This is a genomic window from Streptomyces sp. NBC_01390 (genome assembly GCF_045040105.1).
Lineage (GTDB): Bacteria > Actinomycetota > Actinomycetes > Streptomycetales > Streptomycetaceae > Streptomyces.
Genome location: NZ_CP109551.1, coordinates 975,470 through 1,033,140, shown reverse-complemented (window position 1 = coordinate 1,033,140; position 57,671 = coordinate 975,470). Strand labels below are relative to the sequence as shown.

Genomic DNA, 57,671 nt, shown 5'->3' with positions numbered 1-57,671 from the left:
GGCGCCACCCTGCTGCCGAAGCACAAGGTGTACCTGTCCTCCGGCCATGACGAGTACTGGACGCAGAGCCAGTACTCCAACGTCCTGGCGGCCCGGAAGGCCGGCGTCAAGCAGGGCTTCTTCAGCGGCAACGAGGTGTTCTGGAAGACCCGGCTCGCCGCGAGCAACGACGGTACGAGCACGGCGAACCGGACCCTGGTCTGCTACAAGATGACCAAGATGGCGCAGGGCAACGGCATCGCCGACCCCAGCGGCACCTGGACCGGCACCTGGATGGACCCGACCAGCACCAACTACGGTCAGAGCTACCAGCCGCCGAACATCCTCACCGGCTCCATGTTCCAGGTGAACGGCTCCCGCGACGACGCGATCACGGTCCCCGGCTCGTACGGCAAGAACCGGATCTGGCGCAACACCTCCATCGCCAGCCTCACGTCGAGCCAGACCGCCACCTTCCCGGCCGGCACCCTCGGCTACGAGTGGGACAGCGACCTCCCCAACAGCACCAGGCCCGCTGGAGCGATCGCCGTGTCGTCCACGACCGTGGACATCAACGACGGCAAGTACCGCCTCGACTGGGGCAACATGTACGGCAACGGCACCGCGACGCACAATCTCGTCGAGTTCCGTGACCAGGACTCCGGAGCCCTGGTGTTCGGGTCGGGGACGGTGCAGTGGTCGTGGGGCCTGACCAACCTGCCGACGTACGACCCCGCTGACGCGGTCGTCACCGAGGACGTCCGGATGCAGCAGGCGACGGTGAACGTCCTCGCCGACATGGGCGTCCAGCCGCTGACCCGGCAGAGCAACCTCGCCGCCGCCACGGCCAGCACCGACACCACCGGCCCGGCCATCACCGTGACGAGCCCGGCCTCCGGAGTCACCGTCCCGGCGCTGAAGCCGGTCACGGTCAAGGGCACCGCCAGTGACTCCGGCGGGGGCGTGGTGGCCCGCGTCGAGGTCTCCACCGACGGTGGAACCACCTGGAACCCCGCGACCGGACTGACGTCCTGGACCTACAGCTGGACGCCGACGGCTCCGGGCGCCGCGTCCATCAAGATCCGCGCCGTCGACGACAGCGTCAACATCGGCTCCGTCACCACCATCCCGGTGACTGTCGGCCCTCAGGCCTGCCCCTGCACCGTCTGGCCCGCCACCACCGTGCCCGGCACCATCAACGCGGGCGACGGCGGTCCGCTGGAGCTCGGCGTCAAGATCCGTACCACGGTGGCCGGTTCCATCACCGGCGTCCGCTTCTACAAGTCGCCCGCCAACACCGGCACCCACACCGGCAGCCTGTGGAGCGCCTCCGGCACCCGCCTGGCCACCGGTACCTTCACCAACGAGACGGCCTCCGGCTGGCAGCAGCTGAACTTCGCCACCCCGGTGACCGTCAAGGCCAACACCACCTACGTCGCCTCGTACTTCGCCCCGAACGGCGGATACTCCTACGACGGCGGCTACTTCTCCAACAGTGCGGCCGGCCTGGCCCCGCTCACCGCGCTGCAGTCCGGCACCGACGGCGGCAACGGCGTCTACCGGTACAGCTCGACCAGTGCCTTCCCGTCCTCGGCGTCCTCGGGCAGCAACTACTGGGTGGACGTGGTGCTGGACACCTCGACAGCCAGTACGACCCCGCCCGTCGTCACCTCGACCTCACCGACGTCCGGGGCGACCGGCGCGTCGATCACGGCACCGGTGTCCGCCGTCTTCGACCACGCCATCGACGCCGACACGCTGACGTTCACCCTGAAGGACCCGAACGGCAACACCGTGCCGGGCACCAACACGCTCCCCGCGTCCAACAAGGCGACCTTCACACCGTCGACGGAACTGGAACTGCACACCACGTACACCGCGTCCGTCCAGGCCGAGGACCTGTGGGGCAACGCCATGACTGCCCCGGTGACGTGGTCGTTCACCACCAGCTCCACCCCGCCCGCGGTCACCTGCCCCTGCACGCTGTGGAACTCGAGCACCGTGCCGGCCAGGACAGCCGTCACCGACGACCCCAACTCCCTCGAACTGGGCACCAGGTTCCAGTCCTCGGCGAGCGGCTGGGTCACCGGTGTCACCTTCTACAAGGGCGCCACGAACACCGGCACCCACACCGGCAGCCTCTGGTCCGCCGACGGCACGCTCCTCGCCTCCGGCACCTTCACCACCGAGTCCGCCTCCGGCTGGCAGACGATGACGTTCGCGACCCCGGTCGCGATCAGCGCCGACACCGCGTACGTCGTCTCCTACCATGCGCCGAACGGCAACTACGCGGTGGACGGCGGCTACTTCGCCGCGGCCCACAAGTCCTACCCGCTGACCGCCACCGCCGACATCAGCACGGCCCACAACGGGCTGTACCGGTACGGCAGTGACGTGGCCTTCCCAGGCGGCTCCTACGGATCCGCGAACTACTGGGTCGGCCCGGTCTTCACCGCCGACGACCCGTCCGCGTCGCTGACGTCGGGCACGACCTCGGAGGTGACCAGCTCCTCGCTGGCGCACACCGCCGACGCGGACAACGCGCTGGTCACCTCGCTGCCCAGCACGGCCAAGCTGTCGACGGTGAAGGCGACGGTGACCGTCCTGCCGGGCGCGAAGGCCGCGGCCGCCGGGAAGCTCAAGGTCAAGGCAGTCCTCTCCTACAACCGGGCCACCCACAAGGTGTCCGTCCACCTGTCCGCCCCGCTGCCCGACGGCACCCGGTTCAAGATCACGGTCGTGGCCCGGGACAAGCAGCACCACACGGTGACGTCCCGCGTCTGGACCCTCACCAGCAAGACCGTCCGCAAGAAGAACTGACCGACCACAACCCACCGCCGGTGGCCTCCCGCACCCACGCGGGAGGCCACCGCCGGGGATTGGCCTTCCCAACCGATGAGTACCGTCAGTGTCGTGATCCCGTGCTACAAGTACGGCCATTTCCTCGCCGACTGCGTGAGCAGCGTCCTGGACGAGCAGGACGGCGTTGACGTCCGGGTACTCATCATCGACGACGCCTCCCCGGACGACTCGGCGGAGACCGCGCTCAAACTGGCCGCCGCCGACTCACGCATCCAGGTCCGCGTCCACAAGACCAACAAGGGACACATCGCCACCTACAACGAGGGCCTCCTCGAATGGGCGGACGGTGACTACGTCGCTCTCCTGTCCGCCGACGACCGGTTGGTCCCCGGCGCACTGGTGCGCGCCGCCGCCCTGCTCGACGCCCACCCGGAGGCGGGGTTCGCCTACGGCCGCCCCCTGCGATTCCAGCACGGCGGCCCGCTGCCCAAGGCCCGCACCAGCGGCACCGGTTCGACCGTCTACCCCGGACACTGGTGGCTGGACCGCCGGTTCCGCGAAGGCACCGGCTGCATCACCTCACCCGAGGTCGTCGTCCGCACCAGCCTCCAGCGCGAGGTCGGCGGCTACGACCCGACGCTTCCCCACGCCGGCGACATCGAGATGTGGATGCGGCTCGCCGCCCGCGCCGACGTCGGCTACGTACGCGGGGCCGACCAGGCCTTCTACCGCGTCCACGGCAACAACATGTCCACCACCGACTTCGGCGGCCAGCTCGACGACCTGCGCCAACGCCTCGTCGCCTACGACTCCGTACTCGACAAGTGCGCCGACCTGCTGCCCCAGGCCGACCAACTCGCCCAGGCGGTGCACACCCGCCTGGCCCGTTTCGCGCTGCGCCGCGCCTACCGCGCCTACGACCGGGGACGCACCGAGGTCGTCCCGGTCGATGAACTCGTGGCCTTCGCCGAGGAGTGCCTCCCATCATTCGAGGCGCTGCCCGAGTACCGCGCGCTGCGGCTCAGACAGCGGATCGGAGCGAGGACGATGCCGTATCTGCAGCCGCTGGTGTGGTCGGCAGTGGCCGAACGCGGGCGGGAGTGGCTGTGGTGGGAGTCGTGGAAGCGCCGCGGCATCTGATGCTCCCGTTCCCGTTCAGTCCGAAAACCGTGACCGACCGGTGCCGGGGTGCCTCGCGCCCGCTTCGGGGCTCAGCCCGTCACCGGAATCCCGCCCGGGTGGTGACGCGGGTCCGGCGATTTGCCCTTCCTGCTCCGGCGGCGCAGCGCGTACTGGTCGAACCACAGCGCGCTCAGGAGTGCGAAGGTCGCGCCCAGCAGGGCCGTACCGGCCAGTGCGCGGCTCTTGGTGCCGAGCACCTGGGCCGCGCTCGGGGCGACCAGCACGGAGGCGTTGATCCGCGCCGCCGCCAGGATCCCCTGCGCCTCCTGGACGGCCTCCACATGCCCGGAGTAGACGCCGATGATCTGACGGACCGCCGTGTCGGCCTCGACCGGGTCGGATGCCCGCGCCTGTATCTGCAACGAGGGGATCAGATAGGCGGGCGTCGCGCTGGTGCCGCTGTTGCGCGGGATCAGCTGATACGCCCCGTGGACGCCCGCAGAGCTCAGTTCCTTGCGCCCGGCGGGCGATTCGAGCTGCTGGATGACACCGTACGAGAGGGTGGCGAGCGGCGGTTGGAGATTCGTCAGCTGGTTCGGCTGGTTCCCCGTCACCGGCGGTTTGAGGACCACGACCGCCGAACTCAGGTACTGCGGGGCCGGACGGATCACGGGGTAGGCCCCGGCCGCCGTCAGCAGAAGCGCGAGAACAAGCACATACCAGCGGTGGAGCAGCGCTTCGGCGACGTCACGGGGCGACACGGGGATTCCTTCCGTCGGCACCGATCCTCGCAGGCGCGGGGGCGGATCGCCACCAGATCACGAGGCCTATGCTTGGCCGGAGCCCGGACGTGCGGTCACGCGGCACCGGGCCGGGGGGAGAAGTCATGAGCCTTGGCGACATCTGGGCGATCATGTGCAGGCGTTGGTACTTCATGGTGCCCCTCACCCTGCTCAGTCTGTTCGCGGGCGGATATCTGTACCGGACCATCCCGGTGTCCTACGAGTCGCAGAGTTCCGTCACGCTGCTCGACTCCACCGCGGTCGCCGATCTGGCACCCACCTTCGGCAACCCCATATCGAACGCGGGCGGTTCGCTGGTCGTCACGGCCGATGTGCTCATCAGGACACTCCAGTCGAGCGACTCGGCCAAGGAACTGCACTCCCGCGGCGTCACCGACCGGTACACGGTCGGCTTCGCGCCCGAGGCCGACAGCCCGCTGCTCACCCTGGGCGTCACCGGCACCGACCGGGCGAAGGTGCTGCGGGAGACCACCACCCTCACCAACTTCACCGCCGAGCAGCTGAAGGCCCTGCAGGCCGCCTCCAAGGTGCCGGCGAAGTACTCCGTGCAGGCCGCGCCGGTCGTGCTGCCGCAGACACCGGTCTCTCAGTCGAAGGCCCGGTACCAGAACATCGCGATGGTGCTCATCGTCGGGATGGTCAGCGCGTTCCTGCTGTCCATCCTGGCCGAGGGCGTCGCCGTGGTCCGCCGGCGCGGTCGCGCCACGGCCGGATACGTTCCCCGGCGCCATCGCGTCAAGCCCCCCGAGCGGGCGCCCAGAGGCCTGCTGGTGCGGAAGCTGGACGCGACGACGATCCTCAGCGGCTATCTGGTGCTGGCCTTCTTCGTCCCGTCGAACCTCACCCTGCCCGCGCTGGGCGGCGTCGGCACCCCCGCCAACGTCTTCGCCCTGCTGGGACTTCTCTGGTATCTCGCCACCTGGCTCGGCGGCCGTATCCGTCCCGCCCAGGGCACCAGGCTGCCGCGCGTGGCGATGTGCCTCCTCGCCGTCGCGGTACTGCTGTCGTACCTCGCGGACGCCAGCCGCGAGAGCTCGCACGAGGAGGTCCTCGGAGCCGACCGGGGGCTCATCGGACTCGGGGTGTGGGTGGCGCTGGTGGTGCTGGCCTCGGCCGGTATCCAGGAGCGCGACCGGCTGGAGACCCTGATGCGCCGGCTCGTCGTCCTGGGCACGGTGGTCGCCCTGATCGGCTACTACGACTTCTTCGCGGCGACCAACATCGCCGACTCCATCCACATCCCCGGCCTGCAGTCCAGCACCGCCGGGATCAGCGCCATGGACCGCGGCTCGTTCACCCGCCCGCGCTCCACCACGGCCCACCCGCTGGAGTTCGGCGGGATGCTGGCCATCCTGGTTCCCTTCGCCGTCCACCAGGCGTTCGATCCGGTACGCCGTCACGCCGGCGCGCTGCGCCGCTGGGCCCCGGTGGCGATCATGGCGGGCGCCCTTCCGCTGACGGTGTCCAGGACGTCCATCATCGGCGCCGCCATCGTGATCCTGGTGATGGTGCCCCGCTGGAAGCCGGCGCGTCGCTGGGCCGCGATCGGGATCATCCTGGGTTCGGTGGCCGGCTTCAAGGTGATCATTCCCGGGCTGATCGGCACCATCACCAACCTGTTCGCGACCTTCTTCGCCGGTTCCGACAGCAGCACCCAGGCACGCACCGTCAAGTACAGCGCGATCGTCCCCTATCTCGACGAACACCCCTGGTTCGGACGCGGCTTCGGCACCTTCACCCCCGACCTGTACTTCTTCACCGACAACCAGTACATGCTGACTCTGGCCGAGATGGGCATCGTGGGCCTCGTCGCGCTGCTCGCCCTGTTCGTCACCGGGATCCACACCGGCGGTGCCGTCCGCCGGCTCGCCCGCACCGAATCCGACCGGGAACTCGGACAGGCGTTCCTCGCCTCGGCACTGGTCGCCCTGGTCATCAGCGCCACCTTCGACGCGCTCAGCTTCCCCATGTACGCCGGAATGTTCTTCCTGACCCTGGGCGCCGGCGGCAGCTACCTCGGCTTCATCCGCCGCGAGGCGGCCGAGGCGGCGGCAGCGGCAGCGGCAGCGGCGGACGCAGCCGTACCGGTCCCCGCACCCCGTAAGGCATCCGAGGCCCAGGTCCCCCAACTCGCGGAGTCCCGATGAGTCCCGTCGCCGTCATCGTCGTCACCTGGAACAGCGCCTCGGTGCTTCCCGGGTTCCTCGCCGCACTCCCCGACGGCATGGCCGGCCTCGACTGGCGGCTCGTCGTCGCCGACAACGACTCCGCCGACGACACCGTCGCGGTGCTCCGCGAGCTGGCCCCCGACGCCACCGTCGTCCGAACCGGCCGCAACGCCGGCTACGCGGCCGGGGTCAACGCGGCACTGGGCGCCGCCGGTGAGTACGGGAGCGTACTCATCTGCAACCCCGACATCCGGATGCGGGAGGGCTGCGCCAAACGCCTCGTCGACAGTCTCGGCGACGGTGTCGGGATCGCCGTACCGCTCCTGTACGAAGAGGGCCGGGACACGCCCCACCACTCCCTGCGCCGCGAGTCGAGTGTGACCCGGGCACTCGGCGAGGCCCTCATCGGAAACACCCGCGCCGGACGCTTCCCGCGCCTGAGCGAGCTCGTGACCGACCCCGCCGCGTATCAGCGGCCCACGCGCGCGGACTGGGCGACCGGCGCCCTCATGGCCATCTCGGGGGACTGTCTGGCTGCCTGCGGCCTGTGGGACGAGTCCTTCTTCCTCTACTCGGAGGAGACCGAGTACTGCCTGCGCGCGCGGGACCTCGGCTACGCCACCCAGCTGGAGCCGACGGCCGAGGCCGTCCACCTGGGCGGCGACTCCCAGGTGTCGCCCCGCCTCTGGACCATCCTCACCCTCAACCGGGTCCGCCTCTACCGCCGGCGCCACGGCCCCCTCGCCACGGCGGCCTTCCGCACCGCCGTCCTCCTCCGGGAGACCTCACGCGCCGCCCTGGGCCGCCCGGCAGCCCGCGCAGCGGCAACTGCACTGGCAACACCGGGCGCCCTGAACAAGACCCCGGCCCCCTAAAAGGGGCGCGAGGCTGTATCCATCTGCGGCTCCGCCGCGTGGGCGCGACAAGCCACGACGGCGCAGCACTCGGCCGACACCCCTCAGCCCGTACCACTCCGAGGCCGGCACACCATCGCGACAAAATCGTGCCCCACGCCAGGGAGAACCGCGTCCTCCAAAGCAAAACACCGTTCCAGCAGCGCCAACGTCTCGGGCTCCTGGTCAAGGAAGTTGTGCGCGATCCCCGAGAACGCGATGTGCAACACCGTGCCCCCGTACGGCCGTTCCTCGACGACGTCGAACTCGCGCCGCAGGCCCGGCAGCAGCGCCGCCGCGTCGACCGCCTCCGAGGGATCGTCCAGCACCATCGACAGCCTGCTGGGCCGCACGACCCGGCGCTTGATCCGGCCGTCGGCCTGGCGCCGCCGCTCCTCGGGGAGCTGGGCCAGCAGAACGTTCGCCGCGTCCAGTTGTTCGTCTGTCCACTGGAACCGGGTGGGGCCGACGAACTCGTCGACCACGAACATGCCGTCGGGTTCGATGAGCCCGGCAAGCCTCGGCAGGCCGGCGTCGAGGTCGTCGAAGTGGTGCAGGGACTGGAGGCCGAGGAGTACGTCGAAGCGTTCCCCGTCGGCGGTCATCCGGTTGACGTCGGTGACCCGGAAGCGCAGGACGTCGGCGAGGCCGTGCTCGGCGGCGGCGCGGGTGGCGAAGTCGATGCGCTCGGGCGCCACGTCCACGCCCGCCAGGAGGGAGAAAGCGCCGGTCTTCGCCCAGAGAAGCTCATTGCCGCCGGTGCCACACCCGAGCGACAGGCCGCGCAGATCGGTGCGCGGCGCGAAGTGCTTGGCGGCCACGTACTCGGGAAAGGAGGTGTCGGGGTCGCCGGTCATCAGCAGGTTCCAGCGTTTGACGACCGCCGGTATCGCCCACCATTCGGTCAGCGACGGGTCGACCCGGGACCAGTGCCGGACCACCCGCGCGCCGCCCCGCACCCGCAACTTGGTGAGTACCGGGTCGAGTTCCAACCGCCGTACCTTGCGCAGTAACCGGTCCGCGTCATGTCTGTTGATCAGGTTGTTCAGCATACGGGCTCCGTTCTGACGGCTATGAGTGACTTCGGGGCACCGAGCACCCGCTCGCTGAGCAACACCGACCTGGGGAACAGGTAGCGCATTTCGGTGCGGGTGAGCAGCTCGATGTTGATCACCGCGTCCATCGCCGACTCCGGGCTGTCGGGGCGGCTGTGGACGAGCGGCCAGCGCCGTACGAGACGTGCCCTGGCGGCCAGCGGCAGGAACTGGAAGCCGGGCGCCACGAAGTGGGGCTCGACGGGGAAGTAGCGGTACGGCGTCTGGATCCAGTGCAGCGGCGCCAGGGACTCCACGGCCGAGACGAACTTGCGGCGCTGGCTGTGGCCGCCCACGTGCTCGATGGTCGAGTTGGAGAACACCAGGTCGTAACCGCCCTTGGCGCTCAGCTCGGCGGCGACCGCCTCGTCGGTGACGTCGGCGACCTCCGCGGTGATCCAGTCCGGGAGTTCGGCGGGGTGCTCCTGCAGGTTGATCAGGTGGACGTGCTTCGCGCGCACCGGTGCGCGCAGCCACATCTCGGCCGTCCCGCCCAGGTCGAGGACGCTCATGTTCTCGATGCCGGGGAAGCAGCGCCGGAACCGCTCCCAGCGGGCGACGCGCATGCGTTCGCCCAGCGAACCGGGCGCGTCGACGAACTTGTTCCTGAGGGCGCGGGAGCGGGGCATGGGATCAACCACCTGTGTTCGGAACGGGAGAGGAGCAACGGTCGGAGGAGTATTCGTCGTCGGAGCAATGGTCGGGGCGGCAGGGGCGATTCATCCCGCTGTCACCACTGGGTGTAGAAGCTGGCCGGGTTCACCAGGTATCGGACGGTGGGATGCGGCACATGGACCACCCGGTGCCCGCGCGCGTACCGGTGGATCAGCTCCCAGTCCTCGCGGGGCATCACCTCCGGTGTCCGGCGCAGCCGGCTGAAGCGCAGGGAGCGATCGCGTCGGGCGACGAAGGCGTTGGTGTCCAGGAAGGACTCACGGGCCGCCCTGCGCCGGTCGTAGGGCACCGACAGGACGTCCTTCTCGCTGCCGTCGGGCAGGACGCGGCGCAGCGCCGTGTACACGCCGTCGGGCCCGTCCGGGGACTCCAGGACCGCCAGCGTCCGTTCCAGATGGTCGGGTTCCCACAGGTTGTCGTCGTCCAGGAACGCCACGTACCGAGAGCGGCTGAGGCGGATGCCCACATTGCGCACGACTCCCGCGACCCCGGTGTTGGCTGCCAGGGAGACGGCGAACAGCCTTGGGTCGTCCGGGAGTTCGGCCAGGCCGGCGCCGTCGTCGACCACGACGACGACCTGGTCGGACACGGTCTGGTCCAGAGCCGAGCGCACCGCGGCACGCAGCGCCTCGGGACGTCGGTGGGTGGCGATCACCGTGGCGACCAGCGCCGAGGGCGGCGTCGGCAGGCCGGCGGCCAGCCGCCGGGTCTCGGCGTCCTCGATCCGGCGAAGCCGCACCGCGGTGTGGGCCAGCATGACCTTGTTCCTGACCTCGAACAGCACCAGCCAGCCGAACACCGCCTTGAGCAGCGTCCAGGGCGCCCGTGCGACCCTGCGCACCACCCCGCTCACGACGCCGGCTCCGGCTTGACCAGGCGGCCGTCGGACATCCGGTTGTTGCTCCACACGTTCCCGGCGCCGCCCGCGTTCCAGTGGGCGACCACGCCGTAGCCGCCGGACCCGGGGTGGTACTCGGTGGAGAAGATGTTGTCGGTGACCCTGATTCCGGTGGCGCCGGTGTCTCCGCCGTACAGGGCGTACGCGCCGCCGGCTATCCAGTTGTCGTCCACGGTGACGTTGCGGACCACCCCGGTGTCGGCGAAGAGGCCGATGCTGCCGGAGGCACCCTGCTTGAGGCTGGTCGGGTTCAGCAGGGTGTTGTGGCGGATGATCAGATGCCCGGTGTTGCCGCCGCCGCTGATCACCGTGTTGGTGTGCTGCCACTCGCCGCCCAGGTTGATGAACGGCACGATGTCGTGCACGTAGTTGTCGTGCAGGTTCCCCTGCCCCATGGACAGGGCGTCGCCGAACACCGAGACGTCGCACCAGCCGACCTCGATGGAGCTGACCCCCATGTTGGACACCGCGTAGTCGACGCCGCCGTTGTCCGGACCCTTGCCGGGTACGGCCGTGATCGTGGAGTGCAGAACCTTCAGGCCGCTGTATCCGGGGCGCAGGTTGATGCCCCACCAGCTGTCCGAGGTGATCCTGGTGTCGATGACGGTGACGTTGTTCGCGTAGATGTCGAGCGTGCCGGTGATGTCCTGGCCCCGGATGACGAGCCCGTCGGTACGGATCGCCCAGTACCCGGTCTTCTTGGCCTTGAGGGCGATGCGCGGACCGGTCGTGTCGGCGTCGGGGAAGCCGCAGTCGCCGGGCGAGGCGCAGTTGGTCCTGGCCGCGGGAGCGCCGGACGCGCTTGTGGCCCCCGCCGTCGCCCTGGGCTTCTTCGTCGCGGTGGGCGCCTTGGTCGGTGTGGGCTTCACCGTCGGGGACGGCGAGGCGGTGGGAGTGCTCGTCGTCACGTCGACCGTGGGCGACGGGTCCGGGCTCGGTGACGCCGAGGATCCGGTCGTACGGCAGGTCGGCCCGTCCTTCGGGCAGTCCTGCGACACGGACCGGTCCGATCCCGAGCAGGCCGAGCCCAGGACCGCCAGCAGGGCCGCGAGCAGTAGTCCCATGAGCGAGTTCCGGCTGATGCGCCGTGACATCGGGTTCACCTCAAGTCCTTCTGGGTGTGCCGGACGGGAGCGGGGGACCGGTGCCGGCCGCGGTGGGGCCGCTCGCCGCGGCCGACGCCGCGCAGGAAGTCACGGCTGGGCAGGACGCACAGCGTGTAACCGGCCAGGGCGATCGCGCTGATGGCGAGCAGGGCGAGCCGCCCGTCGCCGAACAGGCGCTGCAGACCGAGGACGATCCCGGCCATCACGGCCCCGCCGAAGAAGGGCCACGCACAGGCGGCGGCGACCCGGCCGAAACCGATGCCGCCACGGCGGAGGGCGACCAGGAACACCGGCACCACCAGGCCGCCGGCGACCAGGACATGGGCCTGTGAGACGCCCACGATGCCGTGCAGCCGGGCGGCGACGAGCAGTACCGGCACCAGGGCCGCCAGCCACAGACCCTGCACCAGGAAGAGCGACCGGCGCTGGCCGATGGCGACCAGACAGTCGTAGGCGAGTTCGCTGCCGATGCGGATCAGACCGAGGACCATCAGCCAGGGCAGTGCCGCGGCGGCGGGGCCCCACTGGTCTCCGTAGATCGTCACGATGGCCGGCTCGGCGAGGCAGGCGAGCAGGACGCAGAGCGGGACGGTGCCGGTGATCACCACACCCAGTGCGCGGCTGAAGCCCTGGGCCAGCGCCTGCGGCGAGTCCGCCAGGCGGGAGAAGCCGGCGAAGGAGACCCGGCGAGCGGCCTCGGAGATGATCCGCACGGGCCAGCCGGACATGTTGAAGGCGAGGACGTAGAAGCCCAGAGCCACGTTGCCCAGCGTCGCGCCCACCACCATGGTGTCGACGTTGACCACCGCGAGGGCCAGCATGCTCGCCCCCGCCAGCGGAAGCCCGAACCTGAGCAGCGCCCGGGCCTGGCCGGGGTCCCAGCCGAACTTCAGGGTGCCCGGAGCCGCCAGCCCGCAGCCGACCAGCGCCACGACGTTCCCCGCCACGGCTCCCCAGGCGAAGCTCATCGCACCCCAGCCCTCGAAGGCCAGCAGCAGCGTCACCGCCGTGCTGGCCACGAAGTTGAGCCCGTCGATGATCATCCGCTTGCCCTGGGCGAACTCACGGGTGAGGAAGCCGGCCGGCACCTGCGCGATCCCGTCGATCACCACACACAGGCACATCACCCGAAGCACACCCGCGGCGTCCGGCGAGCCGAGCAGGCCCGCCACCGTCGGTGCCGCCGCGAACAGCGCCACGTACAGCACGCTGCTGGAGAGGGCGCTGAGGGTCAGCACGGTCGGCGCGAACCGCCGTGCGTCGCCCTCCCAGCGCACGATGGCCAGGCCCACGCCCAGCTCGTTCGCGGACAGCAGGACCAGCAGCACGGTCTGGGAGATGCCGTAGACGCCCCACTCCGCCGGCCCGAGGGCGAAGCGCGCCAGCAGGATGCCGGTCGCGAAGTTGCCCAGCCGCATCACGACGGTGTTGATCAGGCTCCAGCGCGCGGCGGAACGGACCTTCCCGCCCAGGGAGGCGGCGGCCGGAGCGGGAGTGTCGCTCGGTTCAGCGGTCTCGCTGTCCGGTGTGCGAACGCTGTCCATGAGTCGACTCCTCGTCGAGCGGCTCGGCGGCGGGTGCCACGACCGTGGCGGTCCGTCCCGTCCTCGGCTCCGCGGGGGGACTGTTCACGGCGGACCGTGCCCAGGCGGGCGGGGTCCGCAGAGCGATGGTCCGTTCCGCGGGCGACTCCTCGGCCGACGGCCGAGGGGCGGTGACACGGGAATCGGCCGCAGGTTCGGGCACTTCGGCCGGCTGCTCGGGTTCTTCCGAGCGCACAGGCGCCTGCACCTGCGGGCGCGACCGGCGGCGTGCCTCCACATAGAAGGAAGCGGCCAGGGTCAGGACCAGACCTCCGGCCCCGGCCATGATCATGTATTCGAGCCGGGTCTTGGTCTGTGCCATCGGCGGCTGCGGGACCACGATCGTCATCATCTGGATCATGGCCTTCGGTTCGACCGACTGCTGCTTCTGGAACTGCTCCAGCCGGTCCTTGGCATACGCCGTCAGAATGCGGTCCGAGGCCAGCACAGAGGCCTTGCCGGTGCCGGTGACCGTGAGCCACATGAGCGGCCCCTGGGCGTTGTCGGCGATCTTGGCCTCGAACGTACCGGTGGCGCCACGGGACTTGAGTTCCCTGACGGAGTCGTCGGAGTTGAGGTTGCGGGCCAGGCTGTCGGCCATTCCCGTGAGCGACGTCTGGGTGCTCAGGAAGGGGTTGCCGCCGTAGGCGACGGTGGCCTTCGGGGAGTTCAGCAGCTGCACCGTGCTCTGCGACTGATAGGTGACCGGGACGACCACCACCACGGCGGCCACCAGACCGGCGGTCAGCAGCAGTCCGGGCAGCAGGACGTACCAGCGCCTGCGCATGACCCGGAAGATCTCAGCGAGATCCATGGTGGTCCCCCCTTGCGGCCCAATGTTCTACGAGCATGTGTTTCAAGCGGATCATATGGGGAACGTTCGATCCTTGGCTCTCGGCAGGTCGGTCGGTCTCCGCCGCGTGCTCGCGGTGCCCCCCTCCAGCAGCACGTCCGCGATGCGCTCGCTCGCGTGGCCGTCCCACAGTTCGGGTCTGCGCGGCGCGGGCGGAGCGTCCAGAACCCGGTTCACGGTGAACACGATCCGGGCAGGATCCCGGCCCGCCAGCACATTGGTGCCCTGTTCGACGGTGATGGGCCGCTCGGTGTTGTCCCGCAGCGTCACACAGGGCACGCCCAGCGCGGTGGTCTCCTCCTGGATGCCACCGGAGTCGGTCAGCACGACGCGGGCGGAGTCCTGCAGGGCGATGAAGTCCAGGTATCCGGCGGGCGGTACGAGCCGGATGCCCCCGGGGACGCCGATCTCGGCCAGCCGCCGCGAGGCGCGCGGGTGCACGGGCAGCACCAGCGGAAGACGGCCGGCGATCTCCCCCAGGGCCTTCAGCAGCCCGGTCAGCACCTGGGGATCGTCCACATTGGCCGGCCGGTGCAGGGTGACGAGGCCGTACTCGCCCTTGGTGAGGCCGTGTTCGTCCAGGACGGCCGAGGCCCTGGCCCGCTCCAGGTTGACCAGCAACGTGTCGATCATGACGTTGCCGACCAGGTGGATCTGGTCGTCCCGGTAACCCTCCGCGCGCAGGTTCTCGGCGGCGTCGGGGGAGGGGGCCAGCAGATAGTCGCTGACCCGGTCGGTGGCGACGCGGTTGACCTCCTCCGGCATGCTCCAGTCGCGGCTGCGCAGCCCCGACTCGACGTGGGCGAGCAGCGGGCCGGCCTTCGCGGTGACCAGGGCGCAGGCCAGGGTGGAGTTGATGTCCCCGACCACCACGACGATGTCCGGGGACACCTCGTCGAGGAGCGGCTCGAACGCGGTCATCACGCGTCCGGTCTGCTCGGCGTGGCTGCCCGAACCGACCCCGAGGAAGCGGTCGGGCGGGCGGATGCCGAGGTCGGCGAAGAACACGTCGTTCATGGCCGGGTCGTAGTGCTGACCGGTGTGGACGAGGACGACCTCGGCGCCCCGGCGTTCCAGGGCGTCCATCACCGGTTTGATCTTCATGTAGTTGGGGCGCGCCCCGGCGACGCAGACGATTCGCGGCATGGCTCAGAGCACCTCGATCGTGGGCCCCGAGGACAGCCGGCGGCGGCAGTCGAGGACAAAGGGGGCGTGTTCGGCCACGAGTTCGTAGTCGAAGCTGTCGTGGTCGGTGAGCAGGACCACCACATCGGCGGCCGTCAGCTCGTCCGGGGTCAGTTCGACCCGTACCAGACGGCTGTCCACCGGCAGGCTCTCGACCACGTGCGGATCCGCGGCCCTGACCTGGGCCCCCATGTCGAGCAGCAGTTGGGAGATGCGCAGCGCCGGCGACTCACGGGCGTCGCTGGTGTTCTTCTTGTACGCGAGACCGAGCAGCAGGACGCGCGAGCCGTTCACGGACCGGCGTCTCTCGTTGAAGAGGTCGCTGATCCGGCGTGCCACGTACTCGGGCATGTGGTTGTTGATGTCGTTGGCCAGCTCCACGAAGCGGAAGCTCTGGCCGAGTTCACGCTGCACCCGCCAGGACAGGTACGAGGGGTCGATCGGCAGGCAGTGGCCGCCGACACCCGGTCCGGGCGTGAACTTCATGAAACCGAACGGCTTGGTGGAGGCCGCGTCGATGGCCTGCCAGACGTCGATGTCCAAGTGGTGGGCGAACATCGCGATCTCGTTGACCAGCGCGATGTTCACATGCCGGAAGGTGTTCTCCAGCAGCTTGGCGAGTTCGGCCTCCTTGGGCGAGCTCACCGGCACCGTGGTGTCGACGAGTTGCGCGTAGAAGTCCTGAACTGCCTTGAGGGAGGCCTCGTTGACCCCGGAGACGACCTTCGGGGTCTCCTTGAAGCCCCAGACCGCGTTTCCGGGGTCGATCCGCTCCGGGCTGTACCCGAGGTGGAAGTCGGCGCCTGCGGTCAGGCCCGAGCCGTCCTCCAGGATCGGCGCGAACAGCTCCTGGGTGGTGCCCGGATACGTCGTCGACTCCAGGACGACAGTCGCTCCGGGGCGCAGATACCGGGCGAGGGTGACCGCCGAGTCCCTGATGTACCGCAGGTCCGGCGTGCCCTCGTGCAGAGGGGTCGGGACGGTCACCACGGCCATGTCGAAACCGCCGCAGTCGCGGGCCGCTTCGCTCGGGCGGTACGAGCCGTTGTCCAGTGCCGCGCGGATCCGCTCGGAGGACACGTCCTCGACGAACGACTCACCGGCGGCGAGGGTCTTGATCCGCCGCGAGTCGACGTCGTAGCCGATCACCTCGTGTCCGACCTCGGCGGCGCGGATGGCCAAAGGCAGGCCGACGTATCCCTGTCCGACCACGACGACGCGCATCAGTGGCTCCTGTTCGCGGTAGCGGGTGACGGGGTGGGCCGGAAGAACTCCCGCGCCGTCATGAGGACGAAGGCAGCATTGGTGGTGAGGTAGCGCCGGCCCAGGCGGCGCGGCTCCTGCAGCGCGCGGTAGAGCCACTCGACTCCCAGCCGCTGCCAGCTCTCGGGGGCCCGCTTCGTGATCCCCGCGAGGATGTCGAAGGAGCCGCCGACGCCGTGCACGACGCGGGCGCCGGTGCGTTCGCCGTACGCGGCGGTGAAGATCTCCTTCTTCGGCGAGGTCATGCCCAGGAACAGCATCTGGGCGCCGCTGTCGGCGATCGCGCCGGCGATGGCTTCCTGCTGGGAGTCGTCGAAGTAGCCGTTGCGGCTGCCGGCCACCTTCAGGCCGGGGAAGCGGTCGGCCACCCGGCGCTCCATCTCCGCCAGCACCTCTTCCTTGGCGCCGAGGAAGTACACGGAGATGCCCGCCGTCTCGGCCTCGGCCAGCAGCCGCAGGAACAGGTCGATACCGGCGACCCGTTCCGGCAGCGGGGCGCGCAGCACCCGGCCGGCCCAGACGACGGCCTGTCCGTCGGCGACGACGAGATCGCAGCCGGACACGGCGTCGGCGAGCCGCTGGTCGCGCCGCATGTTCACCAGCTTCGCGGCGTTGACGACGCCGATCTCCAACTGTCTGCCGTCACGGACGGCTTCGAGGCAGCGCTCGACGGTCTCGTCCATGGTCAGCGGGTCCAGCTCGACCCCGAACAGGGTCCGGCGCTCGCTCATATTCGTCTCCCCAGCCAGGCGTGGAGCATCCAGCCGAATTCGTACGGCCGGCATTCGCGGTCCACGGAGACGGGCTGGTACACCCGGTCCAGGGCCTTGAGCCGGAGGTTCGGAGCGACTCGGGTGCCGAGTCCTCGGGCGGCGCGCACCGCCTTCTTCGGGTCACCCCGGTAGACCTTGCGCCAGGTGACGCCGAGTTCGTCGAGGATCATCGGTTCCTCGTTCCCGGCGGCCAGTTCGGGCACGTCCGTCATCCAGCGCAGGCCCTTGCGGATCGCCGCGCCGAAGTCGCTGCCGCCGGCGTCGGTCAGATCGAACAGGGCGGTCGGCGCCATCGCGTGCTGGTGGACGCTGTAGACCGGGTAGCCCTCCACGACACCGCCGGTGCGTGCGTCGTAGTGCCACCACCACTGCCCGCCGTCGCCCTGCAGTTCGCAGATACGGGCCGCGCACGCCTCGGCGGCGGCCAGTGCCTCCGGATCGCCGGCGCCGTCGCCGCTCGCGTGTGCGCGGGCCAGGGCCTGGAGCGGGTACGTCTGGTCGGCGAAGCAGCTCACATGAGACCGGTACCAGGGCACCAGGCCGGGCCCGGTGGCGTGGGGGAACAGTGGACTGTTCCCGACGCGGGCCCGCAGAAGGCGGTCCCGGGCTGCGGAGAAACGTTGCTCCACATCCATCGTGCTGCGAGCCGCCGCGAGCGCCGACAGCACCCACGCCGCCTCGACGGTGTACTGCGGCCGACCCTCGTCATCCAGGGCGTCCAGCCGTGCGAGGGCGTCGGACAGCTTGGGGTGGTCGGTCTCGGCGGCGGCCCAGGCGATCAGCGCCGCGTCACCGAGATTGGTCACCGTGGGCAGTGACTGGACCAGCAGCCCCGTGAACTCCTGGGCCGTGTGACCGCCGAGCACCGCGCGCTGGCGGTCCTCGGGGAGGAACTGGGCGCCCAGCACGGTGATGGCCGCGTACCGGGTGCTGGTCCCGCGCCGCTCCAAGGTCCAGGAACCGCCGGGGGTTTCCCGCCCGGCCATGGTGAAGACGAAGGCCTCACCGCCGGGAAGGAGCATCGACGGAAGTCCCGCCTCGGCGACGGTGAGGAGACGCTGGGCCAGCGCGAGCAGTGGCGGTTCCTCACGACCGAGCGCTGCCAGACGTGTGGTGGTCATGGTTTGGGCACACCAACCCCCCTGTGGGTCCTGTGGTGAACAGACTGGTGACCGCCGCGGCACGGATGGGCGCACGGCGGAAGCAAACGACGGACAACGGACGTCGGACGCCGGAGATTTCGGACGCCAGGCGTCAGAAGTCAGGCGTCATGCGTCATAAATCAGCCACGTGGCGCTGGAGCGGTTGTCGCTCCTCGCTTTTGGCACAGGCGTATCCACCCGGTAACCCCCCCTGGGCACTGGTCAGTGTGCTCATTGTGCGTGCTCTGCATACTTCGTACACATGTTATGCCTGTAGATGTTCGAAGATTTGCGTTTTGTGGGACTGGAAAGTTACCCGCGCTCGACGAGTTCGCCGTCCTTCTCGTCGTACAGCGCGCCCGTTTCGGGGCACTCCCACACGCCCGGCTCGCCTGCCCGCTCGCCGAGTCGTATGCCGGCCCGGCCGACCCAGCCGACCCTTCGCGCCGGTACGCCGACCACGAGCGCGAAGTCGGGCACGTCCCGGGTCACCACGGCGCCCGCCGCGACCAGCGCCCAGCGGCCGATGCGCACCGGCGCCACACACACCGAACGGGCTCCCAGGGACGCCCCCTCGTCGACGACCACCGCGACGGCCTCCCAGTCGCCACCGCGCTTCAGCCGGCCCTCCGGGTCCACCGAGCGCGGGAAGTAGTCGTTGGTGAAGACCGCCGCCGGGCCGACGAACACCCCGTCGCCGAGCACCGCGGGCTCGTAGACCAGCGCGTAGTTCTGGAGCTTCACGTTGTCGCCGATCCGCACCCCCGGGCCGACATACGCTCCCCGGCCCACGATGCACCCGGTGCCCAGTCGGGCGTCCTCCCGTATCTGGGCCAGATCCCAGACCGTCGTCCCGTCGCCGATCGTGGCCGTCTCGTCGACCTGGGCGGTCGGCTGGATCCTGGAGCTCACCTGGTTGAACCTTTCTGCTCACTGGGCAACAACAGCGCCTTCACGGGATCACCATACTTACGCCGGATCGGCGGGCAAGGGTGGCCGTTGCCCGGCCGGGAGTGCCCGTTCGCCGCCCGGGGTGGCGAGTTGGCGGTGGGCGGCGCGAGAGCGGTCCTCCCCGCCGTCACTTCACGGAATGCGCACCGAAGTTCATCGACTCTTTAAGTTTCAAGAGCTAGGCTCGGCGTCAGTCGAGTGGCCGACGGCCCCCACGTCCCGGCGCTCGCTCCCCCCACAGGCACAGGAGACTCGGCGTGCGCGACGGCGACGTAGTGGTGATCGGCGGCGGCTATGCGGGCGTACGGCTGGCGCGACGACTGGACGAGACGGCGCGGGTCACGCTGGTGGACCGCAAGGAGGTCTTCTTTCACCGTATCGCCTCTCTGCGGGCGGGAGTCCACCCCGAATGGACGGTCACCCCGTTCATCCCGTACGACCGACTGCTGAGCAACGGCCGGATGGTCGTGGGCAAGGCGGTCCGGATCGACACCGCCGAGCGGCAGGTGGTCCTGGCATCGGGCGAGCGCCTCCCGTACGACGTCGTGGTGATCGCCACCGGCGCCGACTACCCGGAACCGGCCCGGTTCACCGGCACCACCGTCGAGGAGGCGGCGCAGTCGTTCGCCGAGCACCAGCGGAGCATCGCCGCCGCCGATCATCTCCTCGTCGTCGGCGGTGGGCCCTCCGGCGTCGAACTCGCCGCCGAGATCCGCCTGGCCCGGCCCGACGCCCGGGTCACCCTCGCCCACGCGGGGCCGGCGCTGCTTCATGCCACGGGCAGCGAACGCGCCGGCAGGAGGGCCCGTGTCTGGCTGGAGTCCCATGACGTGGAGGTCCGGCTCGACTCCTTCATGTCACCCGGCAACGACTTCGGCACCTATCGCGATGCCCGCGGCCAGGTCATCGCGGCCGACCGCTCCTTCTGGGCCACGGGCACCACCCCCAACACGTTCTGGCTGCGCATGGCCGGCCACAGCGACTGGCTCAACGACGCCGGTCATGTGAGGGTCGACCGCACGCTCCGGGTCGAGGGGTGGCCGGACGTGTTCGCGGTCGGCGACGTGAACGACGTCAGCGAACTCAAGATCACCCCTGTCGCCATCGCCCAGGCGGACCTCGCCGTGCACAACATCCGTGCCTACCTCCAGAGTTCGGGCAGGCATCGCAGGCGTCCGCGCTTCTATCGTCCGACGCACCGCACCCCGCTCGTCGTGCCGTTCGGCCCCGCCGACGGAGTGACCATGGTGCCCGTGCCCGGCGGCGAGACCGCGGTCCTCGGGGGCCGCACCGCCACCCTGGCCAAGGCCAAGACCCTTCTGACCCCCTACATGCGGCGCCAGCTCGGATACACGGCGGCCTGAGAGCCGGGCGTGGAGACCATGTGGAGACCTCGCGGAGGCCACGTGGAAGCCTTCTTCGGCGGGCCCGTACCTGCGAGTCGCGCCCCCGTTGTTACTCCGCCGTACCCCCTGAGGTAGGGTCCCCACCGTTTCCAACTACCGGCTGAACGTGAGCCGGTACGGGGAGTGTTGGAGGGGCGGCGCGCAGATGAAATCGCAGTGGGGCGACGGCGGATCCGTGGACCTGGACGACACACGGCTGGAGGAGATGACCCCTGAACCGTTGCTGACCAGGGACTACGAGACGCGTCCCGCGCTCGTGTACGAACGGCTGCGGCAGCAGCACGGCCCGGTCGCACCGGTCGACCTGCTGGGAGTGCCCGCCTGGCTGGTCCTGGGCTACAAGGAGTCGCTCCAGGTACTCCAGGACGACGACGGATGGCCCAAGGGACTTGAGAAGTGGCGGGCCCGCTCGGAGGGCAGAGTGCCGTCCGACTGGCCGCTCGGACCGTCACTGGAGGTCAACCATGTGCTGATCCAGGGCGGCCCGGGTTACCGGCCGTTGCGGGCGGCATGGGACGTGGCGCTGAAACCGTTCCAGGATCCGGCCCACCCGCAGGCGAAGCGGCTCAAGAGGGCCGTCACCGAGTACGCCGACGAACTGATCAGCCTGATGGGCCAGGGCGGCGGTACGGGCCTGGCGGATCTGTCCGCCCAGTTCTCCCGGCCCCTTCCGCTGATGGTCGCCAGCCGTCTGCTGGGCTTCCCCGGTTCGCAGGGCGACGATGCCCTGATGGACATGTGGCGGGTACTGGACGCCGGCCCGGACGCGGAGCCCGCCCTGGAGCGGCTGCTGGCGACACTGGCCGAACTCGCGGCGGTGAAACTGGACAAGCCCGGGGACGACTTCCCCTCGTACCTGATAGCCGCGCACCCGGGGCTGTCGATCGACGAACTGGCCCGCGAGCTGTTCATGCTGCTGGGCATGACCTCCGACCACGTCGGCATCCTCGTCTCCAACACGGTGGTCGAGGTCATCTCCGGCGAGGGCGGAGTACGGGCCAGCCTGTCCGCCGGGATGGTCCGGGAGACCATGAACCGGGTCGTCATGCGCAAGCCGCCCCTGGTCAACTTCGTGCCCCGCTTCGCCGCCAGGGACGCGGTGCTGGGCAACTACACGATCCGGGCGGGCGACCCGGTGTGGGTCTCCTCGGCCGCCGCGCACGCCGACCCCCTCTTCGCCGACAACATGTGCCCGAGCACCACGGTCAGCACCCGGGCGCACCTGTCCTGGGGCGCAGGACCGCGTCAGTGCCCGGCGCGCGAGCTCGCGTCGACGGTGGCGTCGGTCGGAGTGGGCCGGCTGTTCGAGCGGTTCTCCCACCTGGACCTCGCCCTCCCCGTCGACCAACTGCCTTGGCGCTCCTCGCCGTTCATGCGCGGGCTGCGGTCACTGCCCGTCCGGTACGAACTCGCCCCGGTGCCCGAGCGGCGGTTGGCGTACGACCAGGCGGGCCCGTCGGCCGAAACGGAACTGCCGGACCCGTCGGCCCGGCAGCGCTCGTCGCTGTGGCGCTATCTGACGGGACTGATCCGCACCGGCCGCTGAGGTGACCACTGCCTCGGGCGGCGTTGCGGGGGTGCCGAGGGCTGGCGTGCCCCCGGCTCGGTAGCGCTCGGCGCTGTGGCGCTATCTGACAGGGCTGATCCGCACCGGCCGCTGAGGTGACCACTGCCTCGGGCGGCGTTGCGGGGGTGCCGAGGGCTGGCGTGCCCCCGGCTCGGTAGCGCTCGGCGCTGTGGCGCTATCTGACAGGGCTGATCCGCACCGGCCGCTGAGGTGACCACTGCCTCGGGCGGCGTTGCGGGGGTGCCGAGGGCTGGCGTGCCCCCGGCTCGGTAGCGCTCGGCGCTGTGGCGCTATCTGACAGGGCTGATCCGCACCGGCCGCTGAGGTGACCACTGCCTCGGGCGGCGTTGCGGGGGTGCCGAGGGCTGGCGTGCCCCCGGCTCGGTAGCGCTCGGCGCTGTGGCGCTATCTGACAGGGCTGATCCGCACCGGCCGCTGAGGTGACCACTGCCTCGGGCGGCGCTGCGGGGGTGCCGAGGGCTGGCGTGCCCCCGGCTCGGTAGCGCTCGGCGCTGTGGCGCTATCTGACAGGGCTGATCCGCACCGGCCGCTGAGGTGACCACTGCCTCCGGCGGCGCTGCGGGGGCGCCGAGGCCTGGCGTGCCCTCGGCTCGGTCGCCGGGCCACCGGCGTGGGGCCGTGTGCGGACGCTGCTTCGGCCTACCGGGCGACGCGACGCGGGAGGGCCCGGACCGAACTCCGCACGCACCAGCCCCGCACGCCGGTGGGCGGCGGCTGGGCGGCTGGGTGTTCGGGCCCGCGCTGGCCGCAGGCTGTGTTCAGGTGGCCTACACCGGTGCGGGCGGGTGTGCTTCGGTGAGCGGTGCGCGTATCGCCGGGCGGGTTTCGGCGGTGATCGTGCACTCGGCGGGAGCCGTCCCTCCCCGCACACCGGTGGCGGCGGCTCGGCGGCCGGGCCAACCTGCTCAGGTGCCGTACACCCGTGCGGGCGAGGGTGCTTCGGTGAGGAGGGCGTGTACCGCCGGGCCTATCTCGGTGGGGGTCCAGCGGCGGTCGCGTACCCGCTGGGGGCCGTGCTGCCAGCCGTCGGCGATGCCGAGCGTGCCGCCCTCGATCTCGAAGACGCGGCCGGTGACCTCGCCCGATCCGGCCGACGCCAGCCACACCACCAGCGGTGAGACATTGCCGGGGTGCGGGGCGTCGAAGCCGGACTCCGGTGCCCGCATCTGCTCGGCGAACGCCTCGACGGCCTCGGTCATCGGCGTGCGGGCGGAGGGCGCGATCGCGTTCACGGTGACGCCGTACCGGGCCAGTTCGGCGGCGGCGATCACGGTGAGCGCCGCGATCCCCGCCTTCGCGGCGCCGTAGTTGCCCTGGCCGACGCTGCCCAACAGCCCTGCGCCCGAGCTGGTGTTGACGATCCTGGCGTCGACCAGACGGCCCTGTTTGCTCATCTCCCGCCAGTACGCGGCAGCGTGCCGCAGCGGCGCCGCATGCCCCTTGAGGTCGACCTTCAGGACCAGGTCCCAGTCCGCCTCGGTCATGGAGACCAGCATCCGGTCGCGGTTGATGCCCGCGTTGTTCACCAGCGCGTGCAGTCCGCCGAACTCGTCGACCGCCCGCCCGATCAGCCGCTCCGCGTAACCCCAGTCGCTGACGTCGCCCAGGTCGGCGACAGCGGTGCCACCGGCCGCCCCGATCTCCTCGGCCACGGTTTTCGCGGCCTCGCCCAGGTCGTTGACCACGACCCGTGCTCCCTCGGCCGCCAGGGCGAGGGCGTGCTCACGGCCCAGGCCCTGCCCCCCTCCGGTGACGACGACGACCCGGTCCCGACAGATTCCGCTCACGTTCCCGCCCCTTCACTGACGATGCCGGCCGCCCCGGCGAGTCCCAGCCGCCGCGCGATGAACTCCCGGTGCTCCGAAGGTCCGCCCCAGTCCGCGGCGAGCGCCCACGCCCGCTTGGCGTACAGATGGAGGTCGTACTCAGTGGTGTATCCGATGGCGCCGTGGCACTGGATCGCCGTACGGGCCGCCTTCCTGGCGGCCTCCGACGCGAGCACCTTCGCCATCGACGTCCGTACGGCGGCCTCGGGATCCCGGGCGGCCTGGGCCCAGCCCGCCGCGAGGACCGCCGGCCGGGCGAACCGTACCGCCAGCTCCACATCGGCCAGGGCGTGTTTGACCGCCTGGAACGAACCGACCGGCACGCCGAACTGGTGCCGCTCCCGGACATGCGCCACGGTCAGTTCGAGCATCCGCCCGGAGAGCCCGACCAGCAGAGCGGCCGTGGCCAGCACCCCGCGCCGGTGGGCGATCGCCAACTCGGCCGGCCCCTCGGCCAGCAGCAGCCCACCGCCCGCCGGAACCCGGACCCGGGCCGACTGCCGTGAGCCGTCGACCGATTCGACGGGCTCGGTCTCCAGCTCGTCACGCGTGTACAGGCGCAGCTGGTCCTTGTCCGCCACGGCTATCAACTCGGCGCGTGCGGCGAAGGGGACCGGAGCATCGGGCGTGAAGGACACCGTGAGCAGGCTCGATCCGCCGATCACGGACGGGAGTTGGGGCGCGCCCGCCGCGGCGAGCAGGGGGGCGCCCACGGCCACCGTCTCGGCGGCGGGCACCGGCAGGCCGCAGCGGCCCAGGGCCTCCATCAGCGGCGGCAGCGCGTTCTCGTCGAGGCCGAGGGCGTCGGAGCTCTCGGCGGTCTCGGGGATCAGAGCGCCGATGACACCGACCCCGGCCAGGGTGCGCCACACGGCGTCGACACTTTCGGCGCGTCCACCGGGCCACCCGGCCCGGATCCGCTCGGTACCGGCCTGCTTGGCCAGCACCTCACCGGCGGCCTCGGCGAGAGCCGCGTCCCGTTCGGCTACGGCGAAACGCATCGCTTCCGGTCACCTCCTCGGCAGGCCGAGCAGCCGCTCGGCGACGATGTTGCGCTGGATCTCGTTGGTCCCGGCGTAGATGGGGCCCGCCAGCGAGAAGAGGAAACCCCGGCTCCAGGGCCCGTCGACCTCGGCCTCGGGGCCGAGCAGGTCGGCGGCCGTCTCGTGCAGGGCGATGTCGAGCTGGGACCAGAACAGCTTGTTCAGGCTGGACTCGGCGCCGACCTGCCGGCCCTCGACGATCGAGGTCACCTGTTCCAGGGTGAACAGCTCATAGGCCTGGGCCTCGATCCACGACTGCACGATCCGGTCCCGATGCGCCCCCGGCCCGGTCGCCCGCGCCAGATCGGCCAGCCGGTCGGCGGTGTGCAGGAAGCGGCCGGGGGAGCGCAGGGTCAGCCCGCGCTCGGATCCGGTCGTCGCCATCGCCACCCGCCAGCCCTCCCCGACCCCGCCGAGCACATCGGCGTCCGGCACGAGGACGTCGTCGAGGAAGACCTCGGCGAACCCCTCGTCACCGTCGAGGCGTTCGAAGCCGCGGACGGTCACACCGGGTGCGTCCAGGGTGACGAGGAAGTAGGTGAGGCCGCGGTGGCGCTCCGCCGCCGGGTCGGTGCGGAAGAGGCCGAACAGGTGTGTGCAGAAGGCGCCGCGAGTCGTCCAGGTCTTCTGGCCGGTCAGCCGCCAGCCCCCGGCCCCCTCGTCGCGGACGGCCCGGCTGCGGATGCCGGCGAGGTCGCTGCCCGCGCCCGGCTCGGACCAGCCCTGCGCCCACAGGTCCTGGGCGGCGGCCATCCTTGGCAGAACGCGCCGCTGCTGTTCCTCCGTACCGAACGCGAACACCGTCGGGGCCAGCAGGAAGATGCCGTTCTGGGTGACCCGGGCGGGCGCCCCGGCCCGGTAGTACTCGTCCTCGAACACCAGCCACTGCCACAGCGACGCGTCCCGCCCGCCGTACGCCTCCGGCCAGGACACGACCGACCAGCGGGCCTCGAACAGCGTGCGCTCCCACTCCAGATGGGCGGCGAACCCGGCACGGGTGTCACCGGACGGCAGCGGGCTCCTCGGCACGTTCGCCGCGAGCCACTCCCGCGCCTCCCGCCGGAACGCCTCCTCCTCGGGGCTCCAGGTGAGATCCACCGCTCACCCCTCCCTGTCCGTGCGGCCGCCGAAGCTGTCGCGGACCTCGGCGGCGACACCCGAGAGGTTGATCTCGAAGGTGAAGCCCTGTTCGTAGCGGTAACTGCGTTTGACGTCCCACAGGTCGATGCCGTTGAAGGCCTCCTTGGCGGCACGGATCACCATCGGGTTCTTCCCGGCGATCTCGGCGGCGACCTCCAGGGCCCGGCCCCGCAACCGGACGGCCGGGACGACGTCCAGCACCGAGCCGAAGGCGTGCAGCTCGGCGGCGGACGCGGTCGCGCAGGTGTACATCATCGCTCTGGCCCTGTGCTGCGGCACGAGTCGGGACAGATGGGTCGCGGCGCCCAGAGCGCCCCGGTCCACCTCGGGCAGCCCGAAGTACGCGTCGTCGGCCGCGACGATCACGTCCGAGTTGCCGACCAGCCCGATCCCGCCGCCCAGACAGAAGCCCTGGACCGCGGTGACGACCGGCACCGCACAGTCGTAGACCGCGGCGAACGCGGCGAAGCAGCCCCGGTTCACCCCGATGACGGCCGCGTGGGTGGTGTCGGCCTGCAACTCCTTGACGTCCACACCGGCGTTGAAACCGCGCCCCTCGGCACGCAGCAGCACCACCCGCACATCCGGGTCGCGGCCGAGCCGTTCGACCGTCTCCGCCAACTGGTACCAGCCCGCCACCGGCAGGGCGTTGACCGGCGGACAGTCGACGACGACCTCGGCGATACCCCGCGCGTCGACGGCTGCCTTGATGAATTCCGTGCCCATGGGACCTCCTGTGTCGCGGGGCCGGATCGCGGGGCGGCCGGCCGTGGTCACCGTTTCGCTCCGGCGGTGGTCAGGCGGGTGAGGACGGCGTCGGCCTCCGCGATGATGCGTTCGACGAGTTCGGCGCAGCTGGGCAGGTCGTCGATCACACCCGTGACCTGGCCGGAGGCGAGGGTGCCGAGGTCCGTGCGTCCGTCGACCATGGCGGCGCGCAGCATCATCGGGGTGTTCGCCGCCATGACGACCTGGGACCAGCCCAGTTCATGGCTGCGGCGCATCGCCAGTCCCTCGCGGACCAGGTCGGACCACGGGGTGCCGGAGACCTTCCGGAACGCGACGGCGTGCCGCAGCGAACGGACGAGTCGCGCGGGCGCCCGTTCCCTCAGCAGCCGTTCCACCGCTTCGGTCCGCAGTACGCGCTGGGGGATGCCGTCGAGGACCGGGGTGACGACGGTGTCGGCGACGCCCCGCGCGAGGTACTCGGCCTTCACCGAGTCGGGCACGGTGCTGTCGCTGGTCAGCAGGAACCGGGTGCCCATCGCGATGCCGACGGCACCCTGGGCGAGCGCGGCCACCAGCCCCCGCCCGTCGCGGAACCCGCCGGCCGCGACGACCGGGATGTCGACGGCGTCCACGACCTGCGGGAGCAGGATCGAGGTGGGTACGCCCCCGGTGTGGCCGCCGCCCTCACCGCCCTGGACGACGACGGCGTCCACACCCCACGCCTGGACCTTCTCGGCGTGACGGCGGGCCCCGACGGACGGGATGACCACGAGCCCGGAGTCCTTCAGCTCACGCACCACGCGTTCGTGGGGGGCCAGGGCGAAGGACGCGATCTTCACACCCTCGCGCACCAGGAGGGCACCGCGCTCCAGGACGTCGGGGGAGTCGCCGCGCATGTTCACACCGAACGGCGCGTCCGTGCGCTCCCGGACGGCACGGACGGCGTCCCGGGTCTCGTCGAGGGAGAGCGTCGCACTGGCCAGGATGCCGAGCCCGCCGGCCGCCGCGGTGGCTGCCGTCAGTTCCGGGCCGGAGACATACCCCATGCCGGTCTGCACGATCGGATATCGGACGCCGACCAGATCGCACAGCGCGGTGTGCAGGGCGGGATGGACGGGGGCAGTGGGGGCGTTCATACCGGTCTCCTTCTCGCGCCGCTCGCCGGGGCGGGGACGAATCCTCGGGCCCGGCTTCCGAGGGGGTTGTCGGTCGAGCCAACGTAACCTAACAATTGTTTGCTAGGTAAGACTCCGTATGGGTGAGAGCGTGGGAGGAACAGTCCATGGGTGACAAGTCGATGTCCCTGGAGGACTTCGCCGGCACCGTCGAGTCGGGCATGACGATCGGTATCGGCGGCTGGGGATCGCGGCGCAAACCGATGGCACTGGTGCGCGGGCTCCTGCGCGCCGACGTGCGCGATCTGACGGTCGTCACGTTCGGCGGCCCGGACGTGGGGCTGCTGTGCGCGGCGGGCAGGGTCCGCAAGCTCGTCTACGGCTTCGTCTCGCTGGACAGCATCGCCCTCGACCCGCACTTCCGCGCCGTTCGGGAACGGGGTGACGTGGAGACCGCCGAGTACGACGAGGGCATGTTCGTCACCGGGCTGCGGGCCGCCGCGAGCCGGCTGTCCTTCCTGCCCACCCGCGCGGGCCTCGGCTCCGACGTCCTCACGATGAACCCCGACCTGGTGACGATCGCCTCCCCGTACGACGACGAGGAGTACGTCGCGATGAAGGCGCTGCGGCTCGACGTGGCCCTGGTGCACGTCAACCGCGCCGACCGCGCGGGCAACGCCCAGTACCTGGGCCCCGATCCGTACTTCGACGACCTGTTCGCGATGGCGGCCGACCGCTGCTATGTGAGCGCCGAGCGGATCGTCGCCCCGGAGGACCTGCTCGCCTCCGGGCCCGCGCAGTCACTGCTGATCAGCCGTCTCTTCGTCAACGGTGTCATCGAGGCACCCCGAGGCGCCCACTTCACCTCCTGCGACCCCGACTACGGGCGGGACGAGGCGTTCCAGGCGCACTACGCGTCGGCGGCGCGGGACGCCGACTCCTGGAAGCTGTTCCGCAAGACGTTCCTCGACGGCGACGAACAGGCGTACCAGGAGGCGGTGGCGGAGTTCCACGCTCACCGTGCGGGACAGGAGGAGGGGCGATGACGGAGATCACCCGGGCCGAGGTATGTGCCGCCGCCTGCGCGGACGCGTGGCGCGGGGCCGGCGAGGTGCTGGCGCACACGGCCGGGGTGCTGCCCTCGGTCGGAGCGCGTCTGGCCCGGCTGACGACCAGCCCGGACCTGGTGCTGACCGACGGCGAGGCCTACTTCATGAGCGACCCGCCGCCGCTCGGGCGGACCGCCGCCGACGGGGGTGTGGTCGAGGGCTGGGTGCCGTACCGGCGGGTCTTCGACATCGTCGCCAGTGGCCGCCGGCAGAGCATGATGGGCGCCAGCCAGATCGACCGGTACGGGAACCAGAACATCTCCCTGATCGGAGACTGGCGTCGTCCCACGCGGCAGCTCATCGGCGTACGCGGCGCTCCGGGCAACACGGCCAACCACCGCACCGACTACTGGGTGGCCCGGCACACCCCGAAGGTCTTCGTCGAGAAGGTCGACGTGGTCTGCGGTGTGGGCAACGACCGGGCGCGCGGCGCCAAAGGGCTGGGGTTCCACGACCTGGGCGTGGTCGTCACCAACCTCGCGGTCCTCGACTACGGCGACGACGGGCGGCTGCGCGTGCGCTCCCTGCATCCCGGCGTCAGCGCGGAGGAGGTCCACGCCGGCACCGGCTTCGCACTCGACGCGACCGGCGCGCCCGAGACCCGCCTGCCCGACGAGACCGAACTGCGGCTCATCCGTGAGGTGATCGACCCGCGCGGTCTGCGTGAACGCGAGGTGAGCCGGGGCACCGGGTCGTAGGACCCGGCACCCCGGCTCGGCTCAGCGGGACGGTTCAGCGGGACAGTCGGCCCGTCAGCAGTTCGAGTTGGTCTGGGTGAGCAGGCCGAGGCGCCACGGCAGGGTGTTGTAGTCGCCGGTGGCGTTGGGGTTCATGCCCTGGTACAGGTACTGCAACCTGCAGGCCGGGATGGTGAGCGTCTGGTCGTAGCCCGCGCGGATCATCTCGCCATGACTGATGTCCCGGGTCCAGGACCCGGCGGGGAACGTGGTGTTGTTGGCCCGGGCGAACGGGTTGCTCTCCGAGGCGGCCAGCGGTGTCCAGGAGCCGTTCAGGCTGCCGGCAGTCCAGGAGCGGAACCAGCGCCTGCCGTCGGAACCGATGGCTTCGACGAGCATGAGGTACTGGTTGGAGCCCTGGACCTTGTAGATGTTGCTCGCTTCCCACAGGGCGTACTTGTTGGAGTCCTGGGCCGCGATGACGGTGTTGGTGAAGCCGTTCGGGAACTGGCCGACGGTCGTCTGCGAGCGGTAGAGGTGGCCGTTGTCGTCGGAGGAGAACAGGTAGCAGTTGGCGCTGTCGCAGATCACCCACATGTCGACCCAGTAGCCGCCCCCGATGTTCTGCCTGATGATGTCGGGCATCGACGCGTAGAAGTTGCGGGGTGCGCTCCACCCGTTCGGATTGCTGATGTCCGGGTTGGTGGAGTAGGAGGCGTTGCCGGTCTGGTAGACGAGGTACCACAGCCGCTGCGGGGCGTTGTAGAAGACCTGGGGTGCGGCCCGGTAGCCCGTGCCGATCGCGGTGCGGTCCAGGTAGTAGTGCGTCGCCGAGCCCGCCTGCGACCAGTCGGTGAAGCTGAGGTAGACGAGGTTGTAGCCGCCGGCGCTCGCGGTGCTGGCGAACACGTGGTACTTGCCGTTGTAGTAGACGACCGACGGGTCCTTGAGCGCCGCGATGTTGTGGCTCGCGTCCGGCTTCGGTCCGATCAGCGCGCCGCTCGAACTCCAGGTGAAGTTGCCGGGCAGGGCCGCCGCCGAGGCGGCAGAACGGGTGCTCGCGGGCCGCGCCTTCACCGTGGCCGCGCTGCCGCCCAGTGCCGTCAGCGTCGCCTGGAAGGCCGCCTTCTTGTTGCCGCCGCCGTCGAACAGCAGCGGGTTCTCCCCGCTGCGCCACGAGTCGCTGTCCCGGATGCCCCACACCGTGATCCCGGTGCAGCGCGCCACGTTCATACACGCCCGGACGGTGTTCGTGTACGCGGCCGACGGCGCCTGCGCGATGTCGAGTTCGGTGATCTGTACGTCCACACCGAGCGCCGCGAAGCTCGACAGCGTGGTCTGGAAGTTCGACGGCGGGCCGCCGGTGCCGAAGTGCGCCTGGAAGCCGACGCAGTCGATGGGCACACCCCGGGCCTTGAAGTCGCGCACCATGCGGTAGACGCCCTGCGTCTTCGCGGCGTTCCAGTCCTCGATGCTGTAGTCGTTGTAGCAGAGCTTGGCGGCCGGGTCGGCCGTCCGCGCGGTGCGGAAGGCCTGCTCGATGAAGCCGTCGCCCAGCAGGTTCTGGAACACCGAGGATCGGTGCGTGCCGCTCCCGCCGTCGTTGAACGCCTCGTTGACGACGTCCCAGGCGTAGACCTTGCCCTTGTAGTGGTTCGCCACGGTGGTGATGTGGTTGTTCATCACGCTGCGCAGGGTGTTCGCGTCGGTGATGGAGCTGACCCAGCTGGGCAGTTGGGAGTGCCAGACCAGGGTGTGCCCGCGCAGACGCTGTCCGTGCGACGAGGCCTGACTGGCGATCCGGTCCCCGGGGGCGAAGTTGAACGACCCGCGTGAGCGCTCCGTGGTGTCCCACTTCAGTTCGTTCTCGGGCGTGACCATGTTGAACTCACGGTTCAGGATGTTCGTGTACGTGGTGTCGCCGAGCCTGCCGGCCGCCACCGCCGTTCCGAAGTAACGCCCGGACTGGGCCGCTTGGGCGCCCAGGGTGGTGGCCCGGACGTCCGCCGCGTTCTTGGCCGGGGCCTCGGCCTTGGGTACGGCCGTGGCGGTGCCGGTCGCCATCAGCGCGGTCGCGGCCAACAGGACCGTGGCGCCGAGCGGGTGCGCTCTCCGGCGCCCGGAACGGGCTTGAAGAAGCCATGACATATGTGCGCTCCTCTTGTCTGGGGGCTAAGAGGTGTGCGGAATCGGGCGGAGGGGTGGTCGCGCTATCGATGTTCGCCATGTCGAACATCGGCCGCCCTTGTGGACGTCCTGGATATTAGGAGCCGCACGCGGGGCGTCAATACCCCTCGCATCATTCGGTTGTCGCGGCGAAATGTTTCGCTGTCACTTCCCGGTGAGAAGCCGTCTCGGATTGTCGACACGGAAGGCGTACGCCGCCGCTCCGCCGAGACCGAAACCGGGGTGCAGCGGCGGCTCCGCGTAGGGCCGGTCCGAGCCCTGGACCACGGCGTCGCTGCCGAGGGCGCGGACGACGGCGTCGACGGCACGAGGACCGTATGACGAGGTGTCGACGAAGACGCCCGGGTCCGTGTCGAGCTCGGATCCACCGCCACGGGCGGCGAAGCGTTCCCCGTGCAGCGGGGCGAGTCCGGCCAGCAGGGCGAAGCACACGCGCAGCTGCGGATGGCGGGGCCGGCCGAAGGCGCGGAAGGCGAACCAGGCGGCGTGCATCTGCTGGACGTACGGGACCATCGCGGGCCACCAGCCGGGCCCCGCCGGTTCGCCGGCCGCCGGTCCGGGGTGGACGAACAGCGGCAGGTCGCGTTCTTCGAGCAGGTCGAGGAGCGGGGCGCACCGCGCGTAACCCGCCGCGTCGGCGAGCGCGTTGGCCGGAAGCTGGAGGCCGGCGAACCCCCGGTCGAGGTCCTTGGCGGTCGCCGTGGCATCGATGTCCCGTACGCACGCGGCGGCCCAGGCGTCGAACGGTTTCGGAAGTGCGGCCGATCCTTCGTGATACGCGTCCAGCAGGGGCCGGGCCTCGGCGGCGGGCAGCCACTCCACGCCGATCGGGGCGGACAGCGAGACGAGCACCCGGCCGAGACCGTCGGCGGCGGCGAGTTCCGCGCGGCCGGCGATGTCGTGGTCGGCCGGCTGGATCCCGTAGGGCGGCTCACCGCGCAGATACAGGGTCCAGCCGTCCAGGAACGGTGGGTCGCGGCGGGAGCGCAGGGCTGCCACCAGCGAGGGGGTCCACAGATGCTGGTGCACGTCGACGCTGGTCATGACGTTCCTCCCGCCGGGGCTGACGATTCTTCCAGCAGCGCACGCAGCGCGTCCCGGACGTCGTCGGACCCCAGGATGCCGTGACTCACCGCCTCCACGTCCACCCCGCAGGGCCGGTCGTCGTCGAGGCGGGGCACGACCGCCCGGATCGCCCGGTGCAGCAGCCGGGGTCCACGCCCCAGGGCGGGCGGCGCCGCCAGGTCCACCGCCTGGGCGGCCACCACGGCCTCCACGGCGAGCAGAAGCCGCAGCCGGCCGAGGATCGTGGCCAGCCGGCGTGTTCCGAGCGCCGCGTTCGTCGAGTCGTCCTCGACGGCGTCCGCGCCGTGCCGGGGGTCGGTGGACACCGGTGCGGAGAGCATCCTGATCTCGGCGACGAGTGCCTGCGCCGTCTTGGTGAGGGGAGCGAAGCCCGAGCGCTCGGGGCCGTACGGGGAGAGATTCGCGGGCAGTCCGCTGACGGCGGGATCGAGCAGCCGGCGCATCCGCTCGGCCGAGACCGCCGCCGTCTGGGCCAGGGCCAGCGCGAGGGTGTCGAGAGCCAGCGCCAGCGCCGGGGTGTGGAAGTTGCCGGAGGAGAGGATCTCGCCGGTGTCGGGCAGCACCACCGGATTGTCGCCGCAGCCGTTCAGTTCCGGATCCAGGGCGGCGTCGGCGAACTCCAGGGCCGCGTACGCGGCGCCGTGCACCTGGGCGGCGCAGCGCAGGCTGACCGGGTCCTGGACCCGCCGGGCGTTGCGGGGATCGCCCAGCCCGCCGCCGTCCAGCAGGGTGAGCAGCTCGCGCGCGGCCCGGGCCTGGCCGGGGGCGGCACGCAGGCTCAGCACCCGGGGGTCGAGCGGGCTGGTGTTGGCCCGGAAACCCTCGTAGGTCAGTGCCGTGACCGCCTGGGCCAGTGCGAGGAGCTCGGCGGCCTCGTGGAGGGCGAGTGCGCCCTGACCGGCCGCCAGCGGGCTCGCACTGCACAGCACATGCCCGTCCTTGGGGCCGAGCCCGGCCGGCGCGAGACCGGCCCGCCGCAGCGCCGCCGCGCCGTCGAGCACCTCCCCGCCGAACTCGGCGCTGCCCTCGCCGATGACGACCAGGCCGACGTGCGCCAGCTGGCACAGGTCGGAGGCGCCGATCGAGCCCACCTCGGGGATCACGGGATGCACCCGCGCGTTGAGCATCGCCACGAGCAGGCGCGGGATCTCGGGCCGCACTCCGCTGCCGCCGCCCGCGAGGCCGTTCACCCGGGCGAGGACGGCGGCGCGGACGACGGGGACCGGCAGGGGATCACCGACCGCGTTCGCCCGTCCCCGGACCGTACGGACGCTGAACGCCTCCAGTTCGGCGCGCGGCAGGGCGTAGGAGGAGCGGGAGCCGAGCCCTGTCGTCAGGCCGTACGTCGGTACCTGGCGGTCGACGATGTCGTCGACGACGGCCCGCTCGCGCTCCAGCCGGGGCGACACGCTGTCCGCCAGGGTGACGCGGGCGCCGTGGTGGGCGACGGCGACGACATCGTCGTACGACAGCGTCCGACCGTCGACGACGACCTCCGCGCTGCCGCTGCGGCTGCCGATATTGATGCCACTCATGAGAAGCGGAGTTTCTGGCCGAGGCCGCGCTCTTCGGCCTTCCTCAGCATGGCGGCGCCCAGCGCGATGTCGGAGAGGGAGAGTCCGCGGTGCCAGAACAGGTTGGTCTCCTCGGGGCTCTCCCGGCCGGGCTTCAGGCCGGCGACGATCTCGCCCAACTCCGCGTGCAGGTTGGACTTGTTGAGCCTGCCGGAGTCCACATGGGCGCGCAGGGCGCCGAACGGCCCGGCATGCGCCTGGCCCCAGTCGTCGACGACGATCTTGTCCATGATGTCCGTGAGGCTCAGCTCGACCGCGCTGTTCGTTCCGTAGGGCACGACCAGGGCACCGGGGGCGATCCACTCCGTCCTCAGCAGCGGCTCCGGGTGTTCGAGGCGGGACGCCTCCACCACGACGTCCGCGCCTTCCACGCAGCTCTGCCAGTCCTCCGTCACGACGACCGGCTTCCCGAGGTCCCGCTCCAGACGCGCGGCGAAGGCCTCGCGGCTCTCCGGGCGGCGCGAGTGCACACGGATCTCGGTGAGGTCGAGGATCCGGTCGAGAAGACGGACGTTCCAGTACGAGGTGGCGCGGGCGCCGATGTGGCCGAGCACCCTGGAATCGGGACGGGCCAGGTGACGCGCCCCCAGAGCGGTCAGCGCACCGGTCCGCATCTCGGTGAGGGCGGTCGCGTCGACGACGGCCACCGGCATACCGGTGCGCGGGTCGAACAGGTTGAGCAGGGCCATCTCGGAGGGCAGCCCGGCCTTGTAGTTGCCGACGAAGTCACCCACGATCTTGACCCCGGCCAGCGAGAGCGGAGCGACGTAGCCGCGCAGCACGTTGAAGTGACCGTTGAACGCGGCGTCGGGCACGAGGTGGACGCGCGGCTCGATCACCGTCTCGCCCTGCCCCTGGGCGCGCAGGCCCTCCTCCACGGCGTGGAGGATCTCGGTGTCGGTCAGCTCCAGCTGTGCGATGTCCGAGCCGTTCAGAAAGGTGAACCAGACCGGTTCCATGGAGGTGTCTCCCTGTGTTTTGGACGTCCCTGGCCTGATTTCGCGTGACTGTAACGTGCCGTTTACAGATGGGCATTGACTGTCATTCAGCCACCGACAACTCTGCATGACCATATGCAGTCGGGTAAGGGGCAGCTTTGATCAGGTTCGACGCGGTGAGCAAAAATTATCCCAATGGGACGACAGCGGTGGACGAACTGTCGCTGGAGTTGGCCGAGGGTGGCATCACGGTGCTGGTCGGTCCCTCCGGCTGCGGCAAGACCACGACGCTGCGCATGATCAACCGAATGGTGGAGCCCACATCAGGGACGGTGAGCCTGCGCGGCAAGGACATCCGGGAGGTCAACGCACCCGAGCTGCGCCGCGGCATCGGGTACGTGATCCAGCACGCGGGGCTGTTCCCGCACCGCACCATCCTCGACAACATCGCCACCGTTCCGCTGCTGCTGGGCTGGAGCCGGAAGAAGGCGCGGGCGCGGGCGGCGGAACTGCTGGAACTGGTGGGGCTGCCGAGCACGATGGCCAAGCGCTATCCGAACCAGCTTTCCGGCGGTCAGCAGCAGCGCGTCGGCGTGGCCAGGGCGCTGGGCGCCGATCCACCCGTACTGCTGATGGACGAGCCGTTCAGCGCGGTCGACCCGATCGTCCGGTCGGAACTCCAGGCGGAATTCATCCGGCTCCAGAAGGAACTGCACAAGACGATCGTCTTCGTCACCCACGACATCGACGAGGCGATCAAACTCGGCGACAACATCGCGGTGTTCCGGACCGGCGGCAGGCTGGCGCAGTTCGACACGCCCGAACGGCTGCTCGCCGATCCCGCCGACGACTTCGTGGCCGACTTCGTGGGGCACGACCGGGGTATTCGCCGGCTGTCCTTCGTCAACGCGGCCGAGGTGCCGCTGCGCGACGGTCCGGTGCTGCCGGTGACCTCCTCCGTGGGGTCGGCGCGGACGGGCGGCGAACCCTGGGTGCTGGTCGTCGACGCCGACCGCCGGCCGCTCGGCTGGGCCGCGGTCGCCGACCTGCCGGCGAGCGGCACGCTCGCGGACGCGACGCTGGCACCGCTCGGTCACACGTTCAGCCTCGTCGGCGACTCGGCACGGGCCGCTCTCGACTCGGCGCTCCTGTCACCCGCCCGGCTCGCGGTGGGCGTGGACGCGCACGGCGCGGTGGTCGGAGTCGCGGACGCCCACGAGCTGTCCTCGGGCACGGCGGAGGCCGCCGGGACGGAAGCGGGCGCCACCCGGAGGGCCGGTGACGACGATGAGTGACGGCGAGCCGCTGATCCGGTGGCAGTGGATCGGCGATCACGCCGGTGAACTGGCCCACTACACCGGCATCCACCTGAGACTCGGTCTGCTGCCGGTGCTGTTCGGGCTGATCATCTCCGTACCCCTCGGCATCCTCTGCTACCGCTATCGCTGGCTGTACCCACCGGTGCTGACCGTGTCCAACGTCCTGTACTCGATCCCGTCGCTGGCCCTGTTCATGATCTTCGTCCGGTACACGGGTCTCTCCGAACGCACGGTGATGATCCCGCTGACGATCTACACCCTGTCGGTACTGGTGCCCAACGTCGTGGACGGGCTGGCCTCGGTCCCCGAACCGGTCCGGCTCGCGGCCACCGCGATGGGCTTCGGCGCCGTCCGACGTGTCGTCCAGGTCGAACTGCCGATCGCCGTCCCCGTCGTCATCGCGGGGGTCCGGGTGGCGGCCGTGTCGTCCATCAGCCTGGTAGCGGTGGGACAGCTGATCGGACAGGGCGGACTCGGGTACTACATCACCCGTGGTCTCCAACTCGACTTCCCGACTCCGATCATCACGGCGATCGTGCTGATCATGCTGCTCGCACTGGTCACCGACGCCCTGCTGGTACTGGCGCAGCGGCTGCTGACCCCGTGGTCCCGGAACAAGGTGACGGCGCCGTGAACGACTTCCTGAACCAGATGCGGCTCGTGGGGGACTGGCTGACGTCCTCGAAGCAGTGGCACGGAGACGACGGGATTCCCCATCGGCTCCTCGAACACCTCACCTACAGCGGGCTGTCCCTGCTGTTCGCCGCCCTCATCGGGCTGGCCCTCGGGCTGCTCGTCGGGCACACCGGCCGTGGGGCGTTCGCCGTGGCCAGCGTGGCGAACCTGGCGCGGGCGATCCCCACCTTCGGTCTGGTGGTCCTCGTCGTCACCCTCGCCGGACTCAGCACGACGCCCGTTCTGGTCGCGCTGGTCGCGCTCGCGGTGCCGCCCATCCTCATCAACACCTTCGAGGGCGTCCGGGGTGTGGACCCCGACACCAGGGACGCGGCGCGCGGGGTCGGTATGACCGAGTGGGAGGTCCTGGTGCGGGTGGAGGTGCCGATGGCGCTGCCGCTGATCCTGCTCGGCCTCAGGGTCGCCGCGATCCAGGTCGTGGCCACCGCGACCGTGGCCGCCTACCCCGGTCTCGGGGGCCTCGGCCGCTACATCGTCGACGGTCTCTCCCGCAACGACTACGAGCTGGTCATCGGCGGCTCGACGGTCGTCGTCGTCCTGGCGCTCGTCGTCCAGGTCGCCTTCACCGCGCTGCGGCGCGTCGTCGTCTCGCCGGGCCTCCGGGTCTCACCGTCGAAGTCCTGAGCCCTGAGCCCTGAGTCCGCTGAACCCTCTGACCCCCTGACTGAATCCCTGATTTTCCGAGATTTGCCGAGCTTCCGGGCTCCGAGAAAGGAAACACCCCATGAGCACCAACAGAGCCATCTACCGCGGCGCCGCGTTCAGCCTGATCGCCGCGCTCTCGCTCACCGCCTGCGGAGGAGGCGACGACAGCGACAGCAACCCGCTGACGGGCGACAGCGGCGGCAGCGGGAAGACCATCGTCGTCGGTTCGGCGAACTTCCCCGAGAACCAGCTGCTCGCCGAGATCTACGCCCAGGCGCTGGAGGCCAAGGGCCTGAAGGTGACCCGCAAGTTCGACATCGGCGCCCGCGAGGTCTACTACGACCAGATCGTCAAGGGCGGCATCGGCGTCTTCCCGGAGTACAACGGCGCCCTGCTGTCGGTGGCGGTCGACAAGAAGAGCACCGCGACCAGCACCGAGCAGGTCAACGCCGAGCTGAAGGCGAAGCTCCCCTCGTCGGTGGAGATCCTCGACTCCGCCGCCGCCGAGGACAAGGACTCGGTGACCGTCACCTCCGAGACCGCCGCCAAGTACAAGCTCAAGACCCTCGCCGACCTCAAGCCCGTCGCCAAGGACATGACGCTCGGGGCCGGTTCCGAGTTCAAGACCCGCACCCAGGGCGGGGTCGGCCTCAAGACGGTCTACGGCGTCGAGTTCGGGAAGTTCCAGCCGCTGGACGCGGGTGCCCAGACCACCTTGGTGAAGCTGCTCAAGTCGGACGACGTGCAGGCCGCCAACCTCTACACCACCGACCCCGCCATCGTCGAGGACAAGCTGGTGGTTCTGGAGGACCCGAAGAACCTGTTCTCCTCGCAGAACGTCACGCCCCTGGTCTACAAGTCGGCGGTCAACGACACGGCCAAGTCGGCGCTCAACACCCTCTCGGCGAAGCTCACCACCGAGGACCTGCTGGAGATGATGAAGAAGCTCGTCAACGACAAGGAGGACTCCAGCACCGTCGCCAAGGAGTGGCTGACGAGCACCGGTCTCGTGAGCTGACCCCGTCGAGCTGTGGCAATACCGACCGCCCGCTCCTCCGTCCGGCACACCGGGCGGGGGAGCGGGGCCGAAACACGACCGGGAGGGGAGCGGATGAGCGACGGCGTCGGCACCGACCCGGCCGAGGGGACCGGCTCCTCCGTAAGGCTGCACCGGCTTTTCGAGGGACGCCGGCTCACCCCGACCCAACGCCGTATCGCGCACTGTCTGGTCCGGCAGGCGGCGGACGTGCCCTTCCTGTCGAGCGTGGAGCTGGCCCAGCTGGCAGGCGTCAGCCAGCCGTCCGTGACGCGGTTCGCGGTCGCTCTCGGCTTCGACGGGTATCCGGCCCTGCGCAGACATCTGCGCGAGGTCGCCCCCACCGGCACGGAGACGCGGGAACGGGTGGGTAACCCCTACCAGCAGGCGGTCCAGACCGAGATCGACAACCTGCGGCAGCTGGCGTCCCTGCTCGCGGACCCCGCACCCGTGGAGCGCGCGGGACGACTGCTGGCCGCCTCCCGGCCGTTGCCGGTGCTCGGGCTGCGTGCCTCCGCCGCTCAGGCGCGGGGCTTCGCCTACTTCACGGCCAAGGTCCATCCCGACGTACGACTCCTCGACGAAGGCGGCTCGCAGCTCGCCGACCGGATCGACGCGGCCCGGCAGGCCGGTGCGAGCGCGCTCCTGTGCTTCGCGCTGCCGCGCCACCCGCGCGAGCTCCTCGACGCCCTCGCCCATGCCCGTGACACGGGGCTGACGGTGGTGACGATCGCCGACGGCACCTTCGCCCCGGTGGCCGCGCACAGCGATCTGCTGCTTCCGGCGGCCGTGGGCACCGGCCTGGTGTTCGACACCGTGAGCGCTCCGATGCTGCTGGGACAGGTCCTCCTGGAGGCCATGTGCGACGCCCTGCCGGACGCGCAGGCCCACCTGGAGGAGTTCGACGCGCGGGCCGCGGCGCGAGGGCTGTTCGTCGAGTGAGTGCCCCATGTCCAAGTACCAGCCACCGAGAGTGAGTTCGACCCCGATGACCAGCCACCTCGTCGACGCCTGCCCGCTCGGCGCCGCCACCACCCTCGCCGAACTCGCCGACGACCCGCATCCCCGGCTCGCCCTGCTGCGCGCCCACGAACCCGTCTCCTGGCTGCCCGAACTGGACGGCTGGCTGGTGACCCGGCGCGACCTCGCCCTGACCGTGATGCGCGACGCCGAGACCTTCACCGTCGACGACCCCCGCTTCTCCACCGCCCAGGTCGTCGGCCCCAGCATGCTCTCCCTCGACGGCGACCAGCACACCCGCCACCGGGAACCCTTCAACACCCCCTTCCGCCCGAGGGCGGTACGTGAGGGCTTCACCGCCTGCATCGAACGCGAGACCGACCGGCTCATCACCGCACTCCCGCCGACCGGCGCCGCCGACCTGCGACGCGCCTTCGCCGGACCCCTCGCGGTCGCCGTCGTGACCGAGGCGCTCGGGCTCACCGGCACCACCGCCGACACGGTGCTCGCCTGGTACGACGCCATCGTGCGGTCGGTCTCCGACATCACCGCCGGGCACACGGCGAGCCCCGCCGGCACCGCCGCCTACGCGCAGCTCAGGGCCGCCGTGGAAGCCACCGTCGCCCACCGGGACACCGCCTCCCTCCTCGTCGCCGCCGCGGGACGGCTGGCCGTGCCCGAGGTGGCGTCCAATGTCGCCGTCCTGATGTTCGGGGGCATCGAGACCACCGAGGCGATGATCACCAACGCGCTGCTTCACCTGTTCCAGCATCCCGACCAACTGGCGCTGGTCCGGGGGGACTTCGACCTCCTGGACGGCGCGATCGAGGAGTCGCTGCGCCTCGAACCCGGCGCCGCTGTCGTGGACCGCTACGCCACCCGGGACACCGTCCTGGGCCCGGCCGCGATCCGCCGAGGCGACCTGGTCACCGTCTCCCTGACCGGCGCCAACCGCGACCCCGCCGCCTTCCCCGACCCCGACCGGTTCGACGTCCGCCGCGAGAACGCCCGCCTCCAACTGGCCTTCGCCCACGGCCCACACCACTGCCTCGCCGCGCACCTCGCCCGTCTGGAGACCCGCATCGCCCTCCAGCGCCTCCTCGAACGCCTGTCCGGCCTGCGCCTCGACCCGGACCACTCCGCCACCGTGCAGGGCCTGGTCTTCCGCAAGCCGTCCGCGCTGAACGTGCTGTGGGACGCTCCCGCCTGACGAAGGGCGTTCCGGGGTCAACGGGCGGGGGATGCGCGGGACTTGCGGGAACAGGCGGGGCGAGCCATCAGGATCCAACAGAGTCCGACAAGATTCTTGCTTCGGCTGTGTTCGAAGTCCTAGGGTGAGCCTGGCTCGGCAGCTCCCACTGTCACCAGCAGTTGTGTGCTGACGCAACATCAACTCCCGCACCGCCCAGGTGGGTTGAGCCGCCACCGATGACCACAGCGCTGCCGGATTCCGGGTCGGTTTGTCAACAGTAACGAACAAGATCTGACGCACCCTCAGTCCGTACAGCGCCCTGTCGTACCGAGGAAGGCCACGGTCATGCCGCACCCCCACGAGTTCGCCGTCAGCCGCCGCCGTCTCCTGGAGGGAGGAGCCGCCGTCCTCGGCGCGCTCGCCCTGTCCGGACCTGTCGCCGCCCAGCGGGCCGCCGCCGCGGACGCGACGGACGCCACCCCCGAGTGGAACGGCCACATCGACGTCTTCCGCGTCGGCACCGAACCCGCGCACACCACGCTGATGCCGTACGCGACCGTCGCCCAGGCCCTCGCCGCCGACCGCACGCGCTCCCCGTACCGCCAGAGCCTCGACGGCACCTGGAAGTTCGCGTACGTCGACCGCCCCGACGACCGGGACGCCGACTTCTACCGCACCGACGTCGACGACAGCGCGTGGGGCACCATCCCGGTGCCCTCCGTCTGGCAGCTGCACGGGTACGACAGTCCGATCTACGTCAACAGCGACTACCCCTGGTGGGGTGCCAACGGCCGGGGCGAGGAGGCGCAGCCGCCGGCCGCGCCGACCGTCCACAACCCGGTGGGCCAGTACCGCCGCACCTTCACGCTCCCGCGCGACTGGTCGGGCCGGCGGACGTTCCTGCACTTCGAGGGCGTCAAGTCGGCCCACTACGTATGGATCAACGGCACGCTGGTCGGCTACCACGAGGACTCGTACGACCCCTCCGAGTACGACATCACCCCGCACCTGAAGCCTGGCGCCAACCAGATAGCCGTGGAGGTCTACCGCTTCTCCGACGGCGACTGGCTGGAGGACCAGGACATGATCCGGCTGAGCGGCATCTTCCGCTCGGTGTACCTCTACTCGACGCCCGCCGTGCGCCTGCGCGACTTCCGGCTCGACACCCCGCTGAGCGACGACTACACGGCGGCCGAACTCTCCGTCACCGCGAATGTGCGGGACTACGGCGGCAAGGGCGCCGGCCAGTACTCCGTCGAGACGCAGCTGTACGACGTCGGCGGTCACCCGGTCTGGTCGCGTCCGCTGCAGCAGACCGTCGCGCTCGGCGCCGGCGAGGAGAAGTCCGTACAGGCCACGAAGGCCGTGCCCGCACCGCGCCTCTGGTCGGCCGAACACCCGAACCTCTACACGGCCGTGCTCCGTCTGCGCGACCCGGCCGGCAAGGTGATCGAGACCCTCTCCCACCGGGTCGGCCTGCGCGAGTTCGCCCTCAAGGACGGGCTGATGCGCATCAACGGCAAGCCGGTCTCCTTCCGGGGCACCAACCGGCACGAGATGCACCCGGTCCACGGTTCCGCGCTCACCCGGGCGGACATGGTCGAGGACATCGGCATCATGAAGCGGCTGAACATCAACTCCGTCCGCACCTCGCACTACCCGAACAACCCGCAGTGGCTCGAACTCGCCGACGAGTACGGCCTGTACCTCGTGGACGAGACCAACCTCGAAACCCACGGCATCCGGGGCGAGTACCCCGGGAACCACTCCGAGTGGACCACGGCGTGCGTGGCCCGCGCCCAGAACATGGTCCACCGCGACAAGAACCACGCCTCGGTCGTCATCTGGTCCCTCGGCAACGAGGCGGGCGGCGGCAGCACGTTCAACGCCATGTACGACTGGATCCGCTCCTACGACACCACCCGGGTCATCCAGTACGAGGGCGACGACCGCCCCGGGATCAGCGACATCCGCTCCGAGATGTACGACAGTCCGGCGCGCGTCGAGCAACGCGCCAAGGACACCGGCGACACCCGGCCGTACGTGATGATCGAGTACTCGCACGCGATGGGGAACTCCAACGGGAACTTCAAGAAGTACTGGGATCTCGTCCGCCGCTACCCGGTCCTCCAGGGCGGCTGGATCTGGGACTTCGTAGACCAGGCCCTCAGCTGGCCCACCCCGACGCGCAAGCTCCTCACCGAGACCGGGCCCGCCGCGCTCAACGGCGAGATCATCGCCCCCGCCGGCACGTTCACCCGCGACCAGGGTGTCTCCGGCGGCACCGTCTTCGCCCGTGACGAGCGCCTCGACCTCACCGGGTCCCTGACCCTGGAGGCGTGGATCACTCCGCACTTCCTCGGCTACCACCAGCCGATCATCGCCAAGGGCGACACCCAGTACGCGCTGAAGCAGTCGGACAGCGGACTGGAGTTCTTCATCTACGGCGGCGGCCAGTGGATCAGCGCCTACTGGTCGCTGCCCGCCGACTGGACCGGTAAGGAGCACCACGTCGCCGGCGTCTTCGACGCGAAGTCGGGCACCCTGACGCTGTACGTCGACGGCGTGGCGCGAGTCACCAAGGCCACCACCCAGCGGCCCAGCAACAACACCGCGTCGCTCGCCCTTGCCACCGACGTCGACAACCCAACCCGGGAGTTCAGCGGCACCATCCGCAGGGCTCGCGTCTACGCCCGCGCGCTGAGCACCACCGAGCTGGCCTCCGACAGCCGTGACCCCGGCGACGACGACGTACGGTTCTGGTTCGACGCCGCCACCGTCGGCCTCACCGAGAAGCGGCCCCGCGAGAAGACGTTCTACGCCTACGGCGGCGACTGGGGCGACAACCCCAACGACGGGGCCTTCGCCGGGGACGGCCTCCTGACCGCCGACCGCGGGCTGACCGGCAAGTCCGCCGAGGTCAAGCGGATCTACCAGGCGGTGCAGATCACGGCGGGTGCGACGCCGGGCGCGGTCACCCTCACCAACGAGTACCTCTTCACCAACCTCCGTGAGTTCGACGGGCGTTGGGAGCTGGTCGCCGACGGCCAAGTGGTCCGGCGCGGCAAGCTGACCCGCGCCCAGCTCGACGTCGCGCCCCTGTCCGCCAAGGACATCACCGTGCCCTTCGACCTGCCGGACGACCCGGCACCCGGCGCGGAGTACTTCCTGCAGCTGTCCTTCACCACCAGGGAGAGCACGAAGTGGGCCAAGGCCGGCTTCGAGGTGGCCCGGCAGCAACTCGCCCTGGACGCGGGCAGCCCGGCCGTCGCGCCCAGGCCGCTGACGAGTGTCCCGGCGCTCCGCCACGAGGACGGCGACGCGTCCGTCACCGTCAAGGGCAAGGGATTCTCGGTCACCGTCGACAAGGCGACCGGCGCCATCACCTCGTACAAGGCGGGCGGCGCCCAGCTGATCACCTCCGGGCCCACCCCCAACTTCTGGCGGGCACCCACCGACAACGACCGGGGCAACGGCCAGCACACCCGCAACGAGATCTGGCGGGACGCGGGTGCCCGGCGCACGGTGACTGGCGTGAGCGTCCGCGCCCTGCGGGACCGGGCCGTCGAGATCGAGGTCGCCGGCACGTTGCCGACGACGCCGGCATCGACGTACACCACCACCTACACCGTCTTCGGCAACGGCGAGATCAAGGTCGACAACACCCTCCACCCGGGAGCCGCCTCGCTGCCGTACATCCCCGAGGTCGGCAACCTGCTCCTGCTGCCCGGCCGCCTGGACAGGGTGCACTACTACGGCCGCGGCCCCGAGGAGAACCACTGGGACCGCAACAACTCCACCGACGTGGGCCTCTACTCCGGCACCGTCGACGGGCAGTGGAGCGGCTATCTGCGCCCGCAGGAGAACGGCAACAAGACCGACGTCCGCTGGATCGCCCTGACGGACCGCAAGGGCGCCGGCCTGCTGGTCTCCGCCGAACCGCTCCTCGAGGTCAACGCCTCGCACTTCACGCCGGAGGACCTGTCGGTCGGCGCCCGCCACGACTACCAGCTCACCCCGCGCGAGGAGGTCGTCCTGCGCCTGAGCCACCGCCAGATGGGCATCGGCGGTGACAACAGCTGGGGCGCGCACACCCACGACGAGTACAAGCTGTTCGCGAGCCGCGACTACGCGTACAGCTACCGGCTGCGTCCCCTCACGGACGTCGACGATGCGACGGCGGCCTCGCGGCGGCCCACGGCGGGGGAGTCCGCCAGATAACGGCGAAAGCACGGCTTCGGGGGCGTCACCCTTCGTCGGGGGTGGCGCCCTCGCCCAGTTCGTCGGCCAGACAGGCGAGGTACAGGGCCATGGTGGTCCGGTGTTCGCGCAGCGGGCGGCCGGTGATCTGTTCGATCTTGGTCATCCGGTAGACGACGGTGTTGCGGTGGATGTGCAGAGCGGCGGACGTCCGTACGAGGTTGAATCCGCTCTCGCACCAGGCGGTGATCGTGTCCCGCAGCACCGGCCAGTCCGGCTGGGCCCGCAGACTCGCGGCGGTCAGTTCGACGAGGCGGCGCCGGGCCGGCTGGTTGACCGCCGCCAGGACCTGATGGACACGCAGCTCGGCGATCAGATGCACCCGGGAGCCGCCCGTCACCCGGGCGCCGAGGCGCAGCGCGTCACGGGCGTCCTGCCAGGAGTCGCGCAGACCGGCGACGGAGACGGCGGGTTCCCCGATCCCCACGCGGGCGGTGAGCCCGTCCTGGGCGGCGATGACGTCGGTGATCCGCCGGCAGTCGGCGACCAGGGAAGCCGCCTCGGCCCGGACCGGCAGGCGGCGCAGCACCCCGATCCAGCCGGGAGCCGTGGACGCCACGACGTCCTGGGGGTCGGCGAAGACCTCGCGCACCGTGCGCAGCAACTCGGAGCGGACCAGGGCCATGTCCCGGGTCACAGCGCCCTGGCGGCGGGCGCCCGTGGCCGGCACGCTCACCTCGATCGCCACCGCGACCCGCTGCAGCCGCAGGTCGAAGCCGAGTTCGGCGGCCCGGAACACCAGGAAGTCGCCCTCGACGACCTGCGGGTCGTACGAGGCGATGTCGGCCAGCAGGGTCTCCGCGGCCCGCTCGGCGAGCAGCCGGGAGCGCAGCATCACGGACTCCCGGAGCAGGATCTCCGTCTGGCGCTTCACCAGCAGTCCGAACCGGCGTACCTGGGCGGGAGTTCCGGTGATGCCGACCGTGCCCACCGCCTGCCCGCCCGTGACCAGCGGCAAGGTCACACCGGGGCGTACGCCGCGCAGTTGGTGGGCCTGCGAGGCGTTGTGCGTGGCGGGCTCCTGGGTGCGGATCACCGCGACCGACGCCTCGTGGAAGGTGCCGACACGGCTGCTGTCGCCGCTGCCGATGACCATGCCCTCCGCGTCGGTGATCAGCACGTTGAAGCCGATGACCGCGGAGGTGTCCCCGGCGATCTCCTGGGCGAGTGACGGGCTCAGCACGCTCGTTCCTCCCGTCGGCGACTGGACGCAACGTACAGGAGATCGATCGAATCCAGCCACAACCTCGTACGGAGTGACCGGTGACGCACGGTGTCCGTCATCCCTAGCGTATGGGCCTCATCACCTCCCGCCGGAGGCACAACGCGGTGAAACGGCGGGCTCCTCCCACTCCACGAGTTCCTCGGCACCGGTACGGAAGGCCCACGCCCATGACCCGTATACGCCCACTCGCCGCCGCCCTCTCAGCGACACTTCTGATGCTCACGGCCGCCGCCTGCGGCTCGGACAGCGACGACCCCCCGACGAACGTGTCCGCGAAGACCGCCGCCCTGGGCACGCTCACGCCCGGTGTCATCAAGGTGGCCGTCCAGCCCTACGCCCCCTACACCACCGTCCAGGGCGACAAGATCGTCGGCCTGGACGGCGACATCCTCACCTACGTGGCCGAAAAGCTGGGCCTGGAGGTCAAGCCCCAGGTGACCGACTTCGCCGGCATGCTCGCCGGGGTGCAGTCCCGCCGGGTGGACATCACCATCGGCGGCGTCGCCTGGTCCGCAGACCGCCAGAAGCAGGGCCTGTTCACCGACCCGCCCTACTACTCGCCTCCGGCGATGGCCGTCCGCAACGGGAAGACGTACAAGACCGTCGACGACCTCAAGGGCCTCCAACTCGGCACCGTCGAGGGCTATGTGTGGGTCAAGTCCATCCAGGCCGTCCCGGACGCCAAACTGCACGCCTACCCCGACGCCAACGGAGTCTTCGACGACCTCGGCGCCGGCCGCGTCGACGTCGGCTTCCTCGACCCGCTGATCATCATCGCGGCGCAGAAGGAACGCCCGGACCTGAAGATCAGCACCCAGTACCTGACCCCGCCGACCGCCGCCGAGGTCAAGGCCAAGCCGGACTACCAGTACTTCCAGCCCTACCAGACCGGCTTCTACCTGCCCAAGAAGGCCACCAAGCTGGAAGAGGCGGTCTCCGCGCAGATCGACGCCATGTACACCAACGGCGAGATGGCGAAACTCGTCAAGAAGTACGGCGGCGATCCCGAGCAGTTCCTCAAGCCGGCCGCCGAGGTCGCCACCGCACGCCGGGGAGTCGACCGGCCCCAGGACTGGACCCCGCCGTCCGTCGCGAACTGAGGGGCTGACATGTCCGACCTCTTTCAAGTCCCCTGGTCCGACTACCGGCCCGACCTCCTCGACGCCCTCTGGCGCACCCTCTCCTACACCGTGGTGAGCTTCGCGGGCGCGGTGCTGCTCGGCCTGGCGGTGGCCCTGCTCAGGCTGAGCAGGGCATGGCCGGCGCGCGCCGTCGCCGCCGTCTACACCGAGCTGTTCAAGAACATCCCCCTGCTGGCGATCATCTTCCTCAGCTACTTCGGCCTGGCCTCGGCGGGCATCCGCCTCGACGTGTTCACAGCCGGCTGTCTGAGCCTCGTCGTCTTCTACGCCGCCTACCTCTCGGAGATCTTCCGCTCCGCGATCAGCGGCGTGCACACCGGCCAGACCGAGGCGGGCCAGGCGCTGGGCCTCGGCCGGGCCGGCATCTTCGGCCACATCGTCCTCCCGCAGGCCGTACGGCAGGCGCTGCCCGGCACCAACACCATGCTCGTCGACCTGCTGAAATCGACCTCGCTGCTCGTCACCGTCTCCGCCGCCGAGCTGATGTCCGAAGGACGGCTCATCACCTCGTCCACCTTCCGCGCACTGGAGGTGTACCTGGTCATCTCGGCCATCTACTTCGCCCTCTGCTACCCCCTGTCCCAACTGCTGCTCCTCCTGGAACGCAAGGTACGGGCGGGCGTCCCCCTCTCACCGTGGCGCCGACGACGCCTCCGCGCGGCACGAGCCCTGCTCGCCCAGGACGCGCTGCCGGACCGGACCGTGGACACCGACGTGAAGGCAGGTGCCGTATGACCGAGTCGCTCGCCACAGCGCGCAGCACCCCTCCGGCCCCGCCCGAGGCAGTCGTTCGGATCGACGGACTGCGCAAGTCCTTCGACGGCCGGGTGGTCCTCGACGACGTCCATCTCACCATCGGCCGAGGACGCATCGTCAGCGTCATCGGCCAGAGCGGCGGTGGGAAGACCACCCTGATGCGCTGCGTCAACCTGCTGGAACAGCCCGACCGGGGAACGATCGAGGTCGCCGGAGAAGTGGTCCACCAAGGCGGCCGCACGGTCTGCCGTGACCTGCCCCGCCTGCGCCGCACCGTCGGCATGGTCTTCCAGCGCTTCAACCTGTTCCCGCACCTCACCGCCGTGGAGAACGTCGTCCTCGCCCAACGCAGGGCAGGCACACCGGAGTCGGAGGCACTGGAGCGCGCCGTCACACTGCTGCGCCGGGTCGGCGTCGCCCACCGCGCGCTCGCCCTGCCCGACCAGCTCTCCGGCGGCGAGCAGCAACGCGTCGCCATCGCACGGGCGTTGGCCCTCAAACCCGAGCTGCTGCTCTTCGACGAACCCACGTCCTCCCTGGACCCCGAAGCCACCCGGGAGGTACTGAGCGTGATGCGGGAACTCGCCGCCGACGGAATGACGATGATGCTGGTCACCCATGAACTGCCCTTCGCCCGTGAGGTGTCCGACCACGTCGTCTTCGTCGACGGCGGCCGGATCGTCGAGGAAGGGAGCTCCGAGGACGTCCTGGGCGCCCCCGCGAAGACCCGCACCCGGGAGTTCCTCGCGTCGTACGGCACCACCTCATGACCGGCGTTCCGGACAGCCCCGTCGCCGTCGTGGGAGGCGGCGTCGTGGGCCTGTGCACCGCCTACTACCTGGCCGCGGCCGGCCTTCCGGTCGTGGTCGTCGAGCGGCGCGCACTCGGCTCGGGCGTGTCCAGGGGGAACGCGGGCTGGGTCTGCCTCAGCCACTCCACACCCGTCCCGGCCCCCGGCATGCTGCGCTACGCCCTGCGCTCACTGGGTCGGCCCGACTCCCCGCTCTATCTACGGCCGTTGCCCGACCCGGCGTTCGTACGCTGGCTGTGGCGGTTCTGGCGCAGCAGTACACCGGCCGCGTTCCGGCGCGGCTATGAGGCGATCGCCGAGCTGAACCGGCCCACCTTCGACCTCTTCGACGGTCTGCGCGAGGCAGGGGTGGCCACCACCCTGACCCGGCCCGGCATGGTGCACGCCTTTCTGTCCCCGGCCGAGGCCCGGCATCACCTCGCGGTCCAGCGGGAGATGGCGGACGGCCACTATCCGATGCCCGAGGACGTGACCACGGGCGCCGGGGCGCATCTGCTCGACGAGGCGCTGTCACCCCGGGTGCGCGCGGCCTATCTCGTCGAGGGGGAGGGGGTGGTCGACCCGGAGGCGTTCGCCCGAGGACTCGGCGAGGCGCTGGCCGCGGCCGGAGTGAAGGTCCACGAGAACGCGGAGGTGACGGGGTTCCGCACCGGGGGAGGACAGGTCACCGCGTTGACCACGGACCAGGGCGACATCCCCTGCTCGACGGTCGTCGTCGCGGCCGGCATGCGCTCAGCCGCCCTGCTGCGAGCCCTGGGACACCGGCTGCCGCTGCAGGCGGGCAAGGGCTACAGCTTCTCCGTCGACCTGGACCCGGCACCCCGCCACACCCTCTACTTCGGCGAACGCCGGGCCGTCGCCTCACCGATCGGCGGCACCACACGCATCGGCGGCACCATGGAGCTGAGCGGCAACAACAACCGGCTCGACTGGCGCAGGATCGTCGCCGTGGCACGGGCGAGCCGCCACTATCTGGGCCCCTGGTTCGACGACCCGGACGACCTGGTGAGCCTGATCCGCGACCCCTGGGTGGGCGGCCGGCCGTTCCTGCCCGACGGACTCCCGGTGATCGACCGCCTGCCCGGGTACGGCAACGCCTTCGCGGCCACGGGTCACGGCATGCTCGGCGTCACCCTGGGCCCCGCCACCGGCCACCGCCTCGCCGAGTACATCCGTACCGGCAACCGCCCCGACGCCCTCGCGCCGTTCCGCTTCGACCGGCTCCGCCACTGACCCGGAAAACCGGGCGGTCGGACGGACGGGCGGCTACCTACCCTGGTTCGCGCGCTTTTCCTGCTGCTCCTGGTGCAGCTCCTTGATGCGCGCCGACTCCTTGCGGACATCGACCTGCACGGAGCGCTCGTGCCGGAGCCACTCGGGGGCCTCCTGCTTCAGGGCGTCGATCTGCTCGGTGGTGAGGGCCTCCGTGACCCCGCCCCGGGCGAGCCCCGCGATGGAGACGCCCAGCTTCGAGGCGACCACCGGACGGGGGTGCGGGCCGTCGCGGCGCAGGTCGCGCAGCCAGGCCGGCGGGTCGGCCTGCAGCGCGGTGAGCTCGGCGCGCGTGACGACACCCTCCTGGAACTCAGCGGGGGTGGCCTGGAGGTACACACCCAGCTTCTTCGCCGCGGTCGCGGGCTTCATGGTCTGGGAGGTCTGCTGCGTCGTCATGCTGTCAAGGGTATCGAGCGTATGAACCAGCGCCGACCACGTGGGGCGGGGCGGGGAGAACCGGCGACAGGGCGGGCAGCACGGCGAGAGGAGTACGGCAGGTAGCCTGGCGCGGTGACTGGCTCGGTAGATTCCCCCGCGTTCCGGCTCGCGTACGTCCCCGGAGTGATCCCCGCCAAGTGGGTGCGGATCTGGAACGAGCGCCGAACCGACGTCCCCCTGACCCTGCTCCAGGTGTCCGCCGCCGAGGCCGGCGAGCTGATGCTGGCCGGCGACGCCGACGCGGCCCTCGTCCGCCTGCCGGTCGACCGTACGGTGCTCAGCGCGATCCCCCTCTACACCGAGACGTCGGTGGTCGTGGTCCCCAAGGACCATGTCGTGGCCGCCGTCGACGAGGTGACCGCCGAGGACCTCGCCGACGACATCGTGCTGCACCCCCTCGACGACACCCTCGGCTGGGAGCGCCTCCCCGGCCTCCCCGCGATCGAGCGCCCCGCGACCACCGAGGACGCCGTCGAACTGGTCGCGGCCGGGATCGGCGTCCTCGTCGTCCCCCAGTCCCTGGCCCGCCTCCACCACCGCAGGGACCTCACGTACCGGCCGGTCACCGACGCGCCCGGCTCCCAGGTCGCACTGTCCTGGCCGGAGGACCGCACGACCGACCTGGTCGAGGACTTCATCGGCATCGTGCGGGGCCGCACCGTCAACAGCTCACGCGGACGCCGCCAGGAGCCCGAGGCAGAGCAGCCGAAGACCAAGAAGCGGGCCGGTGCGGAGGGCACGGCACGCAAGCCCGCCGCCGGAAGGTCGGCGGGCCGGGGCGGAGGCGGCGGCGCCGGAAAGAGCGGATCGGCGGGCAGGAACGCCCGCAGCGGTGGCAAGACCGGCGGTGCCCGCCAGGGCAAGCCCCGCCGCAAGTCGTAGCACCCGCCGAGACCTGGAAGCCGGGCACACAACCGCGCCGCGAGAGCGGTCGGGGGCGGTGATCAGCGGGCGATCGCGCGGCCGATCGACTCCACCAGGGGCAGCAGCCGGTGCGGGACGCGCTCGCGCAGGGCCACCTCCGTGCGGGTGCGGACCACGCCCGGCACGCTGATCAGAGACTGGATCACGTCCTCCAGATGGGCGTTGTCGCGGGCCACGACCCGCGCGAGGACATCACCGCCGCCGGCGATCGAGAACGCCTCGACGATCTCCGGCACGGCTCCCAGCGCCTCCCCGACCTCGTCGAGATGGCCCTGGGTGACCTCGATGTGCACGAACGCGAGCACGGGGTGGCCGAGCGCGGCGGGGGACAGGGAAGGGCCCGTGCCGGTGATCACGCCGTCCCGTTCGAGACGGTCGAGGCGGGCCTGAAGGGTTCCGCGTGCGACGCCGAGGACACGGGCGTACTCGCGGACGCTGCTGCGGGGCCGTTCCAGCAGCAGCCGCAGGATGCGGGTGTCCAGCTCGTCCACGGCCATGGTGCCGCCCTCCTCGTGTACCTGGTCCACTACATGGTCCACATGGTCCGTTGGTTCGACGGTGGACACCTGCGGACCGATATGTCTGTGCCAATGGCCCAGCATATTCGCCCTGACTTGAGCCGGTCGCGGCGGAAGTGCTGCAATGTTCCCGTCGATGGCGCCGCGGACTCCGTGGCGCCTTTCTCATGCGGACTCCAGTGGGGCGGGGCAGCAGTGCTGAAAAGGGTGTTCATGGCGCCGGACCCGGGCCGCGCCCGGTTGCGCTTCGCCGTGCGGGCCGTGCTCGGTGTCGGCCTGGCCGTCACCGTCTGCGGCCTCGCCGGACACTCGCTCACCGGGGCCGTGACCGGCGGACTCGCCGCGATGCTCGCCCTGTTCACGGTCACCGACGTCACGGTGCGCGGGCAGGCGGTCACCACCGCGCTGCTGCCCGCTGTCGGCCTCCCGGTCCTCGCCGCCGCGGCCGGACTCCACGATCACCCGGTCGCCCGCGGCCTCGCTCTCCTCGCCGTCGTCGGCGCCGGCGTGTACGCGCGCCGCTGGGGCCCGCGCGGCCACAGCCTGGGCATCTTCGCGTTCATGACCTTCTTCGTCGCCCAGTTCCTGCACGCGGTACCGGCCCAACTGCCCGAGCTGTACGGCGCTGTCGTCCTGTCCCTGCTCACCGCCTCGGCGGTGCGCTTCGGCCTCTGGTGCTACGAACGCCGCACGCCCCCGCCGCCGGCCCCCCTCGCCCCCGCCGGCGAACGCGGTCTGGCCCGCGCCACCACCCGTCAGGCCGTCCAGGCGACCGTCGCCGCAGGCTTCGCGCTGGTCATGGGCCAACTGGTGTCCGGGGACCGCTGGTACTGGGCCGTCGGCGCCGCCTGGTGGATCTTCGTGAACACCACCTCGCGCGGCGAGACCCTGGTCCGCGGCTTCCGCCGCGTCCTCGGGACGGTGCTCGGCATCGTGCTGGGCCTCGCCGTCGCTGTTCCGGTAGCGGGCGCCGCCGTCCCCACGGCCGTACTGGTCGCCGTGTGTGTGTTCGGCATCTTCTACTCGGCCGCCGTGTCGTACACGTGGATGATGCTCTCGGTCACCCTGCTCGCCGAGCTCCTGTACGGCCTGCTGGGCGTCCTCGACCCCGCCCTGCTCGGCGTACGGCTCGCGGAGACCGGTGTCGGTGCACTGGGCGCCCTGCTGGCCGTGGCCTTCGTGCTGCCGATCACCACGCACTCCACCACCGACGCGTGGATCCAGCGCGCCCTGCGCTGCGTCCACGCCTGCACCGCCGAGGCCACCGCCCGGCTCGCCGGTTCGCCGGACGGTGGCCTCGGCGGCGCGGCCCCCGACCCGGCGCCGCGCGTCGCGGAGCTGGAACTGCTGCTGGGGCGTGTCCGGCTGTCGGTCGCGCCGCTCGTGCATCCGCTCAACCCGGTGCGCGCCCGTAAGCGCCGCGCGCGTCGGGTACTGGCGCTCCTCGACGACTGTGCCCGCGAGATCCGCGGCCTGGCCGCCGTGGCCGCCGACCGTGAGGCCGCCCACGACGTCCGGCTCGCCGCCGCCTGCAAGCGGGTGGAGACCGCGGTGGAGGCGCTTGTGGAGGGCCGCGCCAGCTCCGTGGCGGCCCAAGTCGACCGGTCCCACGTCAGGGAGCCCGCACTCGCCCACCTGCACGCCCTGGAACGGACCCTGGCCGAGCTGGCCGATCCGCTGCGTGGCCCGTCGCGTTCGCCACTCGTCGGCGCCTGAGGTCCCCGCGTCCGGACACGCCGAGGGCCCGCTCCCGGAAAGGAGCGGGCCCTTCGGCGTACCAGATGTTCCAGACGTCGGACTGCGTCGTACGGGGTGCTGCCGGGTCAGCGGACCGGGGCGCCCTGGGGCTGCTGCGGGGCGATGCCCAGGGCTGTCGTGTACTTGGCCAGCGCCAGCTTGCCGATGGCCGGGTAGGGGCCGAGCGCGTCGGAGGAGGCACAGCCGGCCTCGGCCGCCGCGGCCTCCAGCAGACCGGCGTCGATCTCCGGGCCGATCAGATACGGGGCGAGCGCGAGGTTCTGCGAACCCGAGGCCCGCAGCTGTTCCGCGATGGCCGCGATCGAGCCGTCCTGGTCGAGCGCCGCCGCCATGACCGGTACGGCGAGACGCGCGGCGAGCAGCATGCCCGTGATCCCGGCCGCCTGCACGGCCTCCTCGCCACCCACCGAGGCCAGGATGATGCCGTCCGCGGCGGTCGCCACGGTGAACAGTCGGGCCCGGTCGGCGCGCGCGAGGCCCGCCTCGGACAGCCGTACGTGCAGTCCCTCGGCGAGCAGCGGGTGCGGGCCGAGGACGTCGGTCAGGTCGGCCGCGATACGGCTCTCCATGACGGCCTGACGGACCTGCCGCAGCAGCGCGTTGTCCGGACCGGCGAGCAGCGGCACGACGACGGCCACGGGCCCCTCGGGCTGCTTGACGTCCGCACCGGCGGCGAGGGCCTGCTCATAGCGGGCGGTGCGCTCCTGCGCGGTGTGCGTGAGCACGGACTGGAGCGTGGGGAACTCCCCGTCGTCACCGTCGAGGTAGCCGATGCGGGCGTCGAGGCCGGGGAGTTCGGAGCGGGCGATGCTCACGACCTCCTCGGCGAGGCCCCGGGTGGCGGCGCTGGGCATGCCCGGCACCGCGAGGACGAGCGCGGGCGCCCCCTCGGGAGCCGCCAGCGGCTCGGGGCGGCGGTGCCGGCCCGGCTGGCGGGGGCGCGGCATTCGTACTGGCAGGCCGGCGGGCCCAGTGGGGGAGCTCATGGCGCCGCATGTTACTGGCTTACTGGGCTCCCTTGTTCGGGGAGGGGGCAGGTGAGCGGTATCCGTCCCCTTTTGTCTGATGAGTTACGGACGGATCAGAAGCGATCAGTAGGTGACATCTCTCCGCAGGGTGGAAAAGGCGCGCATTCCGGTCACTCGGCGGTGTCGGTGTGCGAGCGCTTGGCTGTCCGTGCGGGGCGTCGGTGTGTGCCAGTAGGGTGACGGACTGTGGCACCACGACCCTTGCATGAACTTGTTGAAGCGGGCTGGGCGAAGGCTCTTGACCCCGCCGCCGAACGCATCGCCGCGATGGGGGACTTCCTCCGGGCCGAGATAGCGGCCGGCCGGACATACCTTCCGGCCGGGGCGAATGTCCTGCGTGCCTTCCAGCAGCCGTTCGACGACGTGCGTGTCCTGATCGTCGGTCAGGATCCCTACCCCACGCCGGGGATGGCGATCGGGCTGAGTTTCGCGGTGGCGCCCGAGGTGCGTTCGTTGCCGGGCAGCCTGGAGAACATCTTCCGGGAGCTGCACACGGACTTGGGGCTGTCCAGGCCGTCGAACGGTGATCTGACGCCGTGGACGAAGCAGGGTGTGCTGTTGCTGAACAGGGCGCTCACCACGGCGCCGCGCAGTCCCGCGGCGCACCGGGGCAAGGGGTGGGAAGAAGTCACCGAACAGGCGATCCGGGCGCTGGTGGCGCGTGGCAAGCCGCTGGTGTCCGTCCTCTGGGGGCGTGACGCACGCAATCTGCGGCCGCTGCTGGGCGATCTCCCGGCGATCGAGTCCGCCCACCCGTCGCCGATGTCGGCGGACCGTGGCTTCTTCGGCTCACGCCCCTTCAGCCGGGCCAACGACCTGCTCGTCAAGCAGGGGGCCCAACCGGTGGACTGGCAACTGCCGTAGGCCACGGTCGCCGAGCCTTGAGCTGTGCCTGGTGGCCTCCAGGCACAGCAGGCCGTGAGCGTGACCAGGGCGTCGGCCGCTACCGTCGCAGCCCCGGGCCTCCCGTCAGGCTCCGGTCGGCGCCGTAGCTTCCCAGCATCGCGGCGGAGACCACCCGGCTCAGCGCCATCGGCCCCAAGCCGCAGTCCATGCGCACCTGTGCCATGGCAGGGGGCCCGGGGCCGGGAACCGTCCTCCTGCGACCGGTCCTCAGTCGATCACCGCGGCCCGCACACACAGCACGTCCGGCAGATGGGACGCCAACTGCTGCCAACTGTCGCCGTCGTCCGCCGACGCGTACACCTCGCCGTTCCGGTTGCCGAAGTAGACGCCCGCCGGGTCCGCGTCGTCCGTACACAGGGCGTCGCGCAGCACCGTGCCGTAGTGGTCCCCCTGGGGCAGGCCCGCAGAAAGGGGCTCCCAGCTCTTGCCGGCGTCCGCCGTGCGGAAGATCCGGCAACGGTGGTCGGCGGGGACACGGTCCGCGTCCGCGTTGATGGGGAAGACGTACGCCGTGTCGCCGCGGTGCGGATGAGCCGCCACCGCGAAACCGAACGTCGAGGGGAGACCGGCGCCGATGTCCGTCCAGTGCCCGCCCGCGTCGTCGCTCCGGTAGACACCCCAGTGGTTCTGGAGGTAGAGCCGGTCGGGGTTGGCGGAGTCCTTCGCGACCTTGTGCACGCACTGGCCGAACTCCGGGTTCGGATCCGGCAGGAACACCGCGGAGACACCGGAGTTGGACGGGGCCCAGCTCGCGCCGCCGTCCGACGTGCGGAACACGCCGGCGGTCGAGACGGCGACCGTCACCGCGCGCGGATCACGCTGGTCGGTGACGATCGTGTGCAGTCCCTCACCGCCGCCGCCCGGCACCCACCGGGAGCGGGTGGGATGCTCCCACAGCGGGCGGACCAGCTCGAAGGACTCACCGCGGTCCTCCGAGCGGTACAGCGCCGCCGGTTCGGTGCCCGCGTACACCACGTCCGCTTCCGCCGTCGACGGGTGGAGCTGCCAGACGCGCTCCAGTGAGGCGCCCGTGTCCTTGGGGAACTTGACGGCCGGCCGCGTCGGCTCCGTCCA

Annotated in this window: 48 protein-coding genes (2 of these 48 running past the window's edge); 22 read left to right on the top strand and 26 right to left on the bottom strand. The window is 70.8% G+C overall.

The features are described 5' to 3' along the window. Window positions 1–2,799, top strand: the 3' portion of a protein-coding gene (locus OG241_RS04460) for a DUF4082 domain-containing protein (protein ID WP_405813770.1). It extends 813 nt beyond the left edge of the window; the window shows 2,799 of its 3,612 coding nt (coding positions 814–3,612); the start codon falls outside the window, past its left edge; the stop codon is at window positions 2,797–2,799. Between the two features lie 93 nt (window positions 2,800–2,892). Continuing rightward, entirely contained in the window at window positions 2,893–3,921 is a 1,029-nt protein-coding gene (locus OG241_RS04455) for a glycosyltransferase family 2 protein (RefSeq protein ID WP_405813769.1), read from the top strand. Window positions 3,922–3,992: 71 nt separating this feature from the next. On the opposite strand, the gene OG241_RS04450 is transcribed toward OG241_RS04455, so the two are convergent. Next, a complete protein-coding gene (locus OG241_RS04450) occupies window positions 3,993–4,664 on the bottom strand; it encodes a hypothetical protein (RefSeq protein WP_405813768.1) in 672 nt (223 codons plus the stop codon). 125 nt (window positions 4,665–4,789) lie between these two features. On the opposite strand from OG241_RS04450, the gene OG241_RS04445 reads away from it, so the two are divergent. Next, window positions 4,790–6,853 carry an O-antigen ligase family protein gene (locus tag OG241_RS04445; protein WP_405813766.1) on the top strand — a complete coding sequence of 688 codons (2,064 nt, stop codon included), beginning with the start codon at window positions 4,790–4,792 and terminating at the stop codon, window positions 6,851–6,853. Then, window positions 6,850–7,749: a glycosyltransferase family 2 protein gene (locus tag OG241_RS04440; RefSeq protein ID WP_405813764.1), complete on the top strand. Its 900-nt coding sequence runs from the start codon at window positions 6,850–6,852 to the stop codon at window positions 7,747–7,749. The genes OG241_RS04445 and OG241_RS04440 overlap by 4 nt, the downstream gene beginning before the upstream one ends. Before the next feature lie 83 nt (window positions 7,750–7,832). Here the strand turns inward: OG241_RS04440 and OG241_RS04435 are convergent, their stop codons facing one another. The 11 genes from OG241_RS04435 to OG241_RS04385 all read right to left on the bottom strand — a co-directional run bounded on the left by OG241_RS04435 (window position 7,833) and on the right by OG241_RS04385 (window position 19,251). Next, the gene (locus OG241_RS04435) at window positions 7,833–8,819 is read right to left on the bottom strand and encodes a class I SAM-dependent methyltransferase (protein ID WP_405813762.1); all 987 of its coding nucleotides are present in this window, start codon (window positions 8,817–8,819) and stop codon (window positions 7,833–7,835) included. Then, complete coding sequence (locus tag OG241_RS04430) at window positions 8,813–9,490, bottom strand: class I SAM-dependent methyltransferase (RefSeq protein WP_405813760.1); 678 nt, start codon at window positions 9,488–9,490, stop codon at window positions 8,813–8,815. Before OG241_RS04430 ends, OG241_RS04435 begins: the two co-directional genes overlap by 7 nt. Window positions 9,491–9,591: 101 nt before the next feature. Beyond that, entirely contained in the window at window positions 9,592–10,389 is a 798-nt protein-coding gene (locus OG241_RS04425; RefSeq protein ID WP_405813759.1) for a glycosyltransferase family 2 protein, read from the bottom strand. Continuing rightward, entirely contained in the window at window positions 10,386–11,528 is a 1,143-nt protein-coding gene (locus tag OG241_RS04420) for a hypothetical protein (protein ID WP_405813758.1), read from the bottom strand. Before OG241_RS04420 ends, OG241_RS04425 begins: the two co-directional genes overlap by 4 nt. A gap of 5 nt (window positions 11,529–11,533) precedes the next feature. Beyond that, window positions 11,534–13,084 carry a lipopolysaccharide biosynthesis protein gene (locus OG241_RS04415; RefSeq protein WP_405813756.1) on the bottom strand — a complete coding sequence of 517 codons (1,551 nt, stop codon included), beginning with the start codon at window positions 13,082–13,084 and terminating at the stop codon, window positions 11,534–11,536. Beyond that, window positions 13,047–13,937 carry a chain length determinant protein gene (locus tag OG241_RS04410; protein ID WP_405813755.1) on the bottom strand — a complete coding sequence of 297 codons (891 nt, stop codon included), beginning with the start codon at window positions 13,935–13,937 and terminating at the stop codon, window positions 13,047–13,049. Before OG241_RS04410 ends, OG241_RS04415 begins: the two co-directional genes overlap by 38 nt. 51 nt (window positions 13,938–13,988) lie before the next feature. Then, a complete protein-coding gene (gene wecB / locus OG241_RS04405) occupies window positions 13,989–15,122 on the bottom strand; it encodes a non-hydrolyzing UDP-N-acetylglucosamine 2-epimerase (protein ID WP_405813753.1) in 1,134 nt (377 codons plus the stop codon). 3 nt (window positions 15,123–15,125) lie between these two features. Then, window positions 15,126–16,385, bottom strand: coding sequence for a nucleotide sugar dehydrogenase (locus tag OG241_RS04400; protein WP_405813752.1), 1,260 nt, complete (start codon window positions 16,383–16,385; stop codon window positions 15,126–15,128). Beyond that, window positions 16,385–17,155 carry a WecB/TagA/CpsF family glycosyltransferase gene (locus tag OG241_RS04395; RefSeq protein ID WP_405813751.1) on the bottom strand — a complete coding sequence of 257 codons (771 nt, stop codon included), beginning with the start codon at window positions 17,153–17,155 and terminating at the stop codon, window positions 16,385–16,387. The genes OG241_RS04400 and OG241_RS04395 overlap by 1 nt, the downstream gene beginning before the upstream one ends. Continuing rightward, entirely contained in the window at window positions 17,152–18,318 is a 1,167-nt protein-coding gene (locus tag OG241_RS04390) for a hypothetical protein (protein ID WP_405813750.1), read from the bottom strand. The genes OG241_RS04395 and OG241_RS04390 overlap by 4 nt, the downstream gene beginning before the upstream one ends. A gap of 333 nt (window positions 18,319–18,651) precedes the next feature. After that, complete coding sequence (locus tag OG241_RS04385) at window positions 18,652–19,251, bottom strand: acyltransferase (RefSeq protein ID WP_405813749.1); 600 nt, start codon at window positions 19,249–19,251, stop codon at window positions 18,652–18,654. 296 nt (window positions 19,252–19,547) lie between these two features. Here OG241_RS04385 and OG241_RS04380 point away from each other — a divergent pair, with 296 nt between their 5' ends. Continuing rightward, window positions 19,548–20,654, top strand: coding sequence for an NAD(P)/FAD-dependent oxidoreductase (locus tag OG241_RS04380; RefSeq protein WP_405813748.1), 1,107 nt, complete (start codon window positions 19,548–19,550; stop codon window positions 20,652–20,654). A gap of 187 nt (window positions 20,655–20,841) precedes the next feature. Next, complete coding sequence (locus tag OG241_RS04375) at window positions 20,842–22,242, top strand: cytochrome P450 (RefSeq protein WP_405813746.1); 1,401 nt, start codon at window positions 20,842–20,844, stop codon at window positions 22,240–22,242. Between the two features lie 947 nt (window positions 22,243–23,189). On the opposite strand, the gene OG241_RS04370 is transcribed toward OG241_RS04375, so the two are convergent. Genes OG241_RS04370 through OG241_RS04350 form a run of 5 tightly spaced genes read right to left on the bottom strand, consistent with a single transcriptional unit; the run spans window position 23,190 to window position 28,158 of the window. Continuing rightward, window positions 23,190–24,071, bottom strand: a complete 882-nt coding sequence (locus OG241_RS04370) for an SDR family oxidoreductase (RefSeq protein WP_405813745.1) — start codon at window positions 24,069–24,071, stop codon at window positions 23,190–23,192. After that, window positions 24,068–25,111: an acyl-CoA dehydrogenase family protein gene (locus OG241_RS04365; protein ID WP_405813744.1), complete on the bottom strand. Its 1,044-nt coding sequence runs from the start codon at window positions 25,109–25,111 to the stop codon at window positions 24,068–24,070. Before OG241_RS04365 ends, OG241_RS04370 begins: the two co-directional genes overlap by 4 nt. Before the next feature lie 9 nt (window positions 25,112–25,120). Further along, window positions 25,121–26,251 carry an acyl-CoA dehydrogenase family protein gene (locus tag OG241_RS04360; RefSeq protein WP_405813743.1) on the bottom strand — a complete coding sequence of 377 codons (1,131 nt, stop codon included), beginning with the start codon at window positions 26,249–26,251 and terminating at the stop codon, window positions 25,121–25,123. A gap of 3 nt (window positions 26,252–26,254) precedes the next feature. After that, a complete protein-coding gene (locus tag OG241_RS04355) occupies window positions 26,255–27,019 on the bottom strand; it encodes an enoyl-CoA hydratase family protein (RefSeq protein ID WP_405813742.1) in 765 nt (254 codons plus the stop codon). Window positions 27,020–27,066: 47 nt separating this feature from the next. After that, a complete protein-coding gene (locus OG241_RS04350) occupies window positions 27,067–28,158 on the bottom strand; it encodes an NAD(P)H-dependent flavin oxidoreductase (RefSeq protein ID WP_405813741.1) in 1,092 nt (363 codons plus the stop codon). Between the two features lie 146 nt (window positions 28,159–28,304). Between OG241_RS04350 and OG241_RS04345 the strand changes: the two genes are divergently transcribed. Beyond that, the gene (locus OG241_RS04345) at window positions 28,305–29,183 is read left to right on the top strand and encodes a CoA transferase subunit A (protein ID WP_405813740.1); all 879 of its coding nucleotides are present in this window, start codon (window positions 28,305–28,307) and stop codon (window positions 29,181–29,183) included. Next, window positions 29,180–29,944, top strand: a complete 765-nt coding sequence (locus OG241_RS04340; protein ID WP_405813739.1) for a CoA-transferase subunit beta — start codon at window positions 29,180–29,182, stop codon at window positions 29,942–29,944. Before OG241_RS04345 ends, OG241_RS04340 begins: the two co-directional genes overlap by 4 nt. A 54-nt stretch (window positions 29,945–29,998) precedes the next feature. Here the strand turns inward: OG241_RS04340 and OG241_RS04335 are convergent, their stop codons facing one another. The 4 genes from OG241_RS04335 to OG241_RS04320 all read right to left on the bottom strand — a co-directional run bounded on the left by OG241_RS04335 (window position 29,999) and on the right by OG241_RS04320 (window position 35,729). Next, the gene (locus tag OG241_RS04335; protein WP_405813738.1) at window positions 29,999–32,071 is read right to left on the bottom strand and encodes a non-reducing end alpha-L-arabinofuranosidase family hydrolase; all 2,073 of its coding nucleotides are present in this window, start codon (window positions 32,069–32,071) and stop codon (window positions 29,999–30,001) included. Window positions 32,072–32,254: 183 nt separating this feature from the next. Next, on the bottom strand, window positions 32,255–33,154 hold the full coding sequence (locus OG241_RS04330; RefSeq protein ID WP_405813736.1) for an amidohydrolase: 900 nt from the start codon (window positions 33,152–33,154) through the stop codon (window positions 32,255–32,257). Next, window positions 33,151–34,731: an aromatic amino acid lyase gene (locus OG241_RS04325; RefSeq protein ID WP_405813734.1), complete on the bottom strand. Its 1,581-nt coding sequence runs from the start codon at window positions 34,729–34,731 to the stop codon at window positions 33,151–33,153. Before OG241_RS04325 ends, OG241_RS04330 begins: the two co-directional genes overlap by 4 nt. Continuing rightward, window positions 34,728–35,729 (bottom strand): ornithine cyclodeaminase family protein, encoded by a 1,002-nt coding sequence (locus tag OG241_RS04320; protein WP_405813732.1) that lies wholly within the window; start codon window positions 35,727–35,729, stop codon window positions 34,728–34,730. The genes OG241_RS04325 and OG241_RS04320 overlap by 4 nt, the downstream gene beginning before the upstream one ends. A gap of 137 nt (window positions 35,730–35,866) precedes the next feature. On the opposite strand from OG241_RS04320, the gene OG241_RS04315 reads away from it, so the two are divergent. From OG241_RS04315 to OG241_RS04285, 7 genes are all read left to right on the top strand, one after another. After that, on the top strand, window positions 35,867–37,003 hold the full coding sequence (locus OG241_RS04315; protein ID WP_405813731.1) for an ABC transporter ATP-binding protein: 1,137 nt from the start codon (window positions 35,867–35,869) through the stop codon (window positions 37,001–37,003). Further along, a complete protein-coding gene (locus tag OG241_RS04310) occupies window positions 36,996–37,661 on the top strand; it encodes an ABC transporter permease (protein ID WP_405826044.1) in 666 nt (221 codons plus the stop codon). The genes OG241_RS04315 and OG241_RS04310 overlap by 8 nt, the downstream gene beginning before the upstream one ends. Beyond that, window positions 37,658–38,347 (top strand): ABC transporter permease, encoded by a 690-nt coding sequence (locus OG241_RS04305; protein ID WP_405813729.1) that lies wholly within the window; start codon window positions 37,658–37,660, stop codon window positions 38,345–38,347. Before OG241_RS04310 ends, OG241_RS04305 begins: the two co-directional genes overlap by 4 nt. Window positions 38,348–38,447: 100 nt before the next feature. Then, window positions 38,448–39,386, top strand: coding sequence for a glycine betaine ABC transporter substrate-binding protein (locus OG241_RS04300; RefSeq protein WP_405813728.1), 939 nt, complete (start codon window positions 38,448–38,450; stop codon window positions 39,384–39,386). Between the two features lie 93 nt (window positions 39,387–39,479). Next, the gene (locus OG241_RS04295; protein ID WP_405813727.1) at window positions 39,480–40,346 is read left to right on the top strand and encodes a MurR/RpiR family transcriptional regulator; all 867 of its coding nucleotides are present in this window, start codon (window positions 39,480–39,482) and stop codon (window positions 40,344–40,346) included. 46 nt (window positions 40,347–40,392) lie between these two features. Next, entirely contained in the window at window positions 40,393–41,574 is a 1,182-nt protein-coding gene (locus tag OG241_RS04290) for a cytochrome P450 (protein ID WP_405826043.1), read from the top strand. A gap of 327 nt (window positions 41,575–41,901) precedes the next feature. Beyond that, on the top strand, window positions 41,902–45,777 hold the full coding sequence (locus OG241_RS04285) for a glycoside hydrolase family 2 TIM barrel-domain containing protein (protein ID WP_405813726.1): 3,876 nt from the start codon (window positions 41,902–41,904) through the stop codon (window positions 45,775–45,777). Between the two features lie 25 nt (window positions 45,778–45,802). Here OG241_RS04285 and OG241_RS04280 read toward each other — a convergent pair whose 3' ends face one another. Further along, complete coding sequence (locus OG241_RS04280; protein WP_405813725.1) at window positions 45,803–46,999, bottom strand: CdaR family transcriptional regulator; 1,197 nt, start codon at window positions 46,997–46,999, stop codon at window positions 45,803–45,805. 209 nt (window positions 47,000–47,208) lie between these two features. On the opposite strand from OG241_RS04280, the gene OG241_RS04275 reads away from it, so the two are divergent. From OG241_RS04275 to OG241_RS04260, 4 genes are read left to right on the top strand one after another with little or no spacing between them, the layout of a single operon-like run. Next, window positions 47,209–48,141: a substrate-binding periplasmic protein gene (locus OG241_RS04275; RefSeq protein WP_405813724.1), complete on the top strand. Its 933-nt coding sequence runs from the start codon at window positions 47,209–47,211 to the stop codon at window positions 48,139–48,141. 9 nt (window positions 48,142–48,150) lie between these two features. Continuing rightward, window positions 48,151–48,918 carry an amino acid ABC transporter permease gene (locus OG241_RS04270; RefSeq protein WP_405813723.1) on the top strand — a complete coding sequence of 256 codons (768 nt, stop codon included), beginning with the start codon at window positions 48,151–48,153 and terminating at the stop codon, window positions 48,916–48,918. After that, window positions 48,915–49,709, top strand: coding sequence for an amino acid ABC transporter ATP-binding protein (locus OG241_RS04265; protein ID WP_405813722.1), 795 nt, complete (start codon window positions 48,915–48,917; stop codon window positions 49,707–49,709). Before OG241_RS04270 ends, OG241_RS04265 begins: the two co-directional genes overlap by 4 nt. Continuing rightward, on the top strand, window positions 49,706–50,983 hold the full coding sequence (locus OG241_RS04260; protein ID WP_405813721.1) for an NAD(P)/FAD-dependent oxidoreductase: 1,278 nt from the start codon (window positions 49,706–49,708) through the stop codon (window positions 50,981–50,983). Before OG241_RS04265 ends, OG241_RS04260 begins: the two co-directional genes overlap by 4 nt. Before the next feature lie 33 nt (window positions 50,984–51,016). Here OG241_RS04260 and OG241_RS04255 read toward each other — a convergent pair whose 3' ends face one another. Continuing rightward, window positions 51,017–51,421, bottom strand: coding sequence for a DUF5997 family protein (locus OG241_RS04255; protein WP_405813720.1), 405 nt, complete (start codon window positions 51,419–51,421; stop codon window positions 51,017–51,019). 114 nt (window positions 51,422–51,535) lie between these two features. On the opposite strand from OG241_RS04255, the gene OG241_RS04250 reads away from it, so the two are divergent. After that, window positions 51,536–52,345: a LysR substrate-binding domain-containing protein gene (locus tag OG241_RS04250; RefSeq protein WP_405813719.1), complete on the top strand. Its 810-nt coding sequence runs from the start codon at window positions 51,536–51,538 to the stop codon at window positions 52,343–52,345. A gap of 62 nt (window positions 52,346–52,407) precedes the next feature. Here the strand turns inward: OG241_RS04250 and OG241_RS04245 are convergent, their stop codons facing one another. Next, window positions 52,408–52,884 (bottom strand): Lrp/AsnC family transcriptional regulator, encoded by a 477-nt coding sequence (locus tag OG241_RS04245; protein WP_405826041.1) that lies wholly within the window; start codon window positions 52,882–52,884, stop codon window positions 52,408–52,410. Between the two features lie 216 nt (window positions 52,885–53,100). Here OG241_RS04245 and OG241_RS04240 point away from each other — a divergent pair, with 216 nt between their 5' ends. After that, window positions 53,101–54,621, top strand: coding sequence for an FUSC family protein (locus OG241_RS04240; protein WP_405813717.1), 1,521 nt, complete (start codon window positions 53,101–53,103; stop codon window positions 54,619–54,621). 107 nt (window positions 54,622–54,728) lie between these two features. On the opposite strand, the gene OG241_RS04235 is transcribed toward OG241_RS04240, so the two are convergent. Further along, a complete protein-coding gene (locus OG241_RS04235; RefSeq protein WP_405813716.1) occupies window positions 54,729–55,649 on the bottom strand; it encodes a sirohydrochlorin chelatase in 921 nt (306 codons plus the stop codon). 228 nt (window positions 55,650–55,877) lie between these two features. On the opposite strand from OG241_RS04235, the gene OG241_RS04230 reads away from it, so the two are divergent. After that, on the top strand, window positions 55,878–56,555 hold the full coding sequence (locus OG241_RS04230) for a uracil-DNA glycosylase (RefSeq protein WP_405813715.1): 678 nt from the start codon (window positions 55,878–55,880) through the stop codon (window positions 56,553–56,555). Between the two features lie 249 nt (window positions 56,556–56,804). Here the strand turns inward: OG241_RS04230 and OG241_RS04225 are convergent, their stop codons facing one another. Further along, a protein-coding gene (locus OG241_RS04225; RefSeq protein ID WP_405813714.1) for a WD40/YVTN/BNR-like repeat-containing protein crosses the window boundary here: on the bottom strand, window positions 56,805–57,671 show its 3' portion. It continues 219 nt past the right edge of the window; the window shows 867 of its 1,086 coding nt (coding positions 220–1,086); its start codon lies beyond the right edge, outside the window; it ends in the stop codon at window positions 56,805–56,807.

Excerpts from the sequence above, each read along its gene's own strand:
- OG241_RS04265 (WP_405813722.1), top strand. The coding sequence starts at position 48,915 with ATGACCGAGTCGCTCGCCACAGCGCGCAGCACCCCTCCGGCCCCGCCC.
- OG241_RS04310 (WP_405826044.1), top strand. The coding sequence starts at position 36,996 with ATGAGTGACGGCGAGCCGCTGATCCGGTGGCAGTGGATCGGCGATCAC.
- OG241_RS04435 (WP_405813762.1), bottom strand. The coding sequence starts at position 8,819 with ATGCTGAACAACCTGATCAACAGACATGACGCGGACCGGTTACTGCGC.
- OG241_RS04445 (WP_405813766.1), top strand. The coding sequence starts at position 4,790 with ATGAGCCTTGGCGACATCTGGGCGATCATGTGCAGGCGTTGGTACTTC.
- OG241_RS04300 (WP_405813728.1), top strand. The coding sequence starts at position 38,448 with ATGAGCACCAACAGAGCCATCTACCGCGGCGCCGCGTTCAGCCTGATC.
- OG241_RS04295 (WP_405813727.1), top strand. The coding sequence starts at position 39,480 with ATGAGCGACGGCGTCGGCACCGACCCGGCCGAGGGGACCGGCTCCTCC.
- OG241_RS04235 (WP_405813716.1), bottom strand. The coding sequence starts at position 55,649 with ATGAGCTCCCCCACTGGGCCCGCCGGCCTGCCAGTACGAATGCCGCGC.
- OG241_RS04325 (WP_405813734.1), bottom strand. The coding sequence starts at position 34,731 with ATGAGTGGCATCAATATCGGCAGCCGCAGCGGCAGCGCGGAGGTCGTC.
- OG241_RS04290 (WP_405826043.1), top strand. The coding sequence starts at position 40,393 with ATGACCAGCCACCTCGTCGACGCCTGCCCGCTCGGCGCCGCCACCACC.
- OG241_RS04375 (WP_405813746.1), top strand. The coding sequence starts at position 20,842 with ATGAAATCGCAGTGGGGCGACGGCGGATCCGTGGACCTGGACGACACA.
- OG241_RS04415 (WP_405813756.1), bottom strand. The coding sequence starts at position 13,084 with ATGGACAGCGTTCGCACACCGGACAGCGAGACCGCTGAACCGAGCGAC.
- OG241_RS04345 (WP_405813740.1), top strand. The coding sequence starts at position 28,305 with ATGGGTGACAAGTCGATGTCCCTGGAGGACTTCGCCGGCACCGTCGAG.
- OG241_RS04270 (WP_405813723.1), top strand. The coding sequence starts at position 48,151 with ATGTCCGACCTCTTTCAAGTCCCCTGGTCCGACTACCGGCCCGACCTC.
- OG241_RS04430 (WP_405813760.1), bottom strand. The coding sequence starts at position 9,490 with ATGCCCCGCTCCCGCGCCCTCAGGAACAAGTTCGTCGACGCGCCCGGT.
- OG241_RS04255 (WP_405813720.1), bottom strand. The coding sequence starts at position 51,421 with ATGACGACGCAGCAGACCTCCCAGACCATGAAGCCCGCGACCGCGGCG.
- OG241_RS04365 (WP_405813744.1), bottom strand. The coding sequence starts at position 25,111 with ATGCGTTTCGCCGTAGCCGAACGGGACGCGGCTCTCGCCGAGGCCGCC.
- OG241_RS04340 (WP_405813739.1), top strand. The coding sequence starts at position 29,180 with ATGACGGAGATCACCCGGGCCGAGGTATGTGCCGCCGCCTGCGCGGAC.
- OG241_RS04390 (WP_405813750.1), bottom strand. The coding sequence starts at position 18,318 with ATGACCACCACACGTCTGGCAGCGCTCGGTCGTGAGGAACCGCCACTG.
- OG241_RS04350 (WP_405813741.1), bottom strand. The coding sequence starts at position 28,158 with ATGAACGCCCCCACTGCCCCCGTCCATCCCGCCCTGCACACCGCGCTG.
- OG241_RS04335 (WP_405813738.1), bottom strand. The coding sequence starts at position 32,071 with ATGTCATGGCTTCTTCAAGCCCGTTCCGGGCGCCGGAGAGCGCACCCG.
- OG241_RS04400 (WP_405813752.1), bottom strand. The coding sequence starts at position 16,385 with ATGCGCGTCGTCGTGGTCGGACAGGGATACGTCGGCCTGCCTTTGGCC.
- OG241_RS04275 (WP_405813724.1), top strand. The coding sequence starts at position 47,209 with ATGACCCGTATACGCCCACTCGCCGCCGCCCTCTCAGCGACACTTCTG.
- wecB (WP_405813753.1), bottom strand. The coding sequence starts at position 15,122 with ATGCCGCGAATCGTCTGCGTCGCCGGGGCGCGCCCCAACTACATGAAG.
- OG241_RS04355 (WP_405813742.1), bottom strand. The coding sequence starts at position 27,019 with ATGGGCACGGAATTCATCAAGGCAGCCGTCGACGCGCGGGGTATCGCC.
- OG241_RS04330 (WP_405813736.1), bottom strand. The coding sequence starts at position 33,154 with ATGACCAGCGTCGACGTGCACCAGCATCTGTGGACCCCCTCGCTGGTG.
- OG241_RS04285 (WP_405813726.1), top strand. The coding sequence starts at position 41,902 with ATGCCGCACCCCCACGAGTTCGCCGTCAGCCGCCGCCGTCTCCTGGAG.
- OG241_RS04245 (WP_405826041.1), bottom strand. The coding sequence starts at position 52,884 with ATGGCCGTGGACGAGCTGGACACCCGCATCCTGCGGCTGCTGCTGGAA.
- OG241_RS04410 (WP_405813755.1), bottom strand. The coding sequence starts at position 13,937 with ATGGATCTCGCTGAGATCTTCCGGGTCATGCGCAGGCGCTGGTACGTC.
- OG241_RS04260 (WP_405813721.1), top strand. The coding sequence starts at position 49,706 with ATGACCGGCGTTCCGGACAGCCCCGTCGCCGTCGTGGGAGGCGGCGTC.
- OG241_RS04320 (WP_405813732.1), bottom strand. The coding sequence starts at position 35,729 with ATGGAACCGGTCTGGTTCACCTTTCTGAACGGCTCGGACATCGCACAG.
- OG241_RS04395 (WP_405813751.1), bottom strand. The coding sequence starts at position 17,155 with ATGAGCGAGCGCCGGACCCTGTTCGGGGTCGAGCTGGACCCGCTGACC.
- OG241_RS04420 (WP_405813758.1), bottom strand. The coding sequence starts at position 11,528 with ATGTCACGGCGCATCAGCCGGAACTCGCTCATGGGACTACTGCTCGCG.
- OG241_RS04440 (WP_405813764.1), top strand. The coding sequence starts at position 6,850 with ATGAGTCCCGTCGCCGTCATCGTCGTCACCTGGAACAGCGCCTCGGTG.